The sequence below is a fragment of the Paenibacillus sp. FSL R5-0475 genome, assembly GCF_038004585.1.
Classification (GTDB): domain Bacteria; phylum Bacillota; class Bacilli; order Paenibacillales; family Paenibacillaceae; genus Paenibacillus_AQ.
The window spans coordinates 6630354-6688024 of the sequence record NZ_JBBORK010000001.1 but is presented as its reverse complement, the minus strand read 5'-3'; the positions used below and the strand labels follow the sequence as shown (position 1 = coordinate 6688024).

At 40.5% G+C, this 57671-nt stretch carries 48 protein-coding genes (2 of these 48 cut by a window edge); 7 read left to right on the top strand and 41 right to left on the bottom strand.

The genetic code is table 11. The features are described from left to right. The 4 genes from MKX41_RS29805 to MKX41_RS29790 form a co-directional block, all read right to left on the bottom strand. A protein-coding gene (locus MKX41_RS29805; protein WP_149646538.1) for a TetR/AcrR family transcriptional regulator crosses the window boundary here: on the bottom strand, positions 1-32 show its 5' end (the start). 544 nt of this gene lie to the left of the window's left edge; 32 of the gene's 576 nt are visible here — the first part of the coding sequence; it begins with the start codon at positions 30-32; its stop codon lies beyond the left edge, outside the window. Positions 33-197: 165 nt separating this feature from the next. Further along, positions 198-803 carry a flavin reductase family protein gene (locus MKX41_RS29800; RefSeq protein WP_234531237.1) on the bottom strand — a complete coding sequence of 202 codons (606 nt, stop codon included), beginning with the start codon at positions 801-803 and terminating at the stop codon, positions 198-200. Positions 804-820: 17 nt separating this feature from the next. Beyond that, positions 821-1798, bottom strand: a complete 978-nt coding sequence (locus tag MKX41_RS29795) for a ring-cleaving dioxygenase (protein ID WP_340974377.1) — start codon at positions 1796-1798, stop codon at positions 821-823. A gap of 291 nt (positions 1799-2089) precedes the next feature. Beyond that, positions 2090-3331 carry a M20 family metallo-hydrolase gene (locus tag MKX41_RS29790; RefSeq protein WP_076283962.1) on the bottom strand — a complete coding sequence of 414 codons (1242 nt, stop codon included), beginning with the start codon at positions 3329-3331 and terminating at the stop codon, positions 2090-2092. A 121-nt stretch (positions 3332-3452) separates the two neighbouring features. Here MKX41_RS29790 and MKX41_RS29785 point away from each other — a divergent pair, with 121 nt between their 5' ends. Beyond that, entirely contained in the window at positions 3453-4325 is an 873-nt protein-coding gene (locus MKX41_RS29785) for an alpha/beta hydrolase (protein WP_340974374.1), read from the top strand. Between the two features lie 65 nt (positions 4326-4390). On the opposite strand, the gene MKX41_RS29780 is transcribed toward MKX41_RS29785, so the two are convergent. The 7 genes from MKX41_RS29780 to MKX41_RS29750 form a co-directional block, all read right to left on the bottom strand. Then, positions 4391-4843 carry a nucleoside deaminase gene (locus tag MKX41_RS29780; protein ID WP_042124600.1) on the bottom strand — a complete coding sequence of 151 codons (453 nt, stop codon included), beginning with the start codon at positions 4841-4843 and terminating at the stop codon, positions 4391-4393. 15 nt (positions 4844-4858) lie between these two features. Continuing rightward, positions 4859-6313: a cytosine permease gene (locus MKX41_RS29775; protein ID WP_042185326.1), complete on the bottom strand. Its 1455-nt coding sequence runs from the start codon at positions 6311-6313 to the stop codon at positions 4859-4861. 23 nt (positions 6314-6336) lie between these two features. After that, positions 6337-7287 carry a carbamate kinase gene (gene arcC / locus MKX41_RS29770; protein WP_340974371.1) on the bottom strand — a complete coding sequence of 317 codons (951 nt, stop codon included), beginning with the start codon at positions 7285-7287 and terminating at the stop codon, positions 6337-6339. 31 nt (positions 7288-7318) lie between these two features. After that, a complete protein-coding gene (locus tag MKX41_RS29765; RefSeq protein WP_340974370.1) occupies positions 7319-8479 on the bottom strand; it encodes an ankyrin repeat domain-containing protein in 1161 nt (386 codons plus the stop codon). 85 nt (positions 8480-8564) lie between these two features. Beyond that, positions 8565-9992 carry a YlbE family protein gene (locus MKX41_RS29760; protein WP_340974369.1) on the bottom strand — a complete coding sequence of 476 codons (1428 nt, stop codon included), beginning with the start codon at positions 9990-9992 and terminating at the stop codon, positions 8565-8567. A gap of 2 nt (positions 9993-9994) precedes the next feature. Beyond that, entirely contained in the window at positions 9995-11542 is a 1548-nt protein-coding gene (fdrA, locus tag MKX41_RS29755) for an acyl-CoA synthetase FdrA (RefSeq protein ID WP_340974368.1), read from the bottom strand. 15 nt (positions 11543-11557) lie between these two features. Continuing rightward, positions 11558-12424: a DUF2877 domain-containing protein gene (locus MKX41_RS29750; RefSeq protein WP_340974367.1), complete on the bottom strand. Its 867-nt coding sequence runs from the start codon at positions 12422-12424 to the stop codon at positions 11558-11560. 264 nt (positions 12425-12688) lie between these two features. Here MKX41_RS29750 and MKX41_RS29745 point away from each other — a divergent pair, with 264 nt between their 5' ends. Further along, positions 12689-14383 carry a PucR family transcriptional regulator gene (locus MKX41_RS29745; RefSeq protein ID WP_076283954.1) on the top strand — a complete coding sequence of 565 codons (1695 nt, stop codon included), beginning with the start codon at positions 12689-12691 and terminating at the stop codon, positions 14381-14383. A 62-nt stretch (positions 14384-14445) separates the two neighbouring features. Here the strand turns inward: MKX41_RS29745 and MKX41_RS29740 are convergent, their stop codons facing one another. The 3 genes from MKX41_RS29740 to deoC form a co-directional block, all read right to left on the bottom strand. Further along, entirely contained in the window at positions 14446-15645 is a 1200-nt protein-coding gene (locus tag MKX41_RS29740; RefSeq protein ID WP_340974366.1) for a CynX/NimT family MFS transporter, read from the bottom strand. Positions 15646-15782: 137 nt separating this feature from the next. Beyond that, the gene (locus MKX41_RS29735) at positions 15783-16559 is read right to left on the bottom strand and encodes a DeoR/GlpR family DNA-binding transcription regulator (RefSeq protein ID WP_042185310.1); all 777 of its coding nucleotides are present in this window, start codon (positions 16557-16559) and stop codon (positions 15783-15785) included. 55 nt (positions 16560-16614) lie between these two features. After that, the gene (gene deoC / locus MKX41_RS29730) at positions 16615-17280 is read right to left on the bottom strand and encodes a deoxyribose-phosphate aldolase (RefSeq protein ID WP_076283948.1); all 666 of its coding nucleotides are present in this window, start codon (positions 17278-17280) and stop codon (positions 16615-16617) included. A gap of 461 nt (positions 17281-17741) precedes the next feature. Between deoC and MKX41_RS29725 the strand changes: the two genes are divergently transcribed. Next, positions 17742-18233: a hypothetical protein gene (locus tag MKX41_RS29725; RefSeq protein WP_340974364.1), complete on the top strand. Its 492-nt coding sequence runs from the start codon at positions 17742-17744 to the stop codon at positions 18231-18233. A 123-nt stretch (positions 18234-18356) separates the two neighbouring features. On the opposite strand, the gene MKX41_RS29720 is transcribed toward MKX41_RS29725, so the two are convergent. From MKX41_RS29720 to MKX41_RS29700, 5 genes are all read right to left on the bottom strand, one after another. Then, entirely contained in the window at positions 18357-19565 is a 1209-nt protein-coding gene (locus tag MKX41_RS29720; protein WP_076283946.1) for an MFS transporter, read from the bottom strand. Positions 19566-19753: 188 nt separating this feature from the next. Beyond that, complete coding sequence (locus tag MKX41_RS29715; RefSeq protein ID WP_340974362.1) at positions 19754-21304, bottom strand: hydantoinase/oxoprolinase family protein; 1551 nt, start codon at positions 21302-21304, stop codon at positions 19754-19756. After that, entirely contained in the window at positions 21297-22400 is a 1104-nt protein-coding gene (locus tag MKX41_RS29710; protein WP_340974360.1) for a DUF917 domain-containing protein, read from the bottom strand. The genes MKX41_RS29715 and MKX41_RS29710 overlap by 8 nt, the downstream gene beginning before the upstream one ends. Further along, positions 22397-23665, bottom strand: coding sequence for a cytosine permease (locus MKX41_RS29705; protein WP_076283943.1), 1269 nt, complete (start codon positions 23663-23665; stop codon positions 22397-22399). The genes MKX41_RS29710 and MKX41_RS29705 overlap by 4 nt, the downstream gene beginning before the upstream one ends. 123 nt (positions 23666-23788) lie before the next feature. Continuing rightward, positions 23789-25375 carry a PucR family transcriptional regulator gene (locus MKX41_RS29700; protein WP_076283942.1) on the bottom strand — a complete coding sequence of 529 codons (1587 nt, stop codon included), beginning with the start codon at positions 25373-25375 and terminating at the stop codon, positions 23789-23791. A 222-nt stretch (positions 25376-25597) separates the two neighbouring features. Here MKX41_RS29700 and MKX41_RS29695 point away from each other — a divergent pair, with 222 nt between their 5' ends. Further along, a complete protein-coding gene (locus MKX41_RS29695; protein ID WP_340974359.1) occupies positions 25598-26575 on the top strand; it encodes a tRNA dihydrouridine synthase in 978 nt (325 codons plus the stop codon). Positions 26576-26726: 151 nt separating this feature from the next. Here the strand turns inward: MKX41_RS29695 and MKX41_RS29690 are convergent, their stop codons facing one another. The 5 genes from MKX41_RS29690 to MKX41_RS29670 all read right to left on the bottom strand — a co-directional run bounded on the left by MKX41_RS29690 (position 26727) and on the right by MKX41_RS29670 (position 32017). Then, positions 26727-27590 (bottom strand): DMT family transporter, encoded by an 864-nt coding sequence (locus MKX41_RS29690; RefSeq protein ID WP_340974358.1) that lies wholly within the window; start codon positions 27588-27590, stop codon positions 26727-26729. A 31-nt stretch (positions 27591-27621) separates the two neighbouring features. Next, the gene (locus MKX41_RS29685) at positions 27622-28434 is read right to left on the bottom strand and encodes an MBL fold metallo-hydrolase (RefSeq protein ID WP_339269095.1); all 813 of its coding nucleotides are present in this window, start codon (positions 28432-28434) and stop codon (positions 27622-27624) included. 74 nt (positions 28435-28508) lie between these two features. Continuing rightward, positions 28509-30110 (bottom strand): extracellular solute-binding protein, encoded by a 1602-nt coding sequence (locus MKX41_RS29680; protein WP_340974355.1) that lies wholly within the window; start codon positions 30108-30110, stop codon positions 28509-28511. A 72-nt stretch (positions 30111-30182) separates the two neighbouring features. Next, positions 30183-31037 carry a carbohydrate ABC transporter permease gene (locus tag MKX41_RS29675; RefSeq protein WP_371915721.1) on the bottom strand — a complete coding sequence of 285 codons (855 nt, stop codon included), beginning with the start codon at positions 31035-31037 and terminating at the stop codon, positions 30183-30185. A gap of 56 nt (positions 31038-31093) precedes the next feature. Beyond that, positions 31094-32017, bottom strand: a complete 924-nt coding sequence (locus MKX41_RS29670; protein WP_340974353.1) for an ABC transporter permease — start codon at positions 32015-32017, stop codon at positions 31094-31096. A 249-nt stretch (positions 32018-32266) separates the two neighbouring features. On the opposite strand from MKX41_RS29670, the gene MKX41_RS29665 reads away from it, so the two are divergent. Both MKX41_RS29665 and MKX41_RS29660 read left to right on the top strand, forming a co-directional pair. After that, on the top strand, positions 32267-34543 hold the full coding sequence (locus MKX41_RS29665) for an AraC family transcriptional regulator (RefSeq protein WP_340974351.1): 2277 nt from the start codon (positions 32267-32269) through the stop codon (positions 34541-34543). 44 nt (positions 34544-34587) lie between these two features. Next, positions 34588-35571 carry a tRNA dihydrouridine synthase gene (locus tag MKX41_RS29660; protein WP_340974349.1) on the top strand — a complete coding sequence of 328 codons (984 nt, stop codon included), beginning with the start codon at positions 34588-34590 and terminating at the stop codon, positions 35569-35571. Positions 35572-35641: 70 nt separating this feature from the next. Here MKX41_RS29660 and MKX41_RS29655 read toward each other — a convergent pair whose 3' ends face one another. The 17 genes from MKX41_RS29655 to MKX41_RS29575 all read right to left on the bottom strand — a co-directional run bounded on the left by MKX41_RS29655 (position 35642) and on the right by MKX41_RS29575 (position 56304). After that, the gene (locus tag MKX41_RS29655) at positions 35642-37027 is read right to left on the bottom strand and encodes a family 4 glycosyl hydrolase (RefSeq protein WP_340974348.1); all 1386 of its coding nucleotides are present in this window, start codon (positions 37025-37027) and stop codon (positions 35642-35644) included. Positions 37028-37032: 5 nt separating this feature from the next. Beyond that, positions 37033-37944, bottom strand: a complete 912-nt coding sequence (locus MKX41_RS29650) for an ROK family protein (RefSeq protein WP_042185284.1) — start codon at positions 37942-37944, stop codon at positions 37033-37035. Between the two features lie 14 nt (positions 37945-37958). After that, entirely contained in the window at positions 37959-38681 is a 723-nt protein-coding gene (locus MKX41_RS29645; protein WP_076299168.1) for a 6-phosphogluconolactonase, read from the bottom strand. A gap of 20 nt (positions 38682-38701) precedes the next feature. After that, positions 38702-39832 carry an ROK family protein gene (locus MKX41_RS29640; RefSeq protein WP_340974345.1) on the bottom strand — a complete coding sequence of 377 codons (1131 nt, stop codon included), beginning with the start codon at positions 39830-39832 and terminating at the stop codon, positions 38702-38704. Between the two features lie 456 nt (positions 39833-40288). After that, on the bottom strand, positions 40289-41044 hold the full coding sequence (locus tag MKX41_RS29635) for a hypothetical protein (protein ID WP_340974344.1): 756 nt from the start codon (positions 41042-41044) through the stop codon (positions 40289-40291). Between the two features lie 119 nt (positions 41045-41163). Further along, positions 41164-46125 (bottom strand): DUF4132 domain-containing protein, encoded by a 4962-nt coding sequence (locus MKX41_RS29630; RefSeq protein ID WP_340974343.1) that lies wholly within the window; start codon positions 46123-46125, stop codon positions 41164-41166. A gap of 16 nt (positions 46126-46141) precedes the next feature. Further along, positions 46142-46561: a hypothetical protein gene (locus tag MKX41_RS29625; RefSeq protein ID WP_340974341.1), complete on the bottom strand. Its 420-nt coding sequence runs from the start codon at positions 46559-46561 to the stop codon at positions 46142-46144. Between the two features lie 153 nt (positions 46562-46714). Beyond that, positions 46715-47854, bottom strand: a complete 1140-nt coding sequence (locus MKX41_RS29620; protein ID WP_340974339.1) for a DUF4303 domain-containing protein — start codon at positions 47852-47854, stop codon at positions 46715-46717. Positions 47855-48453: 599 nt separating this feature from the next. Then, positions 48454-49164, bottom strand: coding sequence for a DUF7832 domain-containing protein (locus MKX41_RS29615; protein WP_340974337.1), 711 nt, complete (start codon positions 49162-49164; stop codon positions 48454-48456). Between the two features lie 139 nt (positions 49165-49303). After that, entirely contained in the window at positions 49304-49906 is a 603-nt protein-coding gene (locus MKX41_RS29610) for a hypothetical protein (RefSeq protein WP_340974335.1), read from the bottom strand. Between the two features lie 995 nt (positions 49907-50901). After that, positions 50902-52530 carry a chaperonin GroEL gene (gene groL, locus MKX41_RS29605; RefSeq protein ID WP_042185277.1) on the bottom strand — a complete coding sequence of 543 codons (1629 nt, stop codon included), beginning with the start codon at positions 52528-52530 and terminating at the stop codon, positions 50902-50904. Between the two features lie 78 nt (positions 52531-52608). Continuing rightward, on the bottom strand, positions 52609-52890 hold the full coding sequence (gene groES, locus MKX41_RS29600) for a co-chaperone GroES (RefSeq protein WP_036676506.1): 282 nt from the start codon (positions 52888-52890) through the stop codon (positions 52609-52611). A 438-nt stretch (positions 52891-53328) separates the two neighbouring features. Beyond that, positions 53329-54096 carry a twin-arginine translocase subunit TatC gene (gene tatC, locus MKX41_RS29595; protein ID WP_076284144.1) on the bottom strand — a complete coding sequence of 256 codons (768 nt, stop codon included), beginning with the start codon at positions 54094-54096 and terminating at the stop codon, positions 53329-53331. Between the two features lie 150 nt (positions 54097-54246). Then, positions 54247-54489 (bottom strand): twin-arginine translocase TatA/TatE family subunit, encoded by a 243-nt coding sequence (locus MKX41_RS29590; protein ID WP_042185275.1) that lies wholly within the window; start codon positions 54487-54489, stop codon positions 54247-54249. A 137-nt stretch (positions 54490-54626) separates the two neighbouring features. After that, the gene (locus MKX41_RS29585) at positions 54627-55112 is read right to left on the bottom strand and encodes a MogA/MoaB family molybdenum cofactor biosynthesis protein (RefSeq protein WP_020429419.1); all 486 of its coding nucleotides are present in this window, start codon (positions 55110-55112) and stop codon (positions 54627-54629) included. 79 nt (positions 55113-55191) lie between these two features. Beyond that, entirely contained in the window at positions 55192-55665 is a 474-nt protein-coding gene (gene moaC, locus MKX41_RS29580) for a cyclic pyranopterin monophosphate synthase MoaC (protein WP_042185273.1), read from the bottom strand. 3 nt (positions 55666-55668) lie between these two features. Next, positions 55669-56304, bottom strand: a complete 636-nt coding sequence (locus tag MKX41_RS29575; RefSeq protein ID WP_042185271.1) for a 5-formyltetrahydrofolate cyclo-ligase — start codon at positions 56302-56304, stop codon at positions 55669-55671. Positions 56305-56548: 244 nt separating this feature from the next. Here MKX41_RS29575 and MKX41_RS29570 point away from each other — a divergent pair, with 244 nt between their 5' ends. After that, a protein-coding gene (locus tag MKX41_RS29570; protein ID WP_076299165.1) for an ABC-F family ATP-binding cassette domain-containing protein crosses the window boundary here: on the top strand, positions 56549-57671 show its 5' portion. 818 nt of this gene lie beyond the right edge of the window; the window shows 1123 of its 1941 coding nt (coding positions 1-1123); it begins with the start codon at positions 56549-56551; its stop codon lies beyond the right edge, outside the window.

Genomic DNA, 57671 nt, shown 5'->3' with positions numbered 1-57671 from the left:
TGATCCTCGTTAAACTCTCTTGTCCTTGCCATGAGTAACACCTCCTGTAATGGCAATATAACATATCTGGAACGATCAGTCCAGATAAACTTCGAGAGAAAACCTTACGGTTTGCTTGGCATAGCTGATGAACTATAATTAGCCCACAAAAAGACCTGTTCGGTAGGCTTCATCGCTTACGAACAGATCTTAGTTTATTATTCCGGTCTCTCAATTTCAAAAATCTCACCAATCGTAGCGTAATTAGCTCCCGCTAAACGACTTACTGCATTTAAGGCTCTAGGGTCAATCCGCCCCTCCTGATAAATCGATTCATCGATATGAAACTGAACAATTTCGCCGATGAACAAATCACTCCCAGGTTCTTCTGCTCCTAGAGGTATCGCTTGTACAAGCTTACATTCCATTCGAACCTTTGCTTCCAATACACCAGGTACAGCTATATTTTTACTTGGGACCGGTGTAAGATTGGCAAGTTCAATTTCACTTTCTGCTCTTGGCAATGAGGCAGCGGTTTGATTGATTTTTCCAACATTCTCATCATCTACAATATGCACAACAAACTGATGATTGTTATAGATATTATGGGCTGTATCTTTTAATCGTCCCGCTGGTCTTTGAATAGACAGTGAAACCATCGGAGGATTAGACGAGACGATATTAAAATAGCTAAACGGCGCACCATTCAAAATGCCATCTTCTGATTGTGTAGTGACAAAAGCAATGGGCCTAGGAATAACAGTACCAATTAATAACTTATAATTTTCCCGCTCACTATTTTGCTTCGGATCAATCGAAATCAATCTCCCCAGCTCCTTCTTCACTCTTTCACGAAATCGATCGTGCTTCTAACGGTATCAATAGGGCGTACTAACTTCTCAATTTGCTCACGTTTAGGTTCTAAGAATGGTGGCAATGAAAGCTTTTCTCCAACCGTTTCGTATTCCTCGTCTCCCATAAATCCAGGTCCATCTGTTGCAAGCTCAAACAGGATTTGTGGAGCAACACGTGTATACAGCGACTCGAAGAAATGACGATCCACATAACCTGAAGTACGGAATCCAAAGTCTTCAAAATGCTTAGTCCACTCATCCAGCATCGCACGGTCTTCTACTCGGAAAGCCGCATGGTGAACCGTACCAAAACCTTGGCGTGAATTCGGTAAACCCTCATTATGCTCAACAATAATTTGCGCCCCGTTTCCGCCTTCGCCGACTTCAAACAAATGATAAGCCTCTTCCTGAGCGATTTCTTTAAACAGCATGACTCTTTCCAACATTTCTTTAAAATAGCTGAAGTCAGCTATACATACAAAGATCGGTCCCAAACCAGTGATCGCAAACTCTAAAGGAATCGGTCCTTTTTGCCATGGTGTACCTGATGCGACCCCTTCATTAAATTCATCGGAGATAAGTTGATATTGTTGATCATCAAAATCTACGAAGGATAAAGTCTTTTTGCCAAACTGCTCTTTAATTCCGGTATGCTTCACATCCAGGCGATCAAAACGTTTAACCCAGTAGTCTAATGCAGCATCAGTTGGTACTCGGAAGGATGTCTTGGCGATCTCATTGGTTCCGTGAACACCTTTAGGAATGTTAGGGAAGTCAAAGAACGTCATATCCGTTCCGGCACTGCCCTTATCATCTGCAAAAAATAAGTGATACGTTTGAATATCGTCTTGATTGACGGTTTTCTTCACTAGACGCATTCCCAATACGTAAGTAAAAAACTCGTAGTTTTTCTCTGCGCTGCTTGTGATGGCTGTTACGTGGTGAATCCCTTTTAAATTTCTCATGATTATACACTCCTAAGGTTTTAGTTTGATTTTGTAATATAATTCCCTAGATCAAGAAAGATTAATTGAATTATCTTAATGTTAAGATATCATTCAAAAAAAATTTCTTTCCAACATTTCATCCTATGTTTCACAGAACCCTATTCCCAACAATTTATCTTTACATTAATTATCTTTAACTTAAGATAAATTTAACATACTCATTTGTTGTTGTCAACAAAACACTATAGTAGATATGCAGAACAGCCTTGTTCAGTATGTGAAGAATAATGAACAAGGCTGTGAAAAAATCTATGTTTGTCTTACAAACGCATAACGAAGAACAGCTTCTTCTAAAATATCAATCCCCATAATGATATCATCCAAGTCTGTATATTCATTAGGATGATGACTAAGTCCATCTATAGAAGGAACAAAGATAAGCCCTACTGGGCAAAGTTTGTTCATGTTCATGGCATCATGCCCTGCCCCACTAATCATCCGTTGACTCGATATCCCTTTCTCTTCACAAATGGATTCTAGAACCTGACTGATCTCATCAGATAATAGGACGGGTTCCTCCGAAATAATTTCCGTACTCTCAATTACAAGTTGTCTATTTTCTTGTACTAAGGATATTGTTTGATACAAATGGTCTAACACACGTTGCCTGGATGCCACTGAAGTAGATCTGATATCAATTTTAATTTCCACCTCTCCCGGAACCACGTTCATAGCGCCATTCAAGATATCTATCACCCCTAGCGTCGCAACCGTTCCAAATTCTTGTTCGAGTTTGGCTGCTTTCTCAAGCTCAAGTGCTATTTCTGAGGCACCCAGAAAAGCATCTTTTCTCATATTCATAGGTGTCGTTCCAGAGTGGGATGCCTTCCCTGATATTTGAATATGAAGCCTCACGGGTGCAGCAATTCCAGTCACAATTCCAATTCTTTTATTATTGTTTATTAAGACAGGACCTTGCTCAATATGTAATTCAAAAAACGCTTTTAATTCTTCATTCTCTCTACTCGCCTGATCAATACTGTTATAATCCAGTGCACATAGCGAAAATGCCTTTTCCATGGTAATACCGTCTTTGTCCTTCAAAGATCTATATTTCTCCTTCTGAAATAACCCTGACATTATTTTGCTGCCTACTGTTGAAATACCAAAACGCGAGGATTCTTCACAGGCAAATGAGATAATTTCGATCGGATGATCCGTTTCAATCCCTTTTTCGTTTAGACGTTTGATCACTTCCAAAGCAGCCGTTACACCTACTACCCCATCGTACTTCCCACCTTGATATACCGTATCCAAGTGAGAGCCCATTACAACGGGTGGGAGCCCTTCTATCTTCCCATTCCTTCTAGCAATCACATTCCCGCAATGATCCATCCGAATATCTAAATTTTCAGCCTTACACATCCGCATAAAAGCACTCGTACATGTCTGCTCTTCATTTGTATAGGCAATTCTAGTGATGCCCTTCTCACCCGAGTTATATTGATTAATATTATCAAATAAAGCCTGATATCTTCTCTTTCTATCCATGCTAATATCTCCAATCCTGGGTATTCATGATTATGGTTTCATCAAAATTCGTGAATGATATACAATAGAGGTAGTGCTAGTCTTTAAAAATTACTTACTTGATGAGGTGTAATGGATAGCTATGAAGAAGACCATTATTTTTAAAGAAAATGACTCATTTACAATTAAAGCTGATTTTTATGAAACAAACCGTCCCCAAGCCCCTGCTATTGTTTACATTCACGGAGGCGGCCTACTTTGGGGTGATCGAGAAGATCTATCCGAGGAAATGATACAACTTTACACTAATAATGGCTTTGCGCTATTTTCGATTGACTATAGATTAGCCCCTAGGTCAACCCTATCTGACATCCTTGAAGATGTCCAAGATAGCCTTCTTTGGTTAGAAAAGGAAGGACCAAAACAATTCTCCATTGACCCCTCGAGGATCGCTGTAGTGGGAAGCTCAGCAGGTGGTTTCCTTGCACTAAGCACAGGAATGTTTACACATAAGCCACGTGCGATTGTCTCCTTCTATGGATATGGCGATATTAGCGCTCCATGGGCACTCGAACCAAGTAAATTCTATTGTGAAAAGGATATCGTCTCCATGGAGATTGCAAAAGGTACAGTGTCCGATCAAATCATTACGAGCGCAAGCGTTGACGAGCGTTTTCTTCTCTATTTATATGCAAGACAATCCGGTCGTTGGATCGAAGAAGTGACGGGCTTGAATCCTTCTCTACATAAGGAAGAACTCCTCAAATTCTGTCCTATTCATCATGTAACTAAGGAATTCCCCCCTACATTGTTACTGCACGGAACGAACGATGTAGATGTACCGTATGAACAATCGGTATTCATGAGAGCTGCGCTAGTGAAAGAAGGAGTACCGGCAAAGCTTATTACTATTCCAAACGGAGAGCATGTATTTGAAAAAGATTTCGATAACCCTGTTGTGCAAAAAGCTCTTCATCAGGTGATTGATTTCCTTCAGCTTCATCTTGCTGAGTAGGTCTGTAGAAGAACAGGAAAATCCGGCACTAAAATAGTGCCGGAAAATATAGGAGACCGCATGAATTATTTCTTGTTTAATTCGTGGAAATGCGTCCATAAATGATCGCAATCTTCTCTAGCTTCCACTTTAATCATATTAACAACACTCTCATCATGCCCCACAAAATATTCGCGAAGGTGAATGTCAGAGAAGCCATGCTCTTTCGCATCATCTCTTGTGCTGCAATAATGAACTTCCTTAACACCTGACCAAATAATAGCGCCCATACACATCGGACACGGTTCACAGGTGGCATAAATTACACAATCCGATAAGTCCATCGTGTCTAGCTTTTTGCAAGCTTCTCGGATAGCTACCATTTCCGCATGTGCAGAAGGATCCGTATCTCTCATCATCGTATTGCTAACCGCTGCAATTACTTCATCGCCTCGAACAATCGTTGCACCAAACGGGCCCCCAAATTTCTTATTCATACCCTCGATCGTTGCATCTACCGCCAATTTCATGTAATCCATTTCAAAATTCCTCCTCTAGTTTAATTGGGATGATTTTAGTGTTTTGCTAAAGATGGTGTATAGAACAAACGAAACAATTAAACCACTAAAGAAAGCAAAATCATTCATCCTAACTAGGAAGGGGATACCCTTAAGAAATGCACCTGACATAGGAAGGATGAAGCTGACTGCTAAAACAGCCATCGCAACAGGATTGTAACCATTCTTATATTCACCGTTGCTGCCTGCTGGGACATAGATATTATCAAGATTTAATACTCTTTTCCGATGAATAAAGAAGCTTGAAAGCATAATACCCGCAATTGGACCAAAGATGGACCCAATAAAGCTATAGAAGTAGAATAAGGTCGTTGTACTTTCTACAAGCTTCCATGGCAAAATCAAAGTTCCAACAACGGCTGTTAAGACACCTGCAGTCTTTACAGTGAATTTTTTCGGGAAAAGAGATGACATTTGCAAGCCAGCTGGCAATAGGTTTGCAAACACTACGAAGGCGATTGCTCCTACGTTTAGCGCTAGAATCAATACAACAACAGCGAAAGTGTTTTCAATTTTATCAATGGCATGAACGATATTGAAAATCGGTTCACCAAACGCAATTTCAGTACCCGCGATTAAAGCCACACAAGTGATGGCAAAAAGAATATAAGACAAGATAAACCCTACCGGCAATCCAATCATAGCCGCTTTTGGTGATTTCGCACGATGTGTGAAGTCCGACATATTCACAACAGGACCCGCCCAGTTAGATACCAATGCACTCACGCAAGCAATAAAGACTAATGGACTTGAGCTTGGGTTCGCTGGTACATACTCTAAAATCGGTCCAAACCCTCCAGCAATCTTGATCGCCCAAACAGCAGCACCAATAATAAACACATACACTACTGGGGAAGACCAGTTACCGAACTTACCTAATGTTTTCATTCCACCTAAGAACAACAGAACCGTTGCTGTCCAAAGAATCGCATAGGAGATCATTGTCGGGAATGCTAACCCGAATAGTGTGAAGCCACCGCCTAAATCCATATAATTCGGAATAAATCTAGCAAATATAACATTTAATGATTCTGCACCAACAACGGTAGTGGTTCCAAAGAATACTAATCCGGCAACAAGTCCTCGTATCAATGCCGGTATAATTGCTCCTTTTACCCCAAATGAATCACGAAGCAACATCGCGAATGGCAGCCCATATTTGGAGGCAGAATATCCGTTTAAAGCATAAAATGCGGAGACAATAATGGCCGAAAGCATAACGGCAAAGAGCACCTGTGTTGTATCCAATCCTAAGACGAAGAAACCTGCAACTGTCATATACGACATAATATTATGAACAGCACCCATCCAAAGGGTTATATAGTTGGACATTCCCCAGTCTCTTTGCTCAGGCTTCTTGGGCAGTAATTCCTCACCGTAACCGTATGATTTGTACCTATCATAATTTTGTTCCAATTTTGCTTGATCCATATCTACACTTCCCCTCGCTTAAATTACTTCACGATATGAGTGCCTGCCTGTTCATTGATCGCATCTTTTAAGCTTTCCGGATTCGTAATAATAACTCGCGTTCCGCTGTTCTCTAAGAAGCTTAAACTCGCCTCGATTTTAGGCAGCATACTTCCTGCTGGGAAGTGATTTTCTAGTACATATTGTTTAGTCTCATCAACCGTCATTTTGGATAGCTCCTGTTGATTCGGCTTACCATAGTTGATGCATACTCTAGACACTCCCGTTGTAATAATTAAGGTCTCCGCATGAATCTGTTCTGCTAAAAGACTCGTAGCAAAATCCTTATCGATGACTGCATCAACACCTTTGTACGTGTTATCATCAGACTTCACGACTGCGATACCTCCACCGCCTGCAGCGACAACGACAAAGCCCCCATCGATTAATGATTTAATCGCGTCTTTCTCCACAATATCTATAGGTCTTGGGGATGGAACTACTCTACGGTATCCTCTGCCAGAGTCTTCTACAAAGCTCCATTCCGGATGTTCTTTTTTCATTTCTTCCGCTTGCTCTTTGGAAAAGAAGGATCCTACTGGTTTCGTTGGATTCTTGAAATTAGGGTCTTCTGAGCTTACTTCGACTTGTGTAATCACCGTAGCTACATTCTTGTGGATCCCTCTAACTGCAAATTCATTAATTAAAGCTTGTTGAATTAAATAACCGATTCCACCTTGTGTATCGGCTCCACAATTCACTAGTGGAACAGGAGACATGCCGGCAATTTCATGTGCAATCTCAGATCTTCTTAGTCCAAACCCTACCTGTGGTCCGTTACCATGAGTAACGACGACATTGTAGCCTTCTTGCACCATATCAACAATATTGACGACAACTTCTTTTACTGCTTCAGATTGGTCATGAATCGAATCCAGCCCATTTTCCTTGACCAATGAGTTCCCGCCAATAGCAACGATTACAGTCTCTTTCATCTGATGCCTCCTATGTTGCAATTCTTATTCGCTAACCGAGTAACTCAAGAGATTGCTTTTTGTGTGAGTGGTATAACGGATTCGTTGGATCATTCTTAATTGCGTTCTCGATAGCCTCAATGGCCTCTTTATGCTTACCAAGCGATCTTAGACTGTTCGCCTTATGAAAGGAGAAGTCATATCTATTCGGCTGAAGCGCTAGCAGCTTATCCATCTCGATAACTGCTTCTTGGTGTCGCCCAAGTTCTCTTAAATAATTGGATTTGTGGTAGCGATAGAACGTTTCATTAGGTGCCAGCTCACAGGCTTTATCATATTCCTGAAGAGCCTCCTCCGGTTTTTTCCACAGTCTTAAACAATTCGCTGTGTAGAAATAAAATTCTAAATTAGCAGAATCCATAGATAAAACGCTTTCATAGCATTGAAGTGCCTCTTCGTATCTCTTTAATTCCTGCAAGAAATAACCTTTATAATAGATGAAATCCAGGTTGTCAGCATCCACTTCTAGCGCTCTATTGATGATGGATATAGCTTCTTCATATTGATCGTTGTTAGCGAGAGCCTTTGCCTGCTTCACATATTCGTTATTTTCTTGGAAGCTTTGTTCTAGAATCTTCACGACTTTATGCTGACCGTTCTCTTCGGCACGTTGTAGGGATGAGAGCCCATCTCGATCAGGCCAATGCACATCTGCCCCTGCATGAACAAGCGCTTCAATAATGTCAGAATATAGTCGTCCGCCATTCCCCAATATGACTGCTTCAAGTAGGGCTGACCAGCCTAAGTCGTTGACATGATTCACTGGAACCCCAGCATCAATACACACTTCTACTGTTTTTAAATAGCCCTTTTCGCTCGATGGTAACAGCGCTGTTCCTCCAAATCGATTCACGCTCTTCAAATCAGCTCCACCAGCAATCATGAGACGCAGGATTTCATAAAAGCCATTTGCTGCTGAGCAAATAAACGGTGAGAGTTGTGTAATATCTCTAGTGTTCACGTCACTTCCTGCTTCTATTAACCTTTTAGCAATCGCGATTTGATTGTTTTGAGTTGCCGCCATTAACGCTGTTCTCCCTGCAGCATCTTTATATTCAACACTGGCACCTTCGCCTAATAGTTTCTCAACAGAAGCCAGTTCTCCCTGTTCACTCGCCTCAATAAGTTTTGTATTCAAGGATAGACTATCCAAAATTGTTCACTCCTTCACAGCCTAGCACGAAGATGTTCGTCTAGTTCGAAATAAGAATGGTGGGCTAAGCAAGTTAGCCCTCTTCTTATTTAATATTTTCACTTAATGCAAGTAATGCTTGTTCAAATGCTTCGATTGGAGGGTTAACGATACCTGCACCAATCATTCCAATCCCCGCATCTTTATGTGCAATGGCTGTATTGATAATCGGCATAATTCCTGTTTGGATGACTTTTTGAATATCAATACCTGTTGGAATCCCTATAAAGTCAAGCATTGGAATCGTCACGTTAGGATTTTCAGTGGTTGTGATTTCTGCCATTTTTGTGGTGTAACTGATTGCATCATCAACGGTACCCCCCACAAGCGAAACAATAGCCGGTGCAGTTGCCATAGCAAATCCGCCAATTCCATAGGTCTCCGTAATCGCACTGTCACCAATATCAAGACCAGAATCCTCAGGTTTGTAACCAGCGAACATAGGACCAATTACTTGTTGTGCAGGACCTGTAAACCACACGTTTCCAGCGATTCCACTCACACGGATACCGAATTCCACTCCGTTACGAGCCATTGTGGTAACAATGGTACTATTCTCAATGCCATGCGCAGCATCAAGGGCACATTTACATAGCGCCATCCATGTCGGACCCGAGAAATAATCGCTGCTGCTAACGAATTCAAACACTTCTTTTTTCTGCTCAACAGTGAAATCGGTTTGGATAATATAAGGCGTTAGTGCTTGAATGAGCAGGGTTGTTCCAGCTACATTTCGGTTATGACACTCGTCCCCCATATGAAGGGCTTGTGAGAGCATTAGGCGCAAGTCAATCCCATTTGGATTAAGTTTCATCGCATCTCTTAAAATAGGACCCAATACATCTCGCATCCAAATCAAACGCTGGATAACACTCTCGTCATTAGCACCCATACGAAGGATTTTGGACATTTGTTCACTTAAATTTGTATAGGCAATATTTCCATAAGTTTTATTCTCAACAATATGCATAAACATGGAAGCCGATGTTACACCAGCCATGGAACCAACACAGTTATGTTCATGACATGGCGAGAAAATAATCGCTCCAGACGCGGCTAGTACAGCTGCTGCTTCAATATTGGGGGCAAGTCCTTCAAATACAATAGCCCCTGTTATCGCACCTTTCATCGGACCATTCATTCGTTCCCAAGTGATTGGCGGGCCAGCATGTAAAATCGTATTTTTCGTCATACCAGGAACCACATTGATCGCTTGGTCAAAGCCAATCAGTACCGGTTGCGAGTTAATAATTCGCTCAACAGCCTCTTTGTTAGCAGCTTCAATCTTATCTGTAACACTTGGGTCTTCAAGCTTATCCAGCGCAGCAATTAATTCTGGATTCCCTCTGCCTGGCGGCGTCCACTCCAAGTGAGTTACATTCGCGTTTTGTTTTAACAAATCATCTCTAAAGTTCGCAATGCCTACATTTATGACATTTAGTTTATTCGTAAAAAGTTCATTGATTTTACTCATGACTATTCTCCTTTCACAACGAATTCTCTTGCTAGTAGACCTGCGTTCTGACTGCTGCTAGCATGTGTAGCACCAGAAGCTAACAATTTATTAATTTGACCTTCAATATTTTGACTATCTAGCTCGGTTCCAAGAATGTATCCAATAATCTCTAGATGTCTTCCTTCATCTTCAGCGGCTTGCTTCGCTTCGATAATCGCTGGAAGCATTGCGCCTACAGGATCTTCGTGTGCTCCGAAGCCTAGAACAAAGTCCATCACAATAACACCGACAGAAGGATCTTTTGCTTCTTGAATAAATCTTTCAATTCGAGTGGATGGATCTATCATTGGATGTGGTTTGCCTTGTGTAAATTGGTCGTCTCCGAAGTCAATAAAGGTATGATCTTGGCTTACTCTAACATCTTTTAAGCGATATTTAGGATCTCTCTGAATGTTACTGTAGACATTATCGAATTTCTCCATAGCAATGTGCATCGCTTCATCACAGAGCGTACCGCCACTGAATAGTCCACGGATATATTTTTGCTGAGGATTTAACTTCGCACGCACTTCTTCAATAAGCGGAAGATTTAACGCACGTTTGTTAAGCTTCGATTCGTCTGCTCCAGCTAAAAGCACCGCTTTAAGTGCCGCTTCTTTTGACATTTTTGCAAAATGACCGCCAGCTTGGGTAACCTTTTCTTCATTCCCACCCACAAACCAAACCACGACTGGTTTCTTACATTGTTTAATTTGTGCTAGTACTTTCTCTTCTACACTTGGTGCTGGTGGTTTAGATACGAGAACAATAACCTTTGTTGCATCGTCCTCTTCTAACGCTTTAATTCCGGCCAGCATCATAATGCCGCCAACCTCTTCACTTAGATCTCTACCGCCTGTACCGATCAACTGTGTGATTCCACCGCCAAATTCATGAATACGAACCGTTACCTCTTGGCTACCTGTTCCTGATGCGCCAACGATCCCGATATTGCCTTTTCTCACGGCATTCGCAAAGCACAAAGCGACATTACCAATAATCGCAGTACCACAGTCTGGTCCCATCATTAGCAAGCCTTTTTCTTGGGCTAAAGTCTTTAATTCAATTTCATCTTCAATACTTACATTGTCGCTAAACAGCATGACGTGAAGATTATTTTCAAGAGCTTTTCTTGCTTCTCTAGGAGCGTAGCTCCCATTTACGGCAATAATCGCTAAGTTAGCTTCAGGAGTACCGTTTACAGCTGAGGTAATGGTTGAGTATTTAACCTCACTCTTTCCTTTAGAGGAATCTTTCTTTTTCGTTAACAAATCATTGATGCTTTCGAAAGCACCCTCACATAGTTCTTCAGAAGCAGCCTTCACAATAATCACTAAATCACTTGTTTTGGCACTTTCTACTTCTGGTGTCATCAAGCCCACATTTCTAATGACCTCTTTATTCATTTCAGTACCCATTGCAATAATGGCTTGTTCTACGATTTCGATCTGATTCGCTTTTGTTGAGAGTGACATCAAAGATACCGAATCGATATAAGTGTTTTGTTTTACTAAAACTTGAACAGTCATACTTGTACCTCCCATTTACTTGTTCATTTCCAGCCCTGCAACAATTCCTAGAGCTATATCAGTACCCGAAGTGGACCCTATAGCCAGTACCCTATCTAAAGCCAATAGCAATTCCTCTTCGCTACCTCTAAATAAAGCTTCCATTAAGTCACTTATAGACTCTCTTACCTGGCCACCTGCTGCTTTAGCTAATGCCATATAGCTGATATCATTGGTTAAAGCCTTCGCATGTAAGACGACTTCTTCACAAAACGATTGGTGTGAAAAGTATTGATGATTCTCGATGCCCATGACGGTAAACAATCCCACCAAGAAATCATCACCGGCTGGCGTTAAGCCTGGTCCAAGGCCTATGAGCGAAGTTGCATGTGTGATTGCAGTAGAGATTCGCTTGTTTTGCAATTCCGATACAAGTAACTGCGTCCGTTCATGAAGCATTCTAGACATTTCATCGTCAAAAGGATTGTCGCTCTTGAAAGCCCTTTCAATTCTGCTGTTATTTCCGTGAAGTTTGATATATTGCTTCATGGTGGATACATTCATTATTAAGACATCAGCTTCTGAAGGATATTTAGGCAGTTTACAATTCCATTTCTTAACACCATTCATTGTGATAGATATCTTATTAGCAATTGATAAAACGGAATGATCCGAACTTACAATGTCATTCACCCTGATATCTGCTTCTTCAAAGTGTTCTAAGTCAATAATAAGTGTATTAGGAGCATTATCGATTCCCTTACACGCAATAGTATACAAATCTCCACGATCCATACATTGAATATTGATTGTGCGATTAAACGTGCTATGAACAAAACCATGAAACTTATGATGAATGATTCGTTGAATAAAATCGCCATCACCGGATTTCGCAAATCTCACTAGAGTCACCTCTGTTTTAATTCCTTATATTTTCAAAAAGGTGATTGACCTCCTTTTCACTTCAACAGATGGATGAATGCATTGAATAATATGATTTGGTTACATCGTACAAAGGCAACGACGAGCGTAACTACCTTACGCACTTAATATATAATATACTGGTAGGGATCGTCATCGTTTAAGCGAACCAAAAAGAGTGCATCCTATTTGTGCATGTTATACAAGCGAATGTGTTAAAAGTGTGTCTGAGGAGCGTGCCAAAAATTGCTAACCGTTAAAGACTTAATGAAGATCAAGGCTATAGAGGGAATAAAAATTGTTGCTGGAGAACAAGGCATTGATAAATCCATATCCATCGTTAACATTATTGAGAATCCTGACGCCTTTGACTGGCTTTCACCGAACGAACTACTCTTATCAACAGGCTACATCTTTAAAAATAATGCAGAACTACAAAATCGAATTATTAAGGAACTTGCGGAGCTGAACTGTTCAGGATTGGTTGTAAAAATGAAACGGTACTTTGACAAGCTTCCTCAGAACATGATTGATGAAGCCAATAAGTATGGGTTGCCCCTTTTAGAACTGCCCTTTGAATACACACTCTCTAACATGATCTCGATCATTAATGAGAAGGTTTCCGGAAGATATGATTTGCTCAATAGAAAGACTTTAGATATACATAACTTGTTCTTCAAAATCACCCTCGAAGGCGGTGGTATTGCCAAAATAACTTCCATGTTATCCGAAACGATTAGTAATCCTATTATTGTCGTAGACAAGGATTGGCGATTATTGCATCACACTGAACATGCGAAGAACAACAGTCCTCTTGAGTATTATCTTGATTTTTCAAATCGACAGCCTGTTTTTAATAAAGCGTTCATCGATACTATTCCTACCAATCTAAATGAAATGAAAAAGTCTATTAAGAGGACCTATCATTCAGAAGGTGCAGAAATAAAATGTCGAGTGATTCCTGTCGCTGCTTCTAACTATATTTATGGCTATATTGTGATTTGGCAGACAGTGCAAGAGCTATCAGAATTTGATTACATTATTTTGCAGCAAGCCTCCACCATCATGGCACTCGAGCTGATCAAAGCAAAGGAAATTAGCGAACTTGAAATAAGAATTAAGCAGGACTCCATTGATGATTTACTTTCGGGGAAAATATCATCCCATGAAGCGCTGCAAACCTTATGTTATTTACATGGATTAAATCCGGGCTATATGTATTACAGTATGGTGATAAATATTGAAATGAATGAAGCAGACAAGTTTGAAGATATGATTATTGGAAAGTACAAAATGGAGTCCATTGCAAAAAAATGTGTGGACATCATTTATGACTTGTCACATAAAGCGATTGGAGAAATAAAGTGCTTTTATAGAAATAATAGAGTCATCATTCTAGTAGGGCAAAATGAAGAAAGACCTCCTGTTGCGATTAGTGATGCCAAGTTATATGCAAATGAACTGCTTGAGGTACTTATTGAAAGAACGAAGGAAACACTCTTAATAGGCATTGGTCAGCAATACAGTACAATCAGCTCGCTGCATAATAGCTTTTCTGAGGCGAACGAAATGATTAAATTGATGCAACAAAAAAACCTTCAAAACAAGGTCTCACATTTCGAAGATTATTCGGTTTACCATCTGTTGGAAGCAAATATCAAAGTCGTTGCCTTAGAAGAATTTTTTCGGAAGTGTCTAGGTAAAATCTATGATCATGATCAATTACATGGTACAAGCTACATGTTAACTTTAGAAAATTACTTTATTAACAATCTGAATGTCACCGAAACTTCAAAGGCTATGTTTTTACACAGAAACACACTTATCTATCGCATTGAGAAAATAAAGGAAATCCTAAATCTGGACTTAAAGCATTCAGAAGAATTACTACGAATTCAAATAGCGCTAAAGATATTTAGTATTTTAAATAAAACGATTTAAAAAAACTCCCCATACGGCAGCAGGGTTCATTATTACACCTGTCTACTACATGGGGAGTCTTTTTATACATACTTATCTCGGCCAGACAACATTCCAAACGTTGTAACTACTCCAGAGATAACGATCAGTGTGATCAGTGGAATCGTCCACACTTGGGTCATATCGTATAAATAACCGATCAATATAGGTCCTATGGCTGCAAGCATATATCCCGTGGATTGAGCCATTCCAGATAATTCTGCAGCTTGATTTCCGTTTCGGGCACGAATTCCGATATAACTTAGCGCCAATGGGAAATTCCCTCCCAAAGCGATACCAATCAAGATAATACTTAGGATCATTATGGGGTAAGATGAGCCCATGCTTAGGCCACCATAACCAACAATGGAGCACATGCCTAATGCGAATGCAATCCATACTTGAGAGCGTAGTCGTCCTGCAAGAATCGGAACAAGAAAACTAACAGGTACGCCAACAATTTGTGTGAAGGATAATAACCAGCCTGCTGTACCCCTACTTATGCCATAGTTATATAAGATTTCAGGTAACCAAGACATCGTTATATAAAATAATGAAGACTGAAATCCCATGAATAGCGCTATTTTCCAAGCGAGTGGTGAACGCCAGATTTGCTTAGCACTGATCCTTACACTTTTCACTGCATTATCTTTGGCTGGATTTAATCTAATTAGAAGGATCCATACCACGATCGCTATGATTGTCGGAATTCCCCATACGATTAAGGCTCCGTCCCACCCAAGCTTCAGACCATGGGCTAGAGGAATACTAATACCTGATGCTAACGATGCGAACAATCCCATTGAAGTGGAATAGATACTTGTCATTAGACCGAACTTTTGTGGGAATTTCTCCTTCACAACTACCGGCAATAGAACATTTCCGATGGCTATCCCTACTCCAATCAATAGCGTACCAACGAAAATAAAGAGTGTCATTGAAATGGAACGAATGCAAATTCCGACCAAAAGAATAACCAAACCTAACAATAGCGTCTTCTCGTTGGATAAACGAGCAGCGATTCTAGGAACGAGAGACGACATAACAGCGAAGGATATCAAAGGTATACTCATTAATAAACCTGCACTCCAGTGTGCAAGCCCCACATCTTCTTGAATAATGCCCACTAATGGACCTACCGATGTAATCGCAGGGCGTAAATTAAAGGCTACCAGAACAATCCCCGAAATGAGTAAAATGATATATAACGAATTCTTGTTGTCTTGTGTCCGTGGTGAATGCAAAAACTAAATCTCCCCTCAACTAATCAAATGCCAAATGATCTTCAGAATGTAGCATTAGTTATAACATATAAGAAAGTAGTTTAAAAGTATAAAAACAAACAGCGCGCACCGATTGAGTACCGGCACGCGCTGAATTTCTAAGCTAGATAAAGAGAAATATTTAATTGTTTGATTTTCTCAATCCACTCTTCTGATAAACCTCTATCGGTTACAATCGCATCAAAATCATTTAACGAAGCAAAGTAAGTGGATTTAACCATATCAAACTTAGAGGAATCAATCACTAAAATTTTCTCAAGAGCACAATTAATTGCCGCATTCTTTGTGTCCACTTCACAACTGTTCGTGCAAGTAATGCCTAATTTAGCATTAACTCCAGCAGCAGAAATAAATGCTTTTGTTGTTCGTGTTCTACTTATTAAATCCAACCCTTCTCTGCTTTCAAACATTTGAAGTTCTGGACGGTAATGACCACCAATAAGAATAAAATCCTTAAATCCTTTTTTATGAATCTCAATTAATGCGTTCATAGTACAGCAAACAATTTCCACAGAATGATTTGACGGAATATGTTCGATGATTTGAGCGGTTGTTGTACCAATATCAATAAAAATAATATCGTTAGGCTCGATTAGTGAAGCTGCTAACTTACCTATATTATATTTTTCTGATGCTCGATTATTTTTTTGAGTTGTCAAATCATATTCATCTTGTTTATTCTCATTTGGGTCAGAACCATTATAAATAACCGCACCTGAAACAACTTGAACGATTTTATTTTCTTTTAGATATTTAATATCTCGGCGAACAGTCATTTCTGTGACATCAAGTTGATGTGAAAGTTCTTTAATGGATGCGCCACTTTTATTTTTTAGGATTGATACAATTGTATTTACTCTCTCTTGCTTATCCATACCGGTTCATCCTAACTACTAATAATAAAGTATAATTATCAGAATTATACCATATCTAATACCCCAATACTTCCTGCCCTTTTACAATTTTAACTATGGCACTAGTTCCTAAACGGTCTGCTCCCAAATCGATAAATGCTTTAGCATCATCCAAAGAGCGAATGCCTCCAGCTGCTTTAATCTTCACATTCTGACCTATGTTCTGTGCAAACAGGCTGACATCCTCTTTAGTTGCTCCAGCTTTTGAAAATCCAGTGGATGTTTTGATATAATCAGCACCAGCTTTTGTAACAAGCTCACATACTTTCACTTTTTCCTCTTGGGTGAGCAAACAGGTTTCAACAATAACCTTTAATACTCTACTTCCACATGCATTTTTAATGGCACGTATTTCGTCGCAAACTTCCTCATAACGTCCACTTTTTAAGAAGCCCACATTGATTACCATATCAATTTCCGATGCTCCATTTGTAATTGCATCTGTTGCTTCAAATACTTTAACGGCTTGTGTACTATAACCATTCGGAAATCCGATAACTGTACATATTGCTATTTTGCCCTCTACATAATTTGCAGCTTCTCTAACATAAGCACTTGGGATGCAAACACTGGCCGTCTGGTATTTCATCGCATCATCACATAAATTCTTTATATCATCCCATGTAGCAGTAACATCAAGGAGGGTATGATCTACTTTTCCTAATATATCTTTAACATCCATTCTGTTCACTTCTCCCTTAATAATTAATTTTAAAACGTTTAAAATGTTAATATTCTAACAATTGTTATTGCACTACATGTAACTAGTTTTTCCATAGCCATTGAAGGTGAAGAACCGAGCTCTGGGTGCGTGCAACTGCAACTAATAAGTGCTCCTAATATGTATCGGTTTAAGTTGTAATTCCTCAGTTTCCGCTACAAATCAGGTTTTCCCCCAATAACTCACAGGAACAACTACTGTTCTGAATCACACTCCTCCTTCTAATAACTCCAGGATATTTCATTTGTTACATTACCAATATATATTGTTATATTAATAACATATGTTTGAATTATAACATAATTATAAATATAGTCAATTATAGTAAAGTTGAAGCCCTTATTCGTGTCATACACCAATACATAGGCAGGAGCATAGACTTTAGGTATCTGTTAATTAGAGGTATCTAAGGAGGTTAATAAGTGGGATATTTTTACTTCAGAAATCCGTACTATGTGTGCCCAGGTCGTAGTTTCCCCCCATTCCAACCAATGACTCCAGGTGGCATGCAATCAGGCGGACCCATGCCCATATATCCTGGAAGCGGCACCCAACTACCAGGAATGCAGACGCATTCTAGTGGTGGCCCAGTATTTGCATATCTAACCATCACTGATATTCAACCTTTCCTCGGAAAATGGGGCATTTTCACCTTAAGTAGTGGTCAAAAGGTTGTAGCCTATGTCAATACAGTTAATGCTGATTCAATTAGTGTGCTATTTGCAGATGGCAAAAGTGCTGTCATTGACGTAAAAATGATATCCATGGCTGAAGGGCCGTTTCCCACAATGCCAGCTACTCCTGGTAGTGGATCTGGCGGAGGACCTGGTAGTGGACCTGGTAGTGGTTCTGGCAGCGGCCCTGGTAACTGCACTTGGAAAGAAATCCCCGGCCTTGGTTGGATTTGCATATAATAACTCACGATCCGTCTAAGGGATTTTTCCTTCCGACGGATTTTTTTGTATTGTTTTACTAGATTACTTGTTGATATACGAAAAGGCCGCCGGATGATTTCCGACGACCTCTATAACTTCTCTTCAGGTTAAGTTATGATGCTGAGCAATAACCCCTTCTTGAGTTTGCTGATCCAACTTATAGCATATCAAAGCAATCACACATGCTGATATCGCCAGGATGGAAGCAGCTATAGGTAGGGAGATTAATCCTCCATGCTGGGCAACCACTCCACCAATTGCGGATCCTCCTGCGATTCCCAGGTTAGACGCTACTGGATTCAACGATGCAGCAAGGTCCTTCGATCTTGGTGAATACTGCTTGGCCAAATCTATCAAATAGAGCTGGGCTGGTGCGCTAACAATACTCGACATTACGGCTAGCATCATTAGTACGATCATTCCTAGAATCGAGATCGATGCGGTCAAACTAAAGACGATATAGACCACAGCTTGGATAAGAAATACGAATCTAAGCTTACTTACCGCATTTCCGGTTGCAACCTTGCCTCCAATCCAGTTGCTGACAATCGTGGCAATCCCGTATACAAACAGTACGCCACTAACCGAGCTCTTAGGAATATTCATCACTTGCTCCAGCAATGGTGTAATGTACGTGTACATCACAAACACCGCTCCCACTGCCGTAACTGGAATGAGAAACGCAAGAATAATGCGTCCATTCGTGAGCAGTTCGATCTGATCCTTAAGTGAGCTAGGCACAGGCTTCGGTAGTTTGCGTGGAATATAGGCATAATTTAGCGCGATGGCAATTCCGGCTAATACCCCATTTAGTACAAATGCTGCAGGCCAGTTGAAATACTGCCCTACAAAAGTTCCGATCGGTACACCAAATACATTCGCAACAGCGAAACCGCTCAAAATTGTAGCGATCGCTTTGCCTCTTTTCTCCGGGTCCACCGCTTCATTCGCTACCGTAATGGCTACAGAAAGAACAAAACCACATAGTACGGCAGTAACTATTCTAGTCACTAGCAGCATACTGTAGGTTCCAGTTATAGCACTCCACAAATTCAGCAGCAGAATCAATACAAGCGATACAAGAATCGTAATCCGTTTCGGGATACGGCTGAACAAAGACATCATAATGGGTGTGCCAATGGCATAAGCGATCGCGAAACCAGATACCAAGCCCCCGGCTGTCGCTAACGTTACTCCGAGGCTCGAGGATATTTCCGAGAGTAATCCAACGATAATATACTCCGTCGTACCCAGAATAAACGCCATAAAAGTAAACGAGAAAATCAATGCGTTCTGTCGTGATGTTGTCATGGTGCTCTCCATCCTATTTGTCTCTATTTTTATAAGAACATACCTACTCATAATACTCATTTAGACTATATTGAGCAATCCTATTTTTCATAAAAAAAGAAGCTTCACACAAGTTCAAAGAACTCATGAGAAGCTTCTAGTTTTACATCATGGAATTATTTTGCTTCAAAGAGCTGTTCAAAAGGTCTCTAACTCATTTTACCTACAACCTTAACTCTTAATCTGGTTGCATTTTCCGGATGATAGGCAAGTGGCGTCTCTTCAACCTCAACCAATTTAATCGTAGTAGGATCGGCTCCTGCCAATACCGCTTGTTTCACCGCTTTTTCCTCAGCATCCCTTAACGACTGCTCTCGCGGCTCTCGCGAATAAATATAAATTTGTTCATACTGTCCGCTAATTTGAGAAATCGATGCACCGATGGCATTGGCAACTCCACCGTTCTCTACTTTAATAATGCTGGCTACTCCGGGAATTCCATCTGGAATAATAACACTGCCCCCGCCTACGAGTACAATCTGTACATCTTCGGAAGAAGTTTTCATCTTATCAATCGCCTTGGCTATGATCGAAGAAATTACGGATAGGACTTGTTTGGAAAATTGCTCATCGATGTGACTTACTAAACTTTTATCTCCCACGTCAGCTAACCCAAGGCGAACCGCAATATCCGTCGTAGTCAAGGTGCTTCCACCAAATACGAGTGCTTCTTCTGTGATCTTATAGCCCACGCTATCCGGCCCAACTGTAATCTTGCCATTGTCTACGCGAACAATACTTCCGCCGCCAAGTCCTACAGAGATAATGTCTGGCATTCTAAAGTTCGTGCGAATATCTCCTACTTCCACTGCTACAGAAGACTCTCTTGGAAATCCATCCTGTAAGACACCGATATCCGATGTGGTGCCACCAACATCGAGTACCATCGTATTTTTAATGTTCGCTAAATAAGAAGCTCCCCGGATGCTATTTGTTGGTCCACAGGCAATCGTAAGGATCGGAAATTGCTTAGCATATTCAATCGACATAAGTGTACCGTCATTTTGGCATAAGTACACCTCAGCGCCTTGAATCCCTTCTGCTTCTAACGCATTTTCAAAACCTGTGCTAGTGGTCTCGATGACTTTGCATAAAGCCGCATTCAGTATGGTTGCATTCTCACGTTCAATCAGGCCAACAGACCCGATCAAGGAGGAGCAAGAAACCGGATAATTTGTCCCGTATGCTTCCCAGATTAAGTCTCGAACCTTGAACTCCTGGTCATTTTTGATGGATGAGAACACACCAATGATCGCAATAGATTCTACTTTATTTCGCCATTCTACTAGAAGCTCTTTAATCTCCTCCTCATCAAGCTCACTGAGCAACTTACCATCATATTCATACCCACCATGAACTAATGCATAGTTTCCTGATAGTTTTTCCACCATGTCTTTAGGCCAAGCCGTATATGGCAGAACAGAAGCGGTAGCAGGGAATCCTAACCGAATCACACCAACTTTGGCTAATTTCTTCCGTTCCACAATGGCATTAGTACACTGCGTTGTCCCAAGCATTGCATGTGTGATTTTCGTTTTATCAATGCTCGCTTCCTTCAATACATTACGCAGTGACGTCTCAATCCCCGTTTTTATATCCAGTGTCGTTGGGGATTTAACGCTATGAATTAATCGGCTTTGCTCGTCCAAAATAATAGCATCGGTATTCGTGCCACCTACATCTATTCCAATTCTAAACATGTTTAGCCACCGCCTTACTCACCAATTCTTCAATAGGAGCATAATCGTAATCATACCCAAAGTATCTCGGTCCTACCGTTTCGATTCCTTTTTCCGTTCTCCATTTAGGATGTGCCGGTAAGCCAATGACGCGTACGCGTTTTCCATATTTCAAGCTCTCTGTTGTAACAGGCAATAAAGTTTCATAATCGACTAAGCATATTAAATCCGGGGTCATGGCTACAACCTGGCCATTTTTCTTGGCAAGCAGATTCTCATTTTGAAAATATACCTTCATCTGCTCCTCTTTATTTCCTTCAATGCCCTCTAGGTTCATTTCCCCAAAATTGAAGCCGCCTTTGGTTTCCCGGATGACATCTGTTATTTTCCCTTGAAACAGCTCGTAACCGGATGTCAGGTTTAGAAGCTCTTCAAGCTTGTCTTTTGCATCTCTGTTGTTTGAAGAAATGATCTCTCCAATCTGCTCAGATAGCGTCACGATGTTATGGACACCGCTGTTCTTGATTTGAGCCCCAGTCGTTGGATACAGACTTACCAAAGCACTAGCTCCCATCTCCACAGTAGCTGTACGGGCTAACCGTTCGGTCCATTTATTATCGATCGTCTCAAAAATACCAATGTTCCCTTTTTCATCCGAAATTGCGAGCGGCGCAGCCGAAATGCCATCCAGGTTAAACGTCACCATCTGCAATTCAGGAAATGCCCTACCCATCCCATCGCAATCAATAAGCGGTAAATTCAGCTGTGCTGCAACGACGATCGGAATCATCGAATTGACTCCGCCTGCTTCCATCGGAAATGTGCCTGTAATTTTTTCTCGGCCCAAATATTTGGCCAGCATCTGAAATACCTTAACAAACTCATCGCCTTTCGGAAATTTCTCCACTAATACAGAAGGCGCACCCATCATGGCGGAAGGAATGAAAAAGTCTTCATCCTCGATTTCATCCACAGAATAAAGTCTTACAGGTCCGTACTTTTCAATAGCCGAAAGAGCCATGAGTTTACCGATGTAAGGATCTCCTCCTCCACCTGTGCCTAAAAATGCAGCGCCTACGGCAATATGTTCAATCGATTGTTCATCTAAATATCTCATTTATTTCCCTCCAATATGACAGTTTTTGAGGCAGTAAATCGGTAGCAGACAATATATAAGACAAATGAAATGACGATACCGAGTAATGGCTGATTTGATAATTGAGGTAAGCTTGGGAAAAAGGACAGCACAACGGGCATACAAGCAATAATGGATCCGACCAGCCAAGAAAATACCCCTAGACGATTAACGCCCTCTGTTTCCTTCCAACGGTTCTTATCGCCTTTATTCATGATCCAATAGGATGCAATCATTACCCCTGCTACCGGCGGAACCATAGCTGACAAGATCGACATCACTGGCGTGAAATAATTCAAGATACCAATCACAGCGAGTACAGTCCCGATGAGTCCAGCAATCCCTACTGCCCATTTTTCTTTTTCTTTGGAAATATGCAATACATTGGTAAGCGCAAATCCACCCGAGATTGCGTTGACCATATTCGTTTTCCAAGCAGCCAGAATCAAAACAGTACCCCCAATAAAAGGCGTTGTAATATTTATAAAGACGGCCGCAATATCGCTAGTCTGGTAAGCAATCGATAAAATAGCACCCACACTAATCATCAGTACGCCAGAAGGAACAATTCCGATTAACGCTGCTTTTAATACGTCAGAACGTTTTCTTGAGAACTGAGAGTAGTCGCCTGCAATGACAGCCCCTAAGGCAAATGAGCCTATTGTTACAGCTAAGCCATCCATGAAATTCATATGCTTCTCAGGCTGGTAGCTCCAAATGTTCTGCACGGAATCCATAGTGAACACTTGAACTAAACCATATATGCAAATCACGATTAATAAAGGTACTGCAATATAACTAAGTACTCTCAGCACTTTCATTCCGTACATTGCTGAGATCACCATAACCAAACCGCTAATTAAAGAAGCAAGGGGAACTGGGACTATCACTCCATACTCCGCCAGCAGGTTCGCCAGTGCCGCCCCGCATACATTAGCCTGAATCCCGAACCAACCGAGGCAAGCAATAGCGAGAATAATGGATAAAATCGTTCGCGAGCCTTTTTTGCCAAAGACTTGGGCTGCGACTTGAACGGTTGTTTTCCCAAGATCCGTACTCTGAATCCCCTGAAGTATCATAAGGACAACGATAATGGCGTACCCTAAAAAAGCGATCAATAATGTCATAGGTAAGCTCATACCAGATATCAACGTATTCCCAACCAGGAGGCCAGGTATACTGATCACCGCTCCGGCCCATACCATCCCCAGAGTGAACCAAGACTGAGGTGCTCCGTCCTTTCTCATGTTAGTTCTCCTCCTCGAAAAGTAATTTTTCTTATTATAGAAGGAACCATGAGATTACGTCTTTTTCTAAAATAAAAAAAAATCCGTGATTTTTGTCTTATTCGACAAAAACTACGGATTATACTAGCTATGTGTGAGTCGATAAATCATGCAAGCGATATACACATCGTAAGATTCGGAGTTGACGGTTACATCATAGCCAATTAATTCACTGATCTTTCTAATACGATATTTTACTGTATTTTTATGAACAAACAGCATTTTCCCACAGTTATCAAAATTCCCCTTTGCATCTAACAAGAAGGTTATGAGTGTTTTTATCGACTCTGGATCACCTAGAATGGGGTCAATCACAGACATCCATTCTTCAAGTATTTCTTCTCCCTGTTCACTTAACTCAATAGCTTGTTTCATAGAACGCATCTCGGCTGCTGTGTACAATTTACGATGCTCATACATCAGATGGACTTTCCGTCCCACACTGTTCACCAGCCGATACATGCGTCGTACATCTTGTGTATTTCTCATTCGGGGAGCATAGACCATTTCGGAAATAAGCGGGGCTGAATTCGTCGTGTCAATATACTCCCCTGCAATTTCATACTCATTGTACTTGTAAGAGCAATTTCCCATAAGGGCTATTATACAATGATCGATAGTTTGAATGACCGCCGTTTTATAATATTTGAACAAATGCTCTTCCAGCTCTTCACGAATTTGTTTCTCTTGCGATAAATCGTGAATATATACTAACCACATCATCTGAATGGAAGAGACATCAATGTGGAGAAAATGAGCCAGTCTTCGCATTTTTTCGCTTTCATCATTAATAATTGCTTTTACCAAGGCATATTCGCTAACCTCGTTATGCTTATCCCCCCACAAATTGATCGCTACTTGTACAACCTCGCTGATTTTATCGATGGTCTTCGCAGGTAATTTTGAGTTCTCTTTAATCAAAAATAAATGCAGCGCTTCTCCGTTTTTTTGATGAATACTCTTGTATTCCACATAGCAATTTGAAACAGGCTCTGTTTGTCCTTTCGTCATATTCATCAGATAGGGGGCGAAGGTCTCAATAATATACCCCACGTTTAACGATGAATTACGGGGCCACATTACTTGATTTACGATATCTAACTGGGTGTTCGTCAGGATGACGTTCGCTTTCAGCCGATCAGACAATATTTTCAGCGTAATTTCGACGCTCCGTGAGTGTTCTGGCAAAAGGGATACTTTCTCTAACGCTTCATTTACAAAATTATCATTGATCGTCTGATTGTTCAGAACAATCGCTTCCATCACTTCATAAATCACTTCGTTGTAACGAAGTGAAAAATCATTTTCCGGCATACAAATGATGATGAAATTTTTGGACTCTGCTAATTGCAGTACCTCGTCAGCTACTTCAGGAATGATAATTCCTACATAGTATAAGATCAATCCTACTTCTCCAAGCTCGTGCAAGTACTCAATCGTTTCACACTGTTTCTCTACACTGTCCTTAATGGAGTAAAAAGAGCTGATCACTATCTCTTCCGCATACCACTCTTCTTGAATGGAATGGACAATTCGAGAAGAATAATCCGCATTTGAAACCTCTAGTACGGATAAAGAAGAAATGGTGCGGTGTAGATTATTATTTCCAGTTAGCACCTTTGCTCCTCGAAAGGAAGGAAGTTGCAGCATATCTTTTACAGTTATCCCCATATCTTCACCACTTCTACTGTATTGTTATCTCATGTTGCCATTAATAAAGCTTTATACATCTTATTTTAGCACTTCAAGCTATAAGCTATGTATATTGATTTCGCTGTATGTATTCTCCTTTCTTCTGTGCAATAAACGAAAAAAAATGATAATATGTATGTTGGGTAAAAGGTCTTTGCTATAACTTATATGTTTTTATATATCGCAACAAGAGGAGATAATATGAGTAACGAACAAAACTTTTGGCTTGATTTACCGAAGCCGTTTTTTATATTAGCACCAATGGAAGATGTCACAGATGTTGTATTTCGTCACGTCATTAGTGAAGCTGCCAAACCCGACGTGTTTTTCACAGAATTCACTAATACAGAAAGCTATTGTCACCCTGTAGGAAAAGACAGTGTACGTGGTCGATTAACGTTCACAGAAGATGAGCAACCAATTGTCGCTCATATTTGGGGTGATAAACCTGTATTTTTTGAACAGATGAGTATTGATATGAAAAAACTTGGTTTTCGCGGTATCGATTTAAACATGGGATGCCCCGCACAAAACGTCGCGTCCAATGGAAAAGGTGCTGGATTAATACTACATCCTGAGGTTGCAGAAAAAATTATTCAAGCAACAAAAGCCGGTGGATTGCCGGTTAGTGTTAAAACAAGATTGGGTTACTCTGAGATTGATGAGTGGCGGGATTGGTTAACACATATATTGAAGCAAGATATTGCGAATCTTTCCATTCACCTTCGTACAAAAGAAGAAATGAGTAAAGTAGATGCACACTGGGAGTTAATCCCTGAAATAAAAAAATTACGCGATGAAATTGCTCCAAATACGTTATTAACTATAAATGGAGATATCCCGGACCGCGCAACAGGATTAAAGTTAGTTGAGCAATACGGCGTTGATGGTGTCATGATTGGCCGCGGCATCTTCACCAATCCATTTGCTTTTGAAAAAGAACCTAAAGAACATAGTCCAAAGGATTTTCTCAATTTACTTCTATTACAGTTGGATCTTCACGATAAATATTCAAATGAACTCGAGCCACGTTCATTTAAACCACTTCTTCGCTTTTTCAAAATCTATGTTCGTGGATTTAGAGGCGCAAGCGAATTAAGAAACCAATTAATGGATACAAAATCAACAGATGAAGTACGTCGTTTAGTAAAAACTGTTTTAGAACAAGAATTAGAATGAGGCATATTCACCTGTGAGTTGCCCCGTCAATTAGACAGTATAAAACTATCTAATGCTTAACAGAATGAAAGGCCTCTCGTATTCCTACGAGAGGCCTTTCATTTTTACCCTATACGGTCAGAACGTAGTCCTCAATTCTAGTAAAATCAACTTATCCCCATATGGCAATGGAGATGATCCCACAGGTAATCACAGCCGACATGATAATTCTTCGCACTCCTTGCTTCTCTTTTAGTACAAGTATGCCAAGAATCGTACCTACAACCGTTCCAATTTCTCGTATTGGCGCAATTGAAGCTAGTGGAGCAAGCTTCATTGCCATCAGAAACATAAAATAAGAAGCTGGCGAGCAAATACAACCAATCAAGATCATTTTCCAGTTTTGTTGCCATTCCCTTATAATTTGTGCACGACCGGCTCTTATGACCATGAAAAAAGCGACGATTACATAATTAATATTGGATAATTCAAGCGTTGATAGTGGAGATAATTGCTGGACAATTAGTTTGTCCATTAATGTATAGCCCGCAACACACATCCCTACTACAATTGCATAAAGAATGGATATAGAATGAGTCGTTTTCCCTTGATTTGCATGACGATTAACGATTCCACTAATAATAAAGAGCCCTACTATGATACAACAAAAGCCTATCCAGCCTACTAGAGTTAAGGAATCCCCGAATAACACAACACTTAACAAGGTCACTAGCATGACACCAGTACCTCGCATGATTGGATAGGTCTGCGATAAATCACCATAGGAATACGATTTAGAGAGGAAAATGAAGTACGACCCTTGAAATAAAGCAGATATCGCCATATAGCCAAGTGTCTCCGCATGAAGCTCAACTTGAAGCAGCTCAATAATAAAATAAGGTAATAGAGCAAGTGTACCAACAATATGAATCGACCAGAGAAATACGTATTTATTCAAACTTCTCTTTGTAAATAGGTTCCATACCGCATGGGTAATACCTGAAAATAAAACTAAAAAGAATGCCATTGAAATCATAGAAATATCCTCATTTCACTTATGCGCTAACTCATATGTCCAGTTGCATCCCATCAAATGCTACTGTAATCCCATTCGGCTCAAAAATATGAACCAAATCTTCATGCAACAGATGAGCATTATGAGAGAAATGAGTGACTACGATTCGCCCTTCTGCTTTCATAACAAAATTCTCGATTAACCATTCCCGTGTTTTTAGAGTATCTTCAACATTCATGTGAACTTCACAATTTGGGGCATTCCCAGTCGTACATTCTAGAATAGCAAGATCCAGTTTTTTTCCTTTCAACCAGTCCCAAGTCTGTTTGGGAAACCAACCGCTGTCGTGACCATAGAAAATGGCTTTTTCATCCTTTTCTATGTAATACAATAAACAAGTTTCTTTAGAATCATGATTGGCAAGCAATGGCGTAATCGTAGCTGTTTGTGTTTGTACGGTTTCAAAGGGCTTCAAGTTGTGAAGTTGGAAGCGATGCCTTTCCGTGGCAAGCAATTGACTACAGTGCTTAATAGGCAAATCATGACCGTATAGATGAAGTTCTTCCTCTTCATTAAATTGAGCATAACCAAGCGCACGAATCAGTAAATCTTCAGGATACAAATGATCGGAATGTGAATGTGTAAACAATAAATCGCGAACCTTATCCATATCTACAGAATCACGAATGGAATGATGTAAGGTGTCCGCCGGAAAATCAATCTTAAGTATTTCATCAATCAAGACCGAAGTGCGTGTACGAATATTTTTTCCACCACGTACTTTGGCATGCTTGCAAGTCTCGCAATGACAGAATAGCGAGGGAATTCCTTCAAATGCAGCCGTTCCATGAAAAAGAACCTTCATAAATATTCCACCCTTGTAGTAGAGAACAACAGGAGGTTAATCCTGTTGTTCTCTCTAAGTAACTCTAGACTAGCTTACTGAATGTTATTATCATCCAAATACTTTATCCATTGCTTCGTGTATTCCGCTTGAATTTTATCGAGACCAGCTTTTTTGGCCTTTTCCATAAATAACTTCAAGCCGGCTTCAACATCCTTAACCATACCATCATTCAAAGGATATAAGTATTGCTTTTCAACTTGTAGAAGAGCCGCCTTCTCTGCTTGATAAGACGTCCAATCCTCTCCGAAACCTTGGAAAATATTCGGTTTTGCTATCTTATCCATTTCATCGAACATGTCTAGCACAGCTTGATAGCTCTTATCAAACAACATGAACTCCGGATTTCTCCATGCCCATCCATTCATACCTTCTCTTGTGAATCCATTTGATTGGGCATCACCAAGCATTTTATAATATTTCCCATCTTCAATTTCAAAATGCTTGCCTTCAATACCGTATTGCGTCAGCCAATTGTAGCGTTTATCCGTGACCAATTTCTCATAGAAAGCAAGAGCTCTCTCTGGGTTTTTGCTGCTGCGTGGAACTGCAAAGCCATTATGAATCGGGTGAACGGGTGAAGAGAATCCTTTCATGTTCGGATACGGGGAATAGCCTAGCTCCCAATTCGGATGCAGTGATTTCACTTTGACAACAGCATCACCAAAGCGGTTAGGATTCTCACTTCCCAAAATTGCTGCGGCTTTACCGGCAGCAAATATATCACTACCACTATCTTTAATGTTCAGCATATTCTTCATAAAGTACCCTTTTTCTTGCCAACTCCTGAACATTTTTAAATCTTCCAAATGCTGCGGAGAGCCCCAATAGCTGGTTACGTCTCTTGGAGTGTCATACATGATGCTAAGTCCATATGGAACTTTATCGTTGGTATTCACAGTCGTAGTAGTCATTTGACGGATGGAATCTACATGACTAACCTCAGTATCCGCCAGAGGTAGCATATCCGGTTCATTCTTGCGTATGCCATCCAAATACTGCTCTAGCGTTTCGAGTGATTCCGGCTTTGGCAAATTATACTTTTTACGCAAATCTTCCCGATAGGCAATACCATCATTTACATACTCCTTCCAGATAGCTGGAACGGTGTAAATTTTCTTATCAACCTTGACTGCTTCCCAGAAATCCTGTGGTACATATGCTTGTAGCTTAGGTGCAGCCTTCGGTAGGAGATCATCTAGCGGAAGGAAAGCCCCTTTCACCGCATATGACTGGTAATTTGTCCATTCTGCCGTAAAGATCAGGTCAATCGGCTGCCCTGAGGACAACAGAAGCTTATACTTCGACTCCCAGTCTGTCCAGGTTGTGAAGTTGAATTTGACGGTTGCATTCAAATCTTCTAATGCCATTTTGTTAACTTCATCCTGAATGAGATTTAAATCCTTTGGGGCATCGCCCAGCATATAGAACTGAAGCTCTACTTTCTTGGATGTGTCGATTCCAGTCGCTTCTGATGCTTCTGGTGCTGGAGTACTGGTATTCGAATTCGAATTCGTTGTTGATTCTGACGATGCCTCCTTAGTATTCGTGCTATTACTACTGCAGCCAGCAAACAAACTTGCAGTTAAGAATAAAGAAGTGCCGATCGTTAACAATTTCTTTTTTCCTTTTCTCATACTAACCCTCCCCTTAATTAAATGATCTATGTCAGCCGATCGCATACGAGTTCCCTTCGTTTGCTTTCGGTACTAACCCTTCACTGCACCAATCGTTAATCCCTTCACAAAATATCGCTGCACAAACGGATATAAGAAAATAATGGGTCCAGTAACGACGATCGCCATTGCCATCTTGGTCGACTCTGTCGGAATGTCACGCCCTAGGGTTACACCGGTTCCAGTGGCCATTTGAGAAACGAACATCATGGTATTGATCGTGTTATACAAGTAGTATTGAAGCTGATACATGCTAACGTCATTAATGAACAAAGAAGACATGAACCAGTCGTTCCAGTACGTCAGAGCAAGGAACAGACCGACAGTCGCTATGCCAGGCATAGCAAGCTTCAGCACGATACTGTAGTAGATCCTAAAGTCGTTCGCGCCATCGATTTTGGCCGATTCGAATAATTCTTCCGGAATCGCAGATTTGATAAAGTTTTTCATTAAAATAATGAGAAAAGGTGTCATAAGACCAGGTAATATCAGTACGGCATAGGTGTCTGCCAGCCCAAAGTATGTAGTCAGCATGATGTACCAGGGCACAAGCCCCCCTCCAAACAGCGTTGTGAAATAAATGAAGAAGGACAAATGATTGCGATACTTGAAATCTTTCCTCTGCAGAACGTAACCCGCCATCGTAATAAGAAACAATCCCACCAACGTTCCAATCACAGTTACAAAAATCGTTACACCATAAGCCTTGATTAGCTGAGTTGGAAAGATAAATACCATTTCATAACCTTCCAGCGAGAACACTTTAGGAATCAAGTGAAAACCGTCGCGAATAATGGATTCATTGGCTGTCAATGAGCCTGAAATGATCAGAAGGAAAGGAAAGAGACAGAGCAAAGAAAAAATCATAATAATCAGGTAAGCCATCATGCGGAAAACTCTAGAACTTAGAATGTTGTCATCCAATGTAATCCCTCCTCCCTACTTTAGAACAATGCGTAGTCATCATTAATTTTCTTGATGATATAATTCACTGTCATAATCATTACAAATCCGAAGATAGACTGATACAAACCAGCAGCAGTTGCCATACCAATATCAAAATTAACTTTCAAAGATCGATAAACGTAAGTATCTACAATATCCGTAACGTTGAAGAGCACTCCGTTGTTCCCGACAAGCTGATAGAACAGATCGAATTGACCTTTCATAATGCTTCCGAGTGCAAATAAGAGCAGAATGATAAATGTTGACTTCAGCATAGGTATGATAATATACCAGATTCGCTGAAAAATATTTGCACCATCAATTTTGGCAGCTTCGTAATACTCATCGCTAATTCCCATGATGGATGCAAGATAAATGACCATGGAATAACCCAGGTTCTTCCATAAATAAAATGCTGTAATCAGAAATGGCCAGAGCCATGGTGTATTGTATATGTCTACTGGATCCAATCCGAACGATTTGAGTAACTGATTAACAAAACCAGAATCAGCATTAAACATGTTAAACGCTAAAACACTAATCAGAACAAACGAAACGAAGTAGGGTAGAAACATAATGGATTGTGATAACTTTTTAAATAGCTTCCCTCGGACTTCACTTAATAGGATTGCTGCCCCTATAGATACCGCGTTACCTAATATGATAAAAACCACGTTGTATCCAAGCGTATTGATTGTCAACTTCAACAGAATTCCAGATTGCGTTAAAAATTTAAAATTGTCTAATCCTACAAACGGACTTCCAAATAAACCACCTGCAAAATCATAACTTGTGAATGCATAATAGATGCCGACCATTGGAGCATAAGAATTTATTAAGAAAAAAAGCAGTGTCGGTGCTATCATCAAAAACATGATTTTATTCTTATTTAATTCATAAAAAAAACCTTTCTTCTTAAACATGACTGACCTCCTCCTGAATAGAATTGCTCGTGAATCTTACTTCCAAATCATAGAAGAAGCGGATTCGATAATATACTGTACAATGACACACATTGCTGTAATCTCCGTATTTGTGAAGTATGAAATTTCTGTACTTTTGTGAATATTCACTACATTTAACCTAATTTCGGCTGCTGGATTTATAAATTTGATTGAAAGCACCAGACTGATGATTTATACTCAGACCAGCGATGAAAGGGGTTTCAAAAAATGATAAAACATTGGTCTAAAGAGCATAAAAAAGTTTACAGCCGAATACTCCTTGGCTCTATTGGATGTGTTGTTATTACCCTTTTGATAACTTCAACTATTCTTTATATGAACTTTACAAGCATCGCACTTAAACAAGTTTATCGTTCCGATTCAAATAGTCTAAATCAAATTAAAACGCAATTATCTACTATGACAGAGACTGTTACCTCACTGTCCTCCCAGATTTACTATGATTCTGCGGTATCTAAGTTGTTGTATTATGCGGACTTGAATATCTATGATGTCATTTTTGCACAGCAACAACTTGATAACTATCGCGCATCCTTACCATTCATTGAATCCATTTATGTATATAATGCGAAATCCAATCAGTTCTATATTAGTTCCAATAATTCACGAAGCGGAATTCAACCGAAGTCCGAACTGGATGATGATGGAATTCTAGACCTTTTTATGAAATTCAAAGAACATCGCCCCTTTCAACCGATTCCCAGAACCTATAACATAGGTTCGGTTCAGACCACTCCAGTATCAAGCTACACTTACTTATGTTATAGCGTCATTGATGATAATAAAGATTTAAATACAGCTGTTGTTGTCAATATCTCGGCATCATGGTTAGGCCTGCGAATGGATCAGTCGGGGAAAGAGATCTCGGAGAATAACACGTTTATCATTAATCAGGATGGAATATTATATTCCAGTAGTGATAAGCAAGAGATGCTAACTGATATATCTGATAAAACCTATATACAGAAAATTATTCAGGATACATCAGAATCTACATATTTTGTAGACACCGTGGATGGAGTTAAATCTTTAATAACGTTTACTACACCCGATTCATTAGGCTGGAAATATGTTCGGATTACCCCTTATAGCAATATCACTCAAGAAATAAATGAAATGAGGTATCGAATATTATTTATCTGTATTGGCATTCTTCTCTTAGGATTGTTGATTTCGTTAACTTTATCCCATAGCGTATATCGCCCGATTGACAAAGTCATACGCAAGTTCAAAACCCTGGAAACAGAAAGACGTAACCATCAACATATTCTCAAGCAGGATTTTCTTAGAAATACGATTTTAGGTAGAGAAACGAATAATGCTGAGGTATTACAACAGAAATTACATTACTTCAATTCAGAGCTTATGGTTAATAATAAATCACTGATTGTTTTGATAAGGATCGATCAATTCCCCACAGTCCTCGAGAAATACAAAGAAGATATAAAATTGCTCAAATATGCCATAATGAACATTTGTACAGAAATTTCCTCACCGATCTTTCAAGTCGAAGCCATTGATATGGGGGATGATAGTCTTTTACTTTTGCTAAACTTTCATGATCCGCTTTATATAACGGAACGGGATTCGCTGATTGAAATGGCAGAGCTTATGCAATTGTCAATCGCCAAACATTTAAAATTATCCATCACGATTACCTTTAGTCCTGTGAAGGAATCCATTGAGCAATGCATCTTAGTCTACAAGCAAGTACTTGAGGCTTCTTACCATCGATTATTCAAAGGATACGGCAGCATCCTCTTTTCGGTTGACATTATGAACTTAAAAACCAAAGAATATATGTTTCCAGTTCACAAAGAAAAACAGTTCATTGAATCCTTGATGTCAGGAAATGCGGAAAAGGCACGGAGCATCTATATTGATATCGTAGGAGAGATATCAGAATATTCTTTTACCGTTGTTCAACTTGTCGTATCGCATTTAGCACTTACTGTTAATAACGTCTTGCGAACATTAAAAAAGAACAATGCGATTTTAACATTACCCGAATTCGATACAACGTTCTTACTACCAAATCATGTTGAAACCATGGAAGAAATCAACACTCCATATTTCAAGATATTTGAAGAAATAAGTGAAAAACTCGAAGAGAAAAGAAGTACAAAACAAGAAGATCTCATTAGAAAAGTACATCAAATTATTGAGCGAGATTATAGCAATTCCAACCTGTGCCTAAATTCAATTGCAGACGAACTCTCGATGTCTCCAATCTATTTGAGCCGGTTATATAAACAATTAACTACAAAAGCACTACCCGATATAATTAGTGAAATGCGGTTGAATAAAGCCAAAGAGCTGTTAAAGACCTCTGAATGTACCATTGTTGATATCGCAGAAAAAACTGGATTTACTAGTAGTTCGTATTTTTATCGTTTATTTAAGAACAGTACTGGTATAACCCCGAGCGATTATAGAAAAAAAAGAGACCCTCTACAATTTTGTGCAGCAAGCGAAAAAAAATGATACTATGTATGATGGGCAAAATGTTGTAAAAGAAGGAGAACTTAATGAGTAACGAACAGAATTTTTGGCTTGATTTACCAAAGCCGTTTTTTATATTGGCACCTATGGAAGATGTCACAGATGTTGTATTTCGTCACGTGGTTAGTGCAGCTGCAAAACCGGATGTGTTTTTCACGGAATTCGCAAATACAGAATATTACTGTCACCCTAAAGTAAAAGTAAAAGAAAGTGTACTTAGTCGATTAAAGTTCACAGAAGATGAACAACCGATGGTCGCTCATATTTGGGGTAATAAACCGGAGTATTTTGAACAGATGTGCATGGATATGAAAAAGCTTGGTTTTCGTGGTATCGATATTAACATGGGATGCCCAGTAAAAAACGTCGCAACCAATGGAAAAGGTGCTGGATTAATTCGACATCCTAAAGTAGCGGCAGAAATTATCCAGGCAGCAAAAGTTGGTGGATTGCCGGTTAGTGTGAAAACAAGATTAGGTTATAGCGAAATTGACGAGTGGCGCGATTGGTTGACACATATATTCAAACAAGATATTGCGAATCTTTCCATTCACCTTCGTACCAAAAAAGAGATGAGTAAAGTAGATGCACACTGGGAGCTTATCCCTGAAATCAAACAATTACGCGATGAAATTGCTCCAAATACGTTGTTAACGATTAACGGAGATATTCCTGACCGTGCAACAGGCTTAAAATTAGTCGAACAATACGGCGTGGATGGTGTCATGATTGGCCGAGGTATTTTCAAGAATCCATACGCTTTTGAACTAGAATCTAAAGAACATAGTGTGGAGGAACTTCTTCATTTACTACTTTTTCATTTAGATCTTCACGATAAATATTCAAAAGAACATGAACCACGTCTATTTAATCCACTTCGGAGCTTCTTCAAAATCTATATTCGTGGATTTGATGGTGCCGACGAACTAAGAAATCAATTGATGGAGACGAATTCAACCGATGAGGTGCGGCGATTGGTGCAACCTTTCTTAGATAAAGAATTAGAGTAATTCGTAATAAAAATTAATGGCCTCAGTTCTGAATTTCATCAGACAGAGGCCTTTTTTTATTAAAGATAACCTAATTCCACTCCAGTTTTGGCAGCATTTCTTTTTGCAGTTCACACATTTCATCGATCATCGCACAAGCTTGATAATAGGTTGGAGCTTGCGGATCAAGCAGAATCGCTTGCAGCAATTTTGTTCTCGACTCTTCAACAAACGCCTCAAGTAACAGCTTATGGATTGTACCTTGGATATGGATCGTTCCGATAATGGCAGTTGGCAGTTCAACCGTCATTGGCTTAAATTCGATACCATTTTTGTTAACGATCGCTTGTGTTTCAACGACCATATCATCTGGAAGTCCTTTAATAGCGCCATTGTTTTGCATATTAACAGCATTCAACTCGATTTCATCTTCGAAGAAGATCGCTTCAATAATTGGCACTGCATTTTCATTACTAATTTGAACCTTTTCTTTATCGAACGTATAAGCTTGCTCTATCCAGAGCTCTTGGTTCATTGTTTTCTCGAACAAGCCTTTATCTAAAGTACTGCCACTTGCACAGTATACAAATTCAGGTGTTCTAGAATCTTTCTTCCACAGCTGCTCACTTATTGGATCGTAACGGAACTGCAGGGGTAGTCCAGCATAGAAATCTTCTGCCCAAGAAATATACTCGCCGCAATGGTTAGTACCCGGATAAGGGAAGTAGCCATACGTTCGATACAACGTTCTGGATAATCCAACATGATCAAATTGTGCCAAACGGTTAGCTATCTTTTCTTTTTCATGGAGTCGAGGGTATAAATCCTCTCCCGTATTCTTGTTCCAGATCTTCGTGAAGAAGCCAAAGTGGTTCAATCCGCCGCCTTCAACAGCGATATCTTTACCATCCATCTCCAGAAATTCAGCTAGCTGATGAATACCGATGTCTAAACCATGGCATAAGCCTACCACTTTGATTGAAGTTAATTTGGAGATCGCTTCCACCAATTTCGCTTCCGGATTCGTGTAATTGATTAGCCAAGCATTTGGACACACCTTCTCCATTGTCTTTGCAATTTCCAACATCGGACCTAGATTTCTCAAAGTGTGGAACATTGATCCTGGACCGCCGTTCTCACCATATAGCTGCTTGCTGCCGTAACGCCGTGGGATATGGAAGTCTTGTGACCAGTAGTGATATCTCTCTACCTCAATCGCAACGATGGAGAAGTCAGCATCTCTTAATGCATCTTCCAAATTCGTCGTTCGCCAAATCTTCGCAGGATGAGAAAATGCCGTGAACATTTCGGTTGCATACTTGTATGTTCTATTCACATTTTCTTCTACAATGTCCATAAGCGCGATTTCGAGCTCTACTTGATTTTTTAAACGTTCTGACAACACCATATCTTGAAGTGCTCCTAGCCCAAAGGAAACACTTCCTGCTCCGATTAACGCAACCTTCAACTTTTTCATTGTCTTCAAGCTCCTTTTTCCTTTTTATATACGTTATAGCCAGCACCAATAATTCCGGCGTCAGGTCCAAATTCAGTCAACACGATTTTAATGTTCTCTTTTAAATGTGGAAGGACTTTCTTTTTAGCGCTTTCTATCACTCTATCAATCAGCCACTGGTTGTGATGAATGACCGCTCCTCCGATAACAAAAATATTTGGATCAATTGTTTGCATCAAAGAAACAATTGCGTTGGAAAAGTACTCAACCCACCTGTCGATCACTTCAATCGCTTGCCGATCTCCCATATGATATCTTTCAAACAACAAACTCGACGTGGCATCAATGCCATATAAAAACTTACTTTCCGCTTCAAGAGCAATGCCGCTGCATAGGGATTCCAAAGTGCCGTTATACAACGTTGAATGGTTTCTTTTGCTGTCGGAAATAATCATGCTTCCGATCTCGCCCGCATATCCATGAGCTCCTTGAATAATTTTCTTATCAAGTATGATACCGCATCCAATTCCTGAACTAACCGTTATATAAATGGATTGATTATACGGCTTGGCAGCTCCATGATCCGATTCAAGCACTGTGATCACGTTTACATCATTCTCAAAAAACACTTCATAATTCGGAAAGAACGCCCTGATAGTTTCGATACTAACATTCTCTAGGCAAGGGATATTGGTTATATCTCGAATAAACTGTGTTTGATCATTCCAAGGAATCGGCAATACAATACCTATCTTGCTTGCTAGCTGTTCATGATCGACTTTCGCTGTCATTTCCTTGACGGTTTTGAAAATTTCGTCAGCATTTTGGAAATCTCTTGTTAATGCCGACTCCTTCCGAACAAGTTCAAGGTGCTCATTCACTAATCCAACCCTTATATTTGTACCTCCAATATCAACACCAATAACGAAGTTACCCATATTACGCTCCTCAACTATGATGACTGATCCATATATTTGGCGGCTGCAGCATCTAAAAAGAAATCTATATGATCATAGCCGAGCAATTGCTGAGCAGGCAGCCGTGCGTCAGAGTTTGTGAAAATCTCCTTCACGATTTCAGCTTTGCGCTCTCCAGTTATGACGACAACCACTCTTTTACTACTTGCAATCTGTTCCAAACCTAATGTAATGCCTTGCTTTAATTCAGTCTGCTCATGAAAATATTTTTGAGCGACAGTCTTTGTTGTTTCCGACAGCTCCACAACACTGCTGTAATTTAATACTGGGCTACCAGGTTCATTTAATCCGATATGCCCATTCATACCTACGCCCATCAAGCTGAATGTAATTGGGTGTTGCTCGATAAAGTGATCAATTCGCAAGCATTCCTGCTTCATATCCGGCGATGTTCCATCAAAAAACACAATCTGTCTGCTATCCAGTGAAATCTGCGAGAACAGATCTTGATTCAACATCTGATAGCAGCTTCCTTCAGAGCTTTTGTCAATGCCAACCCACTCATCCAAGCTAACGATGTTAAGCCTCTTGATTTTCAATTGGAGGTCCGCATCATTGGAAAATTTCTGATAGCTTTTTTGTGGAGTACTCCCTGAAGCCAGGCAGAACACGGGATGCTGATCAGTAAATAAATGATCTTTCATCTCTCTGGCAATTTCGTTTGCTACTTCCTCTTCATTCTCAAAGATTTTGATCATGTTGCTCACTTCCTTCTTGTTTACTCCGAAATGACATTTATCATCTCTTGCTGGAGAATAAGTATAGCTGCTCCGATTGCTGTTGATTGATGTAACTTACTCACCGAAATTTGAGGAGTCCACTCCGTATATTGCTCGACATAGCTTTTCGTGCGGTCCAATATACGTTCCGGAAACAGCGCTACCGTTTTACCGCTAATAATGACCTGGTCGATATCCAAGATGCTGATCATATTGGTAATCGTTAATGCCAGATTCTTCGAAACATAATCAATGCAAGCTTCTACGTCATTCGTTGAATTCAAATCATATGTGCTTAACAAATACTTAATAGCTAATTTGCTTTCCAGCCAACCGACTGAAGATGGAGTCCTTTTATATTCTGAATCAAAGCACATATACTCCAGCTCACCCGCACTTGCATTAACGCCGCGGTGAAGCTCTTTGTTAATAATCAAGCCGCCCCCGACCCCATCACCTGCAGCAACATGAACGAGACTCGTCAGTGCTTGATCTGAGTTTTCAAGATTCCGAAATTCCGCCACAGTCGCTGCGTTCACATCATTCTCCAGAAGAATGGGCAAGTTCACTTCGCTCTTGAGAGTTTCAATAATCGTTTCATACTTAAAGTCGTTTTCTTTATTGTGATGCGTTCTCATCCGGATCGTTTTCTTTCTTGTATTGATCGCACCATCAACGCCAATACCAATCCCCAATACAACACTATCCGTTTCCTTCGCTTTACTCTTCAAATGTTCTACAATCTCTATAAATATCGAAGTGAACTGCTGGCTATAGAAAGGAATGTCTGTTTCAATCGAATACGTTTCTAATATCTTGTTGTGCAGATTAATGAGTAATGCCGTTATCGTATTGCCAATAATCTGTATTCCGATGGTCGTATAGCTGTTTTCATTAAATCTGTAAACCGTACGTTTTCTTCCTAAGCCGCCAGATCCTTCACGACTTTCACCAGTAACAGTCAATAAACCAATCTGTTCAAAAAAGGTAACAATCTTGCTCACAGTAACAAAGCTCATTGCCGTTTTTTCTGTAATCTCGACTTTCGCTAGTTCAGGATGTTGAAGCAAAATATCAAAAACTATTTTCCTGTTCTCATCTTTAATATCATTGGGCAAAAATGATTTCATATGGCCTCCTTCTTGTTTTTTAATATAATTAATAAACAAAGTTAAATAATTAGCGAAAAAATATAGGTCTTCTTTGACCTCTTAAATTTATTATATATTCACTGGAGTGAAAATTCAAGATGATTTATTTAAGTTCCTTAAATAAATCATAACCACATAAAAAGACCACTTCTTAATAAATCTATTAAGAAGTGGTCTTGGACAATGACCTCTAATTCACGAGGCTCTATGTCTTGATATAAGGTTTAAAAACCTTACATCATGCCGCCCATGACGTTCGATGAGTTTTATATGTTTTTTGATCCTTTTCTTGAATTATAAGTCCACAATCCAGGAAAATTCCTTCCTTTATGTCCAGAAAAAAATGATACGTTCGTAGTGTTCGTGGTCAAAATGTGATCGTTCATCGACACAATTATGTAGTCGATTAGAAGCTAACTGCGATAATATAACTTATTACAAATTCCCTTCAATCGCAATTTCATCCACATGCTCTAGCGTTGCTATCACCCACCGACTTACATAATCTATAAATTCAGCACTAGATGGGTTATGGATTGCAAGTTGCGTCCAATGCTTCAGGACCATTTTCCATTCCAGCTTACTAATAAAATTCATACCAGTGTCATCAAAATCCTCAAAGCCTGCCCCCTTGCGCGGATATACCACCTTGATTCCTTCATATAAAAGATGAAAATCCTCACGATATATCCATAAGCCAACACCCAAATTTTCACGCCAACGTCCCTGCTCATCTTCTGCATAAGGAAGCAAACCATAGCCAACTTCCCCATCAGCACGATGATGGAATTGCCGTACATCGATGTATTTTCCTGTTTGATCGATATGAAGTGATAAGGTGGGCTTCCCCAAATGTTCTTTCATTTGCAAGACGATTCTCTCGAATTGCTTCCGCCTGCTATTATCTTCCAAACGATTAAAAAAGCTGCATTTCAATAGGAATTGCCCACTCCATCTCTCTTGCTCCGCCCATTCAAAAAGAAACAATTCTTTAGTCGTTCGATCCGGTCTACCTGTATTCATCCACTCAAAAAAGGCTACTTCCTCTTGTACGGCTGTTATAGAAAAGCCCGTTTCAACAAGAAAGAAGTGAGCTGTGCCAAAATAATCTATCAAAAACGACTTGATCCGCAGCTTTTGTTCGTGAAGTGTCAAATAAGATGTGCAAGCAATTTCAATATCATAACGCAATAATAGAACTCCCTTCTGAATATGGTAAAAGGATAACCCATAATTACGGGCTATCCTTTTAAAATGAACAAATAGGTTTATCATACTCATGCCGTAATAGAAGTGGTGTGAGAGCTTATTTATGATTGCAATTGCATTAGAATCTGCGGATCTTTAATCTTCTTATCCTCGGCCAACATCACGATCTTCGACAGAATTTCTGCTGTCTTCGGATCTTCATCAATAAAGGGTAAGAATATACGACCTCTATGCTGTGAATGAACAGGAATGATATGCATAGCTCCTGTAGCTTGTCTGTAAACCATACCGCTGCCCAAATGTACTCCATACTCGCCAAGGGCACCTTCAATTCGAGCATAATTACCATCTAAACGAACATTATCAATCTTCAATAGACGCAGTGACTCTTTAACAATCACTCTCCGCATCTCAATCGTTGTCAGACTGGCTTCTGGATCGACACCGCCAACATGAGCGACACTCACGACTAAATCTATGTCGCGCATCACTTCTGAGAATAAAATGGGAGGAACCTTATCCAAGGTGACGCTCTTATACGTGTTCCGATCCAAGAATTGAACGGTTTCCAGCGTAGGTGCTTCAATCTCCGAAGGAGAAAACCAATCCGCCATCGCATAAAGGTTCGCAATCAAATTCTCAGCGTAGTATACCTTCTGCAGTCCCTCTTCATAACTAACTGTCCACTGCCTGCCTTTAAGCAAGGAGACCGTTTTTCTTGGCTGCACTTGGTGCCCCGCATATCTGCGGGAAATCGTACCCTGAGCCTGCTCGTCTGCATTCGGAACATACAACTCACGGAACACCTGCTTAAATGGTTGACGAAGTTGACGATCGAACAAGTCCTTCTGATACTGACTCCAAAGACCGCTCTCGTATAAATGAAAGGGGTGCGCAATAAGGAGCTCTTCTGAATCTCCTATAAGCATTAATGAACCCGCTGGATCAATAACCCCTCCTGCAGTTGCATCGAAGTATCCCAATATCTCTCCCGACTTAAACACCAATGTCCGCAAAAGAGGTGTGATCACTGGATTCCCTGATAACCCCTTCAATTCCTGTAAAGTGAATGTATTCCCTGATTCCATGGAACGTTCTAGCTCCTTGCGGGCTCTCCGATACTGATCTGTTAGTTCCGACTTCATTTCTTTCAATGCGGCAACATATTCATCCTTCTTATACTTAGCCGGGATGGCTTTCAGCTCTTTACCTTTTCGAGTAATGCCAATCTCTGATTGTCCTTCTTCATCAATAAGAAGCTGTACTGTCGTCTCCTCATCTAGCTTATATGGCTGGAAATAAGATTGCATATCGTCCAGCTTTCGTGCTTCCATATCCCACATCAGCCGAATTACATCTCCATATCCGGCATTTCTCGCCAAGTTGCCAAGTGCAATTTGCGAAGTCATACTTTCACTTGCCCGGCGCTGAGCGCCAAATTTCTTACTCTGCGTTAGAAAACGCTGGATAAATTCATAGCGTTCACGAATATCTTGCTCACGATTGTTAGCTAGTGGAATAAGGCTATAGCTGAGCAAGTGATCCTTATTTCGTTTCTCTTCTACTGACTTCTGTATTTCGATGATATCGAGCTTCCCCAATGTCGCATCTGCGAAAAGCTGTGATCTTCGGTGATTAGCTCCAGCCGAAATATATTTAGCGCAATCGTACAATAAGTCGAATCGCTTCTCTCTCAACGTATCATATGCCTCTTTAAACCACCTTATATCAAAGGCGCCATCATTAAAGTCCTGCGCTAAAATCGGTGAATAATGCGCCACAACCGTTTCTTTCTCGGCGGAGAAGCCCTCGTTAATATGCGCATGGAAATACCAAGCTGCACTGCGCAGCCCATCCCAATTTAAATATTTTGCTACAATATCTAACCACTGAGGGGCATACATAGCAGCTTCTAGCAGCCTTTTCTCCGAAATATCAAGACCCTCCAGCAATTGTTTCAAGAGTGTATCCTCTTCACCTTTACGTGGATAACTGATCTTGAGCAGATGACTGAAAGATTCCTTCTTCGTAATACTATCCCCATATCCATAGACATAGCCGCGGATGAAGGTTTCTTGCTGCAGCCCAGATAATATATGAATGAAATGCTCCATACCCTCGATCCGCTCCAGCCCCATGGCCAGAGGTGTTACCTCAGTAGCTAAATCACCACGTTCGAGCTCTACCTCTAGAATCCTCTCCACAACCGTCTCACGAATCGCAACTAACTCAGGCTTATGATCTATCCAATCATATCGTTTAGATGTAATATTGCGAATATGATTGCGACTGTCTTGACTTCCTACTATTTCCCGATATACTTCCCCTGTACCGATCATTCCGGCTTCAAAAGCACGTAAGTAATCCTTAAGGTTAAGTACCGAATCAACCTTCTCATTTGGATTCATGATATTAAATGTATAGAAAGTATGGAACATTCGCTTAAAGCTGTCATCATCATACACTCGACTACGGGTCATAGAGAACCATGGATTCGCTAAGAGCTTCAATATCCCCCACTCTTTGGATACTTTCTCTTTAGGCATCGCTTGCATCACAGCACTCAAGGCATTTATCGTAAAGTCAAATGTTATGCTTTTATCGCTATCCATGAAGTAAGCAAAAAGCAGGCTACTGATCTGACTACTATACTTAAATCCTTTGAGCGCATCTTTAATCTCTTGAATTTGAGTAATAGGATATAACTGCTCCGCAAACTCCTTACGCGAACCCTCTAACAGCGTATGTTTCTCAAGCTCAGCGTAATCCACCTCATCAGAGAAATACCGATAATAATGGTTCAACGTCTGATCAAGGGGGTCCAGTATGGAATAGAAGTAGATCTCCATTAATTCAGAGGCCGCTAAATTACTCCGCTCTAAGTAATCTCTCCAAACCTCGTGCAGAGGATATTTCGTAAGCTCCGCTGTATCGTCCTCTTCCTCTTGAAATGGATGAATCCTTCTTAATTCTGTACCCAACAGCAGCGTATCCTTGTAACCAGAGTAATACTCTACCTCATACTCAACATCACGATGATTATGAATTTCTTGCTCCAGCCCAGAGAGAAAACGGATCACATCTTCAATAGGCATAGTGAAGATATTCTTCCAGTCGAATTCTCCTATTACCGGAGTCTCTGTAAGCCAAGGCTCGATAACCAACGGATCAAATAGACCGAAGCCATTCGCTGCTGTATATTCACTTTTTTTACTAAGCCTCCCGATCAACCGCTGTTCCTTTTGCGTGGGGTTCTCAATTAATTTAGGCAGCGAACTCAAGACTTCATACTGCTTCGTACGTTCATTATCCTCAAAAATCTCAACAATCGTCTCCAACGCCGCCAGTCTCTGCAATTCACTCTTACCTTGCAATAACCTAGTTAGTGAGACGGTAACATTGTCCTCGGGCTGACGCAACAGCAGCTCGATAGCACTTTGGCGTAAGGAGCCTGTCTTCAGCTTCAATAAACCTTCCACCAGCATCAACTCTTCGTCCGATAACGTCAATTTTTTCGCCTTATCGAGTGCATGCTCGCGGTTACTCATGCTCTTATCTGATAAAGAGGCAAATATGAATTCACGCTGGATGGAATGATCCATATTCTGCATGAAATGAGATAGCAGCTCTCCACGCATATCCGCACTTAATCGATCCTTCAAAGCAATAATTTGGGCGAGCCATTCACTGTCCATGTCATAAGCTATAAGGTATAGCATTTTGCGAATAGGGAGGTCTGGAGTGTAATAAACATGTGCAAAATCCAACACTTTTGAAGGAGCAGATATCTCTTTGTGAGTACCGCCTAGGAACATCGTCTTAAGCTGTTCAAATTCACGTCGACGTTCCTCCTTGTTCTCTAGAAGAGGTATACGATCAAACGTAATACTTGGCGCATCATCATTCTCTCTTTGCCATACACGTCTGTATTCATAACAATAATTGGATAGAATCCAATACTGTAATTCTGAATCCGCAGCATCTAAGTATTGTCGTGCAATTCCATAACGAACATCGTTATTCTTACTGTTAACGAGTACATACTGCGCTATGATCTTCTGATATAGCTCTCCGTGCTCCATCAAATACTCAATTTTACTAAATAAGTCACGTTCTTCAAATACCGCTGTAGCCCATAAGCTTAAATAGACATGATTCGCATTATTACTAGACAACCAGGACTCACGTACGGATTCATCATTCAGAGATTGATAAGCTCCTTCAATAAGCTGCCCGGCTATGCGCTGATTTGTTGATTCCAGTCCCATACCTGTCCATACGCCTAGCGCTCTCACGACAGAACTATAGCGAACAAATCCTTGGTCAACGATAACCTTCAGCATGTACAGATTCGCTTTCAACGTTCCCTCGTCCATTTGTTCCACAATGGATTGTCGAAGCCCCTCTTGCAACCGTGAAGCAGCCAATAGCTCGCCCATCATTACATACAATTCCTCATGATGACTCATAAATATCCCTTTGATCATTCCGTGAGTAAGTAACGCCGTTTGGTTGTCTCCATATACAATTTCCTTAAGTGCTGCAAGTACTTCTGTATTGTTACGATCTAGCTCGTAAGCAATAACGTCACTAATCGTTTGTGCCAACTCATAATCCTGCTTCAAAGGATAGTCCGCCAAAGTCAAATAATCGATAATATCAAATTCATAACAATCCATAGAGATGAGCGAACTCATCTTGTTAATCACTTGCCCCACGTGGGCACTCCATTCCGATGTACGAAATGGTCTGCGTGCGTATCCCGTATTATATGGATATTCCGTTGCATGACCAGCAATATATGCCAAGACTTCTCCCGTGTACTCATTCGTAAGTTGCTTCACAACTTTCACCAGCGGCTCGAATAATTGATCGTTATTCCCCGCAGCGAGTGAATGCAATATCTCTTCGCATTTCAAAAAAATATGATGATCCTGACTCACATGTATCATTTGACCCAACTCAACCACTAACTTCGCTAATGGAGAAAGATGAGGGTCTAACCTCTCAGCTCGCTCTTGTAATGATGCATAATAACGCTTCTTTCGTTCCTGCTTCTCCATCGTTCATTGTCTCCCTTCACCATAGGCTTCCAGCTAACATTATGAACCTGATAAATACAATTTCGTCCTCTTCCATAAGCTTAAGCGGTGATTCCAAATGACTATTCTCTTCTTCACGAATAAATACTTTATATAGCCCATCTTCAAAAGCTAATAATGCGGTCTCTACTGCTTTGGCAAGACCAGGACTCTGTTCATTATACACCGAGCCAAATCCTACCTTTCCACTCTCTCCGCGCTCCTCAATCTCCGTTTCCGTTAAGAATGGAATCAGCGCAGTACTCTGTTGCTTCTCGGTTAGCTTCTGCACATTCAAGATAACAACTTCGGTAATGAGCTCCTTCAGCGTTGTCGGAATGACTGGAAGCTCTATTGGAAGCCTTGTCAGTTCATTTTTACGCTTACCCAAGCTTTTAACCGTTACGTACAATTTCATAGAAGAATTCTCCACCTTAAATTTAAATATGAAATCCATTTGGGAACGGTCAAACCTCAAAACAAATTGTGCAGATTATTACTCCCCATTAAATAGCTTCTTTAGTGTGACAATATCGTTAACCGCTACTAATATATCTCCATCCTCTTAAAGTCAGTTTTTTATTGTATTTCTTTCAATAATAGTATTAAGATCTTTTTGGACATTATCTATAAACTCTTCTAGAAAAGCATCGAAGGAGGCATTATCAATTAGCTGTTTAATTAAGCTGATCTTGGAAAGTAAATCTTCATTAATTTCAAGAAATTCCAATGCTTTTAGGTATATTCCAATTTTGTTTATGTTCATTTTGTTGTTCAAATCGCTTTCTATAACTCTACTTAATCTAGAAATACATTCTAGAGCTAGATCATCTCCTAGCTTTTCCAAATCCTTAAACACTTGATACTCTGTTTTTAAATACTGATAAGGAGATCCTTTCTTGAACTCTCCTTGAAGAGCTTCTTCCCAAAAATCTAAAATTTCTTTAATGCTTTTACTATTAATATGATCTAAATGAATTTCAAATTGTTTGTCTTTGTCTTTCAACTCAGGAAAACAAGTATAAAACAAATCTGGTTGTATTGTTTTTCTCATCACTAGACTGAAATCTACATAATCATTTCCTGTCGCTGCATAATGGATAAAGTTTTTAGATTTATTTAATTTGTCTAATTCAAATGCTGTTCCCAGTCTCTTTATTGCATTTAATGCAGCATGGAAAAACCCATCATTGAAAATCCTTTTTTCATATACGATTACAGGTATGTCTTCATCCGACAAATCTTCTATATGGTCTACATACTGTAAGTCACTTGCAATCTCTTCACATTCCTCGATGATTTGTTGACTTGTCCCCATATCGCTTGGATACAGTTGATACGTGAAATCACCTTGATTATATTTAATTTCTTGTTTCTTCTTTTCGGAATAGCTCGAATAATGTCTATCTACATAATTTCTAAATGAATCTTCTGTGTTTATGTAAATATAAAAACTGTTATGCTCATCCGCATACAGATTGAAAGCATATACATCTTTGTTATCCTCTGAATTTGCAAATTCATTAATGACATACTTGCAGCCTTCAAACAATGCATCTTCCAGCTCCTGAAATGTTACCAATTGAACATCTGATGGAACCTTATCTGCATATACAATTCGCTCGTCATCAGTCTTTATATAGTATCCAGATTCAACTCTTGTTGGATTACCATCTAATAGTTGGCACACACCTGTGTAGTATAAATTCATTAGAAGCAGCTCCCTTGTAAACCTATTAATCATTGTAAGTCCTAATTCTTAAGCCATTCATGTACATCTTTAATTTCATGTAATGTAGTATTCCATTATATTCAATTACTTCGGATATAATTTTCCATCTACTAAATCAAGCAAAACGCTTTGGCCTTCTTTATATTGAATGAAGTATTCACTTTAATCAAATCTAGGATTTTTCTTAACTCTTTGAAATTGTCTCTTCAAAATATTCATAATTAATCATACCAATTTCCACCAATTTAATACATAGTAATTGAAATGTGCACAAAAAAGAACCTTCTCTTAAGGAAGCCCCTCATTTTAAATTATTAAATCTTCCCTATATATCCTTACTACGCACTCCACATGTGTTGTATAAACACTGAAAACAAGTTACAGGAATAGTATTTGCTCAATGAAGGGGCGGCTGACAACAGTTGCTCTTTTATTATCCCCCCACCCAGTGCCTGACGAAATAGTTATTACATTTGAGCCGAAGTTAAGGCTTGTTATACCCATCTAAAAATTTCACGAATGTCTTTCTGTACGTACAAGGAAGAAAAATGCAGGTGAATTCCACGTAATGAATCATCCTATATCTTTTGTATTCTCTCCCAAAATTCTTTAAAACGTTGTTCAATTAAAGGTTCAATCAAGTCATAATTTTCCCATGTATTAGCAACATGATAAAATGTAAGTCCAACTCCTTGAAAGGTATGGACATAGTCTTCGGCTGCATAAATGTCCTTTTGAATATTCAAATATTCATTGACGAATGGTTTAATCTCATCTGCAAGTTCTTGGGTTGAAAACACGCCGTCCAGACATTTTCGATAGAATTCAGCACCCGTAAGCTGCTTCTGCTTTACTTTCCCTATTTCAGTAGCGAACTGATGCTCTATTTCCTCTGAAAACCAATTATTATTAATTAACCAAGTGATGAACATGCCCGTAGCGGTGTAAGCAGCATCTTTTGTTAAATCCTCCGGGAAATCCCCTTCAAAGTGCCACTTCGCTTTATCTAATACACGATCCTCAGGAATCATTATTGCATCTAGAATCGATTCAGGCTCTTCGATATATCCTTTCGCTTGGTATTCCAGAGACAATTGCTCAAGCTGATAAAGCGCTTCTTCCATTGGATATTGTTGATACACCGCATTCGTGGTTTTTTTCCGTAATGTTAACCGGCCTTTCACGATATTTAAAATATGTAGATCTGACGAAGTCTCCGTGATCATCAAATGAATATATTGTTTATAATTTTCGCTCGGTTTTGTAAGCAATATTCTCTTCGGATTCAATTCTCTTTCCTCCTTATACATTTCATAAAAGGGATCGGCAAATTACAAGTTCCCTTTAATCGCAATTTCATCGACCTGCTCTAGCGTTGCTTTCCCCCACCGACTTACATAATCTATAAATGAATTAATTAGGAAATACTTATACTCTGCCCCAAAATTCATCAATCATTTTCGTGGTTTCTTCTAATGACCGAAGTTGGACAGGATTTCCTTTTTCATCTATCGTAAAATGTCCCTTGAAAGCATCTGGCATTGTATTGTATTGTTTTTCTTCTTGTGCATATGCCTGAATAAAACAAGCGTATCCAAATCTATTTACTAAATACGGTAACCCAAAAGCAGAACGAATCAACTCATATTCTTGATAGTTATATGGTGTATTTTCAGGACGTTTCATCAGAATTTCTATGAACTTAGACATCAGTTTCTCTACTTCTTTTTCAGTAGCATAATTCGCGTATCCTCGGATTGCAGTCAATCTCATATCTAGATAGCGTTCTTTTTTAAAGGCTTTGAAGATAAAATCCTTTAAATCAATATCTTCACAAAACACAAGTGCTATCATTATTGTGTTACGAATATACAATTTTTTTGCTAAAGAATATAGTTCTGTTAAAAATTCAACATCTGCACTTGACAACGCTATGGTCTTGCATTTTTCCAGCAACTGTTGAAAATTAATTTTATTTTCAAATCCCTTTTTTTGAGACATTTTCTTGAGCTCTTCAATTATGTCTGGCATTTGATGTATTCCTCCCAATAATTGTTATACGTAATCATTTTACAGCATTTCCAAAGAACAAGATTTGGAGCGTGGTAGGCGTGCAAGTACAACATTCGTTCGTTATTGAAAGTGATGCTCCCTATTCCTTGAATTTTTCAGTATATATTCAAGATGTATATTTAAACAATAAAAATGATGTAAGCAAAATTCCTAAGTTTCCATATATCGATGTGGATAAAGAGGAACGTTAGCGAAATATCACGTGACCACACTATACCTAATGGGTACATATTTTAGTTCAAGAATTAAAATAGTACCATAGCGGACTTAATAACAAAAAGAGGGGTTCGCCGCCCCTCTTTACTATTTCCACCAATATATCCCTTATTTAAGACCCTGCTTCACCAACAGTGAACAACACTCCACATGTGTTGTATGCGAGAACATAGTTAATTTGGTTCCCATATAAAACGTCGAGTTAAACCCTTTATTTATAAGTTTTTTTTCTTTTCAAGTATGGTTCTGTTTGGCTACACTCCAGTCTCAAATACAGCTTTCGTCCCCAGTGCCATGTAACACTTTAATTTTCATTTGCGAATTTGATTTCTTACTCAACCTATAAGAAGTCCACTTTGATCAGTGTCAACACTGTACCAACAGACTTGTTTGCCTTGGAATATTCTTTGAATGAAATTTTAGAATCGGTTTGATTCGCATATCGTCGATCTCCCTGTATACCTTCGAAATAAGGATGTTAAAATTACCCATCAGAGCCCCTCATCATTCAAAAGGGCATTCCCCCATCTCCTATAGCTAGAGGCTTACTAAAACAATACGCCAATTATAATTTAATCCAATATGAACAAGATGTCTAACCAGATATTTGACGATCTAAAAAAGAGGCTTCTCACAAAGTTCAAATTGAACTCGTGAGAAGCCTCTTTTTATTCATTGTGGTCAAACGGCGTTTCTCTTGCGGGAAACCCTCGATGTTACAGGCTTTACAGCCTATATTACATCATGCCGCCCATACCACCCATGCCGCCCATATCAGGCATACCTGGTTTTTCTGGTTCTGGCTTGTCAGCAATTACTGCTTCAGTAGTCAAGAACATAGCAGCTACGGATGCAGCATTTTGAAGCGCGGAACGAGTTACTTTAGCAGGGTCAACGATACCTGCTTCGAACATGTTCACCCACTCGCCAGTAGCAGCGTTGTAGCCGATGCCGATAGCTTCTTTTTTCAAGCGATCCACGATAACGGATCCTTCTTGACCAGCGTTAGCTGCAATGGTACGAACTGGTTCTTCGAGCGCGCGAAGCACGATGTTAACGCCTGTTTTCTCGTCGCCAGTTACATCTACAGCAGCAACAGCATTATATACGTTCACAAGAGCTGTACCACCACCAGAAACGATACCTTCTTCAACCGCAGCGCGAGTTGCGTTCAGGGCGTCTTCGATGCGAAGTTTACGCTCTTTCAATTCAGTTTCAGTTGCAGCGCCAACTTTGACAACGGCTACGCCGCCAGCCAATTTAGCCAAACGCTCTTGCAATTTTTCTTTGTCGAACTCGGAAGTTGTTTCTTCCAGTTGAGCACGAATTTGGCTTACGCGAGCATTGATGTCCGCTTTGTCGCCGCTTCCGTCTACGATTGTTGTGTTTTCTTTAGTTACGCGTACTTGACGTGCGTTACCCAGTTGTTCAATGGAAGTGCTCTTCAGATCAAGACCGAGCTTCTCAGTGATCACTTGACCACCAGTCAGGGCAGCGATATCTTGCAGCATAGCTTCGCGGCGGTCGCCAAAGCCAGGAGCTTTAACAGCGACAGCGTTGAATGTTCCACGCAGTTTGTTCACGATCAACATTGCTTGTGCTTCGCCTTCGATATCTTCAGCGATAATAACAAGCGGTCTAGCTTGTTGAACGATTTTTTCAAGCAATGGAAGGATTTCTTGAGTGCTGCTGATTTTTTTATCAGTGATCAAGATGTATGGGTTCTCCAGAACAGCTTCCATTTTGTCCGTATCAGTAATCATGTACGGGGAAATGTAACCGCGGTCGAACTGCATACCTTCTACGACTTCAAGTTCAGTAGCGAATCCACGGGATTCTTCAACAGTGATAACACCGTCTTTACCTACTTTTTCCATAGCTTCAGCAATCAATTGGCCCACTTCTTCGTCAGCAGCAGAGATAGCAGCTACTTGAGCGATAGCTTGGGAATCTTCGATTGGCTTAGCGATTTTTTGCAATTCTTCAACTGCTGCACGAACTGCTTTGTCGATCCCTTTGCGAATAACCATTGGGTTAGCACCTGCAGTTACGTTCTTCAGACCTTCACGGATCATAGCTTGTGCCAGAACCGTTGCAGTTGTAGTACCGTCACCGGCTACATCGTTAGTCTTAGTAGCAACTTCTTTAACCAGTTGAGCACCCATGTTCTCGAATGCATCTTCAAGTTCGATTTCTTTAGCGATAGTTACACCATCGTTAGTGATAAGCGGGCTACCAAATTTCTTCTCAAGTACCACGTTGCGACCTTTTGGTCCAAGTGTAACTTTTACCGCATTTGCCAAAGCATCTACACCGCGCAACATAGAGCGGCGTGCTTCTTCACTAAATTTAATTTCTTTAGCCATTGTGTAATTACCTCCTAGAATTTTTTGTATATCACGTTACTTTAAGTAGTTTAGATTTAGCTTATAATCGACTCTCGCTTAGTCAAGAATCGCGTGAATGTCGCTTTCTTTCATAATCAAATATTCTTTACCTTCGTATTTGATTTCTGTTCCTGCATATTTAGAGAAAAGAACACGGTCGCCTTCTTTTACTTCGAGCGCTACACGTACTCCATCTTTCAAAGCTCCGCTACCTACTGCAATAATAGTTCCTTCTTGTGGCTTTTCTTTCGAGGAGTCCGGAAGCACAATCCCGAATGAAGTGGTTTCCTCCTGCTCGCTCGGTAGCACCAATACGCGTTCACCTAAAGGTTTGATCATGAAAAAATAGCCTCCTTTAAAATTATGTTATTTTGCTTCAAAACATAGTTTAGAACTTACCTGTCTTACTTCAAAATCTCTGGTGTTTATGAAAAATATCAATTGGACGCTATGAATATCTGGTCCATCTCATATTTTCCATAAGCATTAGCACTCGACAGCTTGTAGTGCTAACAACAATTTTTATGATACTCAACTTGAGCCCGGATTTCAAGTCCTTTTACACAAATTCGCATTTGTTTTCGTAAAAAATAACGTTTCACTGGTTGTCCTAGGCACACACTCTATACATTCTATCCACAGGGTGTGAAAATATGCGTATGATTTCAGTAGTCTCAACTGTACCACCTACGCCCGAACATTTCAAAAAACGGGGGTTTAAAACAAAAGAACTGTCTCTTTCGTAGAAAAATCTACTTAGTGACAGCCCTCTTATCATCATTCCTCACTCTTGGTGTACTGAGCTTCCCTTCCCGCATCCGCAGCAAGCTGTTTGCGATAGACGAAGGCGGACAGGAATACGCTGAACTCATACAACACAAGCAGTGGGATCGTCACCAGAAAGTCTGAGATGAAGTCCGGAGGAGTGATGACTACAGCAATAAAGACAAGCGTGAAATAAGCGTATCGACGCATTTTACGCAAGCGTATCGGGTTAAGAACCCTCAGTTTGGTCAGAAACATCACCAACAGCGGTAGCTCAAACAACAGCGCTAAAGGTAGCACCAGACTGAACATGAAGTTGAAATATTGCGCAATTCCGTAGGTCTCTTCCAGTCCCATACTCCGGGTGATAGAGATTGTGAACGAAAGCGCCATTGGAAATACAACATAATAAGCAAAAGAAAGTCCGATTAGAAAAAGAACAAAAACATAGGGTACATAACGTAGTGTTGCACTACGCTCTTCCGGTCGTAAGCCCGGACTAATAAACGCCCACAACTGATAAGCAATAAAAGGAACTGAAATGACTAATGAAACCGCCATTGCGATCTTCATATACATTCCGATACCATCCCAGAATGAGAACGCATGCAGAACAAACCCTTGCGCTAGATCTGTACTAATTAAATAATCATAGATTGGCTTGGCACAGAACAGCCCCCCTACCAATCCCAAAACAAATACAATCAGCACATAAATAATCCGTTTACGCAGCTCGGTGAGATGATCCACCACCGACATTTCTTCCGATTCGAGAGACATCCTGACACCATCCCATGACAAGAATAGAAACACCACACCGACTTTATGTATAGCTGTGCCCGTTTCTGCAGAAAGCAGCAACCAAATTGAAAAAGGGACATCTCCTAAGTCTATTAGACTTGAGAGATTGCCCCATTGTTAAATCTTTTATTATTCCGGCAGGCGTTTGTCCTGAGGAATATCTGCAGCGACCGTCTGCGGGGCCGTCGGCACAGGAGCTTCGCTCTTCTTCACCGGATCACCATCACCAATGATTTCACGTGCGCCTTCTTTAAATTCACGGAAGGTTCGTCCAACTGCGCGGCCTAACTCTGGCAGTTTATTCGGTCCAAAGAGGAGCAGTGCCAGTATAACCAACAAGATAATACCCGGAGTACCAATTCCACTAAACATTATTATTCCTCCTTGTCCGTCTATCCGATCATGGTATCGATTACGATAATCTAATAATACCATAACTTATGTCACAGTTACATCCACTATCTTCTATAAATAGTTTATCCTTGTGACGTGACAAGAATATGACAATGTTATTGGCGGTATTGGCCAGTTACCATGAGTAACGCTTCAGGTAGTTGATCCATAATGGCTGCTAAATTCTCATGAACACCCTTCGGTGTGCCCGGTAAGTTGACAATCAACGTGCGTCCACGAATGCCGCATATCCCGCGGAACAGCATCACCGCACGGTTTTTTTGCATCACCGTACTTCGCATCGCCTCAGAAAGTCCAGGCACTTCCCGTTCGATTACACGCCGGGTTGCCTCTGGAGTCACATCACGTATCGCTAAATCCGTACCTCCGGTAGTCAATACCAGATCTGCTTGAAAATAATCTGTGAGTTCTATCAAAGCTGCGATAATCTCATCTTGTTCATCGGGCACGATCCGATATTCAACGATCTCGCCTCCAAGTTCCTCTTCCACCAGCTCCCGAATAACCTGGGCGCTCGTGTCTTCCCGTTCGCCCCTGGCCCCTTTATCGCTGGCCGTTAGGATTGCTGTTTTCCACGCCATAGGTTTGTCCTCCCTCTCTATGTATAATTGGCTGTACAGTGCAGCCCACTTGCTTCAGCGCATCGAACGTCAGCTCTGATCATGGTTCAAGCGCGTAATCTCCATTCTTGCCCCCACTTTTAGATACTAAGAGCGTTGGTCCGATAATCATGTCCTTCTGAAGAGCCTTGCACATGTCGTACACCGTTAGTGCTGAGGCAGAAACAGCGGTCAATGCCTCCATTTCAACTCCGGTCTTTCCGGTAGTATGGACTGTTGCTTCTATATAAAGTTCATCTTCGCTGTTATCGGAGAAGCGGATGTCAATACCGGTAAGTGGGAGCGGATGGCACATCGGAATCCAGTCAGACGTCTTCTTGGCCGCCATAATTCCAGCGATCTGCGCAACGGCAAGTACGTCTCCTTTACTGATCTTGCCTTCCTTGATGGCACTAAGCGTCTCAGTTGCCATCTTGATCTTACTCCGCGCGACAGCTGTCCGCTTCGTAATCTCCTTTTCGCTCACATCCACCATACGAGCTCTTCCCTGCTCGTTAAAATGGGTCAATTCCACGACTCACTCTCCTTTTCGGCAGTGCACTATGCCATTTTCAGTAATCAGCATGTCCATAAAGGCATCATGCTCATCCATGGGCACTTTCGGAACCAGTTGCATACCAAAGGCTAGCCCGATCCAGACAGGGGGCTTCGCAGCAGCATACTCTTCCGTCTCCCATGACGCACGCAATCGATCATAGTATCCTCGGCCGTAACCAAGCCTGCCTCCCTGAAGATCAAAAGCCAGCCCCGGAACAAACACAACATCCGGTAGTGTAACAACTTCAATCTCTTGTGAATCTTTGCCGGATACAATAGGTTCATGGATACCATACGCCCCCGGCTCAAGCTCACTCCAAGCGTTTACCATATGGACACTCATTGCACCACTTGCCGGAATGACACGCGGCAGCAGTACCCTACGCTGGTCCTTCCACGCCTGTGTAAGAAGCGCGTTGGTATCGAGTTCAGAACGGAAAGATACATAGGCCATCAGTGAGGCTATGTCTTTCGTCTTCAGCCACTCTGATGCATGCTTGCAGACCAGAAAAGACAATTCCCTTCTCTGGTCCGAGGAGAGCTCGTTTCGGGCGATGGTCTTCTCAGTTCTTAGTTGTTGCTTTGCTTTGGAGATCACCGACTCCTTGCTTGACATCGTCGGCCACCCCCATATATTTATCCCAAGCTTATCCTTGTTTGTAAATCCAGTTTACCACTCTTCTCCCCGGTTCGCCAAGGTGGATAGGACTGTGTTTCTGGGCCAGGTCGTTATTCTCTGCTTCCGATATATCGAGCTCTCGCTTGGGAAACGCTTTTCATGTAAACTATAGAATAAGTTGTTCATACGGCTGAGGTATAAATGCCAAGGCGAAATATGCAAGGGTGGAGGTTTCATCGTTATGCTTCTTCAAGCGACAGGAATTACAAAATCATATGGTATACAGAACGTACTAGACGGCATAAGCCTTCAGGTAAATGAAAAGGAACGTGTCGGACTCGTGGGTGTTAATGGTGCCGGCAAATCTACTTTTCTGCAAATTCTGGCTGGTGAAATGTCCTATGACAGCGGTCAAATTCATAAATCAAAAGAAACTACTATCGGGTATTTAGCCCAAAATAGCGGACTTCAATCTGACAAAACCATTCATGAAGAAATGATGGCAGTTTTCGCACCTTTGATCGAAGCCGAGGCTGAGCTAAGAGAGATGGAAGTAAGCATTGCCGATCCTAAGCTGGCAGAGGACCCAAAACGGTACGAAGAACTGCTCGAAAGATATGCCCGCCGATCAGATTGGTTCAAGGACCACGGCGGTTATGAAATGAATACACGAATCCGCAGTGTCCTGCACGGCATGGGCTTCGGCGAGTTCCCACCGGATACACCTATCTCCACACTTAGTGGTGGCCAGAAGACTAGACTCGCATTAGCCCGCATTTTGCTTCAGGCTCCCGATCTTCTAATGCTGGATGAGCCGACGAACCATCTGGATATCGAAACATTAACATGGCTTGAGGATTATCTTCGCAGTTATGCTGGCGGAATTCTGGTCGTATCTCATGACCGTTATTTCCTTGATCGGCTTGTAACTACTATTGTAGAGATCGAGCGTCATCAATCTCGGCGTTATACAGGCAATTACAGCCGATATGTAGATTTGAAGGCTGCCGAATATGAAGCACGGATGAAGCAGTATGAGAAACAGCAAGATGAAATCACAAGAATGGAAGATTTCGTTCAGAAAAATATTGTGCGAGCATCTACCACGAAACGTGCGCAGAGCAGACGCAAAGCGCTTGAGAAGATGGACCGTATTGATCGACCGATGGGCGATCTGAAGAAAGCCAGCTTCTCCTTCGAGCCGGACTTCATGTCTGGTAAAGAAGTGCTGCAAGTCCGTAATGTTGCGGTTGCTTTTAATGATGGTCCACCTTTGTTCAAGGACGCTTCTTTCGAACTGCGCCGGGGAGAAACTGCTGCACTCATCGGTCCCAATGGTATCGGCAAATCTACACTGCTGCAGT

What these genes read in the sequence shown, in the direction of transcription:
- MKX41_RS29700 (WP_076283942.1), bottom strand. Translation starts at nt 25,375, where the DNA reads ATGGGGATAACTGTAAAAGATATGCTGCAACTTCCTTCCTTTCGAGGA.
- fdrA (WP_340974368.1), bottom strand. Translation starts at nt 11,542, where the DNA reads ATGACTGTTCAAGTTTTAGTAAAACAAAACACTTATATCGATTCGGTA.
- MKX41_RS29585 (WP_020429419.1), bottom strand. Translation starts at nt 55,112, where the DNA reads ATGGCGTGGAAAACAGCAATCCTAACGGCCAGCGATAAAGGGGCCAGG.
- MKX41_RS29705 (WP_076283943.1), bottom strand. Translation starts at nt 23,665, where the DNA reads ATGAGAAAGGACGGAGCACCTCAGTCTTGGTTCACTCTGGGGATGGTA.
- MKX41_RS29715 (WP_340974362.1), bottom strand. Translation starts at nt 21,304, where the DNA reads ATGTTTAGAATTGGAATAGATGTAGGTGGCACGAATACCGATGCTATT.
- MKX41_RS29690 (WP_340974358.1), bottom strand. Translation starts at nt 27,590, where the DNA reads ATGATTTCAATGGCATTCTTTTTAGTTTTATTTTCAGGTATTACCCAT.
- MKX41_RS29655 (WP_340974348.1), bottom strand. Translation starts at nt 37,027, where the DNA reads ATGAAAAAGTTGAAGGTTGCGTTAATCGGAGCAGGAAGTGTTTCCTTT.
- MKX41_RS29670 (WP_340974353.1), bottom strand. Translation starts at nt 32,017, where the DNA reads ATGTTTAAGAAGAAAGGTTTTTTTTATGAATTAAATAAGAATAAAATC.
- MKX41_RS29660 (WP_340974349.1), top strand. Translation starts at nt 34,588, where the DNA reads ATGAGTAACGAACAGAATTTTTGGCTTGATTTACCAAAGCCGTTTTTT.
- arcC (WP_340974371.1), bottom strand. Translation starts at nt 7,287, where the DNA reads ATGAAAGAGACTGTAATCGTTGCTATTGGCGGGAACTCATTGGTCAAG.
- MKX41_RS29650 (WP_042185284.1), bottom strand. Translation starts at nt 37,944, where the DNA reads ATGGGTAACTTCGTTATTGGTGTTGATATTGGAGGTACAAATATAAGG.
- groL (WP_042185277.1), bottom strand. Translation starts at nt 52,530, where the DNA reads ATGGCTAAAGAAATTAAATTTAGTGAAGAAGCACGCCGCTCTATGTTG.
- MKX41_RS29640 (WP_340974345.1), bottom strand. Translation starts at nt 39,832, where the DNA reads ATGAAATCATTTTTGCCCAATGATATTAAAGATGAGAACAGGAAAATA.
- MKX41_RS29780 (WP_042124600.1), bottom strand. Translation starts at nt 4,843, where the DNA reads ATGGATTACATGAAATTGGCGGTAGATGCAACGATCGAGGGTATGAAT.
- MKX41_RS29760 (WP_340974369.1), bottom strand. Translation starts at nt 9,992, where the DNA reads ATGAGTAAAATCAATGAACTTTTTACGAATAAACTAAATGTCATAAAT.
- tatC (WP_076284144.1), bottom strand. Translation starts at nt 54,096, where the DNA reads ATGTCTCTCGAATCGGAAGAAATGTCGGTGGTGGATCATCTCACCGAG.
- MKX41_RS29695 (WP_340974359.1), top strand. Translation starts at nt 25,598, where the DNA reads ATGAGTAACGAACAAAACTTTTGGCTTGATTTACCGAAGCCGTTTTTT.
- MKX41_RS29720 (WP_076283946.1), bottom strand. Translation starts at nt 19,565, where the DNA reads ATGACAACATCACGACAGAACGCATTGATTTTCTCGTTTACTTTTATG.
- MKX41_RS29665 (WP_340974351.1), top strand. Translation starts at nt 32,267, where the DNA reads ATGATAAAACATTGGTCTAAAGAGCATAAAAAAGTTTACAGCCGAATA.
- MKX41_RS29620 (WP_340974339.1), bottom strand. Translation starts at nt 47,854, where the DNA reads ATGAATTTATACTACACAGGTGTGTGCCAACTATTAGATGGTAATCCA.
- MKX41_RS29680 (WP_340974355.1), bottom strand. Translation starts at nt 30,110, where the DNA reads ATGAGAAAAGGAAAAAAGAAATTGTTAACGATCGGCACTTCTTTATTC.
- MKX41_RS29590 (WP_042185275.1), bottom strand. Translation starts at nt 54,489, where the DNA reads ATGTTTAGTGGAATTGGTACTCCGGGTATTATCTTGTTGGTTATACTG.
- MKX41_RS29795 (WP_340974377.1), bottom strand. Translation starts at nt 1,798, where the DNA reads ATGAGAAATTTAAAAGGGATTCACCACGTAACAGCCATCACAAGCAGC.
- MKX41_RS29785 (WP_340974374.1), top strand. Translation starts at nt 3,453, where the DNA reads ATGAAGAAGACCATTATTTTTAAAGAAAATGACTCATTTACAATTAAA.
- MKX41_RS29685 (WP_339269095.1), bottom strand. Translation starts at nt 28,434, where the DNA reads ATGAAGGTTCTTTTTCATGGAACGGCTGCATTTGAAGGAATTCCCTCG.
- MKX41_RS29710 (WP_340974360.1), bottom strand. Translation starts at nt 22,400, where the DNA reads ATGAGATATTTAGATGAACAATCGATTGAACATATTGCCGTAGGCGCT.
- MKX41_RS29575 (WP_042185271.1), bottom strand. Translation starts at nt 56,304, where the DNA reads ATGTCAAGCAAGGAGTCGGTGATCTCCAAAGCAAAGCAACAACTAAGA.
- MKX41_RS29790 (WP_076283962.1), bottom strand. Translation starts at nt 3,331, where the DNA reads ATGGATAGAAAGAGAAGATATCAGGCTTTATTTGATAATATTAATCAA.
- MKX41_RS29775 (WP_042185326.1), bottom strand. Translation starts at nt 6,313, where the DNA reads ATGGATCAAGCAAAATTGGAACAAAATTATGATAGGTACAAATCATAC.
- MKX41_RS29625 (WP_340974341.1), bottom strand. Translation starts at nt 46,561, where the DNA reads ATGAAATTGTACGTAACGGTTAAAAGCTTGGGTAAGCGTAAAAATGAA.
- MKX41_RS29645 (WP_076299168.1), bottom strand. Translation starts at nt 38,681, where the DNA reads ATGATCAAAATCTTTGAGAATGAAGAGGAAGTAGCAAACGAAATTGCC.
- groES (WP_036676506.1), bottom strand. Translation starts at nt 52,890, where the DNA reads ATGATCAAACCTTTAGGTGAACGCGTATTGGTGCTACCGAGCGAGCAG.
- MKX41_RS29735 (WP_042185310.1), bottom strand. Translation starts at nt 16,559, where the DNA reads ATGGATAAGCAAGAGAGAGTAAATACAATTGTATCAATCCTAAAAAAT.
- MKX41_RS29610 (WP_340974335.1), bottom strand. Translation starts at nt 49,906, where the DNA reads ATGCCAGACATAATTGAAGAGCTCAAGAAAATGTCTCAAAAAAAGGGA.
- MKX41_RS29630 (WP_340974343.1), bottom strand. Translation starts at nt 46,125, where the DNA reads ATGGAGAAGCAGGAACGAAAGAAGCGTTATTATGCATCATTACAAGAG.
- deoC (WP_076283948.1), bottom strand. Translation starts at nt 17,280, where the DNA reads ATGGATGTTAAAGATATATTAGGAAAAGTAGATCATACCCTCCTTGAT.
- MKX41_RS29675 (WP_371915721.1), bottom strand. Translation starts at nt 31,037, where the DNA reads ATGATGGCTTACCTGATTATTATGATTTTTTCTTTGCTCTGTCTCTTT.